Below are 57,671 nucleotides of genomic sequence, written 5' to 3' on the forward strand. Positions count from 1 at the left end.
GCGATGACGATTGAGCTTTTGGAAAAAGGCTGGGAGGCATCCAGTGGAATTGAAACGGCAAATGATGCCGAGGAGTGGCTAAAACAGCACATCGTCCTCGTCAATCATTCGCTTTTTGAATATGCAGAGGCACATACGGAATGTAAAGGGATGGGAACCACCGTTGTTGCTGCTATATGCACTGACAAGTTTGCAACGATTGCCAATATTGGGGACAGTCGATGTTATCTGTATAATGAGAGTGGCTTTAAGCAGGTTACGGAAGATCATTCACTTGTTAATGAATTGGTCCGCTCCGGGCAGATCTCGAAAGAAGATGCCGAGAACCATCCACGAAAAAATGTTTTATTGCGAGCCTTGGGTACAGAAATGCAAGTTGAAATGGACATCACTACGGTCATTTTTGAAGAAAGTGATTTATTGTTGCTTTGTTCGGATGGCTTGACGAATAAAGTGAGTGAACAGGAGCTTGAAGTAACGATTACAAATGGGCAGTCTCTTGAGGAAAAGGCAAATTCATTAATTGATAAGGCCAATCACTACGGTGGGGAAGATAATATCACCCTTGTGCTTGTTCAATTTACTGATGAAAGCGAAAGCAGGTGAATTGAATGCTGATTGGCAGAAGAATCAACGGCCGTTATAAACTGATTGAAATGGTCGGTGGCGGCGGTATGGCGAATGTTTACCTTGCTAGGGATATGATTTTGGATAGGGATGTTGCCTTGAAGATCCTTCGCATGGACTTCAACAATGACGAAGAGTTCATCAAGCGCTTCAACCGGGAAGCTCAATCGGCAACCAGTTTGGCCCACCCCAATATCGTGAGTATTTATGATGTTGGCGAAGAAGATGCCATCTATTATATCGTCATGGAGTATGTGGACGGTTTCACACTTAAGCAATACATACAAAAATATTACCCGATCCCAGTCGAAAAAGCCTTGGACATCATGAGGCAAATCACGGCAGCAATTTCCCATGCCCACCATAATGGGATCATCCATCGTGACATCAAGCCACAGAACATATTGATCGATAAAGATGGAACCGTCAAAATAACGGATTTTGGGATCGCCTTGGCCTTGAGTGCAACTAACATCACTCAGACGAACGCCGTCTTGGGATCCGTCCATTACCTATCTCCGGAACAGGCAAGGGGCGGAATGGCCAATAAGAAATCGGATATTTATTCCCTTGGCATCGTCATGTTTGAATTGCTGACGGGCAGATTGCCTTTCTCGGGAGAATCAGCCGTGTCGATAGCGCTTAAGCATCTACAATCGGAAACCCCTTCGCCAAAACGGTGGAACCCGGAAATACCTCAGAGTGTAGAAAACATAATTTTGAGAGCGACAGCGAAAGATTCATATTACCGGTATGAAAGCGTAGATTCGATGGAAGAGGACATTCGTACGTCGTTGAATCCCGAACGATCAAATGAGCAGCCCTTCACAATACCGGAAGATCATGATGCAACGAAGGCGATCCCCATCATTACGGATGATCAGCTTCCCAGCATTGATGAGACGATCATAAGAGGCCCGGAAAAAAACACGGTAGTCTATGCGGACGAAGGTGAAGATGATTCCGAAGAAGTAGTGAAAGTGAACAAAAAACAAAAGAAACAGAAAAAACAAAAAAAGAAATCAAAACAAAAGGACAAAAAACGAAGGAGATTGCCAGCCATTTTGGTGACCATCTTTTTGGTCCTTGCGCTTCTTGCTGTCTTATCCGTCACGATAGGACCTTCCCTTTTAGGCTCAAAGGAAGTGACGATTCCTGACCTTAAAGGGAAGGAATTGGATGATGCCATTACGGACTTGCTTAATCTGGATTTGGTCGTCGGCGAAACGATTGAGATCGAGGATGAAGAGGTTGAGCAAGGACTGGTGATCAAAACCAATCCGAAGGAAGGGAAAACCGTCAAGGCAGGTGCGAAAGTCGATATTTATCAAAGTGTGGGTAAAGAAACGATATCGCTTTCCAACTATGAAGGCAGGAATTACTCGGATATAAAATCCTTGCTTGATAATATGGAATTCAAAAACACGCTCGTGACCTACAAATATGATGAAAGTGCACCAGGTACGATCATAGATCAGACACCATCTGGCGCCACTGAAATCGTCCCCTCGGAAACGGAACTTGCGTTAACGGTCAGCAAAGGAGAAGATTTATTGAGTCTGAAAAACCTTAAGGGGTTCAATGAAGCTGGCCTAAATGATTATTCCAATGAAAGTGGGATAAAGATCGATGTGGAAGAAGAGGTATATGATGATTCCGTCGACAAGGGGCTGGTCATTTCCCAATCGCCTGAACCGGGTACAAAGGTGGAAAAAGGGAGTACCGTGAAAGTCGTCGTCTCAAAAGGGAAAGAAGAGATCCCTCCCAAGACCGTAACGGAGGAGATCAAGATCGAATATGATCCAATCGAGCCTGACAAAGCGCAAAAAATTCAAATTTTCATTGAGGATATCAACAATAGCATGACGGAGCCCAAGGAATCATTTTTTATCGTGGAAGATGCCAAGCGAACGATTGATTTGACGGTTTCGCCAGATAAAAAAGCAGGCTATAAAGTCATGAGGGACAACCAGGTCATCATCGACAAAACCGTCTCTTATCCCGACTAAATATAATAATTAGGAGTGTGGCTATGCCCGAAGGAAAAATTATTAAAGCACTAAGCGGATTTTATTATGTGCTTGATGGGGAAGAAGTTTTTCAATGCCGCGGACGGGGCGTATTCAGGAAAAATAAAGTGACGCCGCTCGTTGGTGATGATGTGGTGTTCCAAGCTGAAAACAAAACGGATGGGACCGTCACTGAAATAAAACCGCGGAAGAACGAATTGATCCGTCCGCAAATTTCAAATGTGGACCAAGCGATCCTCGTCTTTTCAGCAGTTGAACCTGACTTTAGTCCGGCGCTGCTTGATCGTTTTCTCGTATTGATTGAAGATAACGAAATTGAGCCCATTATCGTCGTGACGAAACTAGACTTGGTCACTTCTGAAAGCCGGACGAAATTGACCGATTACATCAGAGATTATCGCAAACTTGGATATACGGTATTGGAAACATCCTCGGTAACCACAGGGGGCATTGAAGAACTTGTTCCTTATCTGGAAGGGAAAACGAGTGTATTTGCCGGTCAGTCAGGAGTTGGGAAATCCTCTTTGCTCAATGCAATCAACCCTGAGCTGGCTCTAAAGACGGATGACATATCTTCACACCTGGGCCGGGGAAAACATACTACGCGTCATGTTGAATTGATTCATATTGGCTCCGGACTTGTCGCGGATACGCCTGGTTTCAGTTCACTTGAGTTCATGGAAATGGAAGCTGAACGATTATCCTACTGTTTCCCCGAAATGCATAAGCATGGAGAGGAATGTAAATTCAGGGCTTGTTTGCATGACAAGGAACCCAAGTGTGCCGTGAAGGAAGCGGTCGCATCGGGGGAAATTCCGCAATATCGGTATGAACATTATATGCAATTCCTGGAAGAAATTAGAGATAGAAAGCCGAGGTATTGAAATGGTTAAAATAGCACCTTCAATTTTATCAGCTAACTTTGCAAAATTGGGAGAAGAAATACTTGATGTGGAAAGAGGAGGGGCCGATTTTATCCATGTGGATGTCATGGATGGGCAGTTTGTACCCAACATTACGATCGGACCATTAATAGTGGAGGCCATTCGGCCTGTGACAAACCTTCCGCTTGACGTTCATCTCATGATCGAGCAACCCGACCGTTTTATCGAGGCGTTCGCAAAAGCGGGAGCCGACTATATAACGGTTCATGTAGAGGCCTGCACGCATCTTCATCGCACCATCCAGTTAATTAAGTCATTCAACGTCAAGGCAGGGGTGGTTCTTAACCCGGCCACGCCAGCTTCCTTGCTTCAACCTATAATCGGAGATATTGATATGGTGCTGTTGATGACGGTCAATCCAGGCTTTGGCGGGCAAAAATTCATTACATCCGTTTTGCCGAAAATCGCTGAAGTGAAAGCGATGGCGGACATCCATAATCAGGATCTGGAAATAGAGATCGATGGCGGGGTCAATGAAGAAACGGCGAAGCTTTGTATTGAACAAGGGGCGACGGTCCTAGTGGCCGGGTCAGCCATATATAATCAGGAAGATCGCCGTGCAGCGATTCAAAAGATTAGGGGAAATTAAGATAAAGCCGACATTATCAATACCAATGATAATGATCGGCTTTTTTTTAAACAGTTACACAAATAAATCTCGTATAAGCATATACGTGAACAAGGGATGATGATCATGATCATAAGTATAATGGCTGGCGGACCGCAATCGCTTTGGCCCGAATTGGCAAGTTACAAGGAAATGACCGATGTTTGGGTGGGGGTTGATAGGGGAGTATTGGCTTTGCTTGAAAGTGGGATCGAACCTCAATATGGCTTCGGGGATTTTGATTCGGTTTCGCAAGGAGAATACAAGGAAATTGTACAAAGGCTTCAGCATATAAACTTATATTCTTCCGAAAAGGATGAAACTGATTTGGAACTCGCCTTTAATTGGGCAATCAATCAAAAACCGAGTGAAATTCACATCCTTGGCGCCACTGGAGGAAGAATAGATCATTTTCTTGGCAATATCCAGCTCCTCCAAAAGGAAAGCATCCTTCCCCTTCATGCCGATATGGATATATACATAGTTGATCGACAAAACCTTTTCACGGTCAAGACGGCAGGCTCTTATGAGGTCCCTGCACTGGAGGATAAGAAGTATGTCTCATTCCTTCCAGTAACATCGGAAGTCACTGGCATCACGCTGAGAGGATTCAAATACCCGCTGAGGGATCGCAGCTTGGAGATAGGTTCGACGCTCTGCATCAGCAATGAACTAATTTCCGATTCTGGGAATGTTTCATTTAAGGAGGGCATATTAATGATGGTAAGAAGCAGAGATTAAAATTCATGCTTAAAGCAGATACGGATATAACGCAGATCATCCTATATCCGCTTAAAAGCTTACGTTGTAATAGAAAAATTCCACTTCATCTTAATTTGTGGGATGCAAAGAGGAGGGGCATGATGAAATTTTATACAATTAAATTGCCAAAAGTTCTGGGCAGTTTGGTAAGGGCTATGCTCGGAGCGTTTAAAAAGGGCTGATACTTATTCTACATCACACCTCTCGGATTTTAGGGAGGTGTTATTTTTCGGATTCCGGGGATAATGAATGTGCGGCCGTCGATTAATGGGTGATGAATCTCTGGTGCGGATAAACCATCCCCATTAAATAGTCAGCCAATTCAAGTAAAAAGGCATCCTTAGAGGATGCCGTAACATTATACGCGTTCTACTTTGCCCGATTTAAGAGCTCTTGCAGAAACGTATACACGTTTAGGTTTACCGTCAACTAAAATACGTACTTTTTGAAGGTTAGCGCCCCATGTACGCTTGCTAGCGTTCATTGCGTGAGAGCGGCTGTTACCAGAACGAGTTCTTCTTCCAGTGATTACACATTTACGTGCCATGTTAAATTCCCTCCTAACTACACCAAGCTTAAGTTTTTAGAGTCATCTTAAGTCTTTGTAAAATACTTTAATAATTTATCATACCTACCGCGAGAATGCAATACTTCAGTTAATTACTTTCAAGAAAATTACCTTGACATACATACTGTAAAATTGAATTATATTAAGTACCATAAGACATTTACTTTTAAAACCTTATACATTATAGTAAAATGTCTTTAGTTGACTTGATTTTTGGGAGGGAAAAGAGAAATGTCTATTGAATTACAAACGAAATATGGACAAATTGATATCTCTAATGATGTTATCGCAACTGTAGCAGGCGGAGCAGCAGTGGATTGCTACGGAATTATAGGAATGGCTTCCAAAAAACAATTTAAAGATGGCATTGCTGAAATTTTAAGAAAAGAAAACTTTACTAAGGGTGTTATAGTCCGTCAAGAAGAGGAAGAAGTCCATATCGATATGTATATCATCGTAAGCTATGGAACAAAAATCTCGGAAGTTGCTCATAACGTGCAATCGAAGGTAAAGTACACTCTGAACAAAACTGTAGGATTAGCGGTTGATTCCGTAAACATTTTTGTCCAGGGAGTTCGTGTGACGAACCCTTAAGTATAGGAGGAAAGTTTAGTGTCAATTACAAGTTTAAATGGAAAGCGCTTTGCAGAAATGATCATTCAAGGTGCCAATCATTTGGCGGCAAATGCCCAGATGGTTGATGCGTTGAATGTTTTCCCTGTCCCAGATGGAGATACCGGGACCAATATGAATTTATCGATGACTTCCGGAGCGAAGGAAGTGCAAAATAACGTCCAGGAACATATCGGAAAAGTGGGCACATCACTTTCAAGAGGATTGCTGATGGGCGCTCGCGGCAATTCTGGTGTTATCCTTTCTCAGTTGTTTCGCGGCTTTGCAAAAGCGATTGAACATAAATCGGAAATCAATAGTGAAGAATTCGCCCAAGCATTCGAAGCAGGTGTGCAAACAGCTTATAAGGCTGTAATGAAGCCTGTCGAAGGAACCATATTAACGGTTGCAAAAGATGCGGCAAAGCAAGCGGTTACATCTGCAGCCAAGCATCAAGACCTCATTCAGGTAATGGAAGAAATCGTTACGGAGGCCAATGCTTCTTTGAAACGCACACCTGACCTTCTGCCGGTTCTGAAAGAAGTGGGTGTCGTTGACAGCGGCGGTCAAGGCTTGGTGTTCGTATATGAAGGCTTCCTTGCTGAACTGAAGGGTGAGGGTCTTCCAGCCCGTTCTGAACATGGGCCAAGCATGGATGACATGGTCAGTGCCGAGCATCACATGAACGTCCAAGGGCATATGAACACGGAGGATATCGTGTTTGGCTATTGCACGGAATTCATGGTCCGGTTAGAAAGTGAAAAGCTGGGCAATAAATCTTTCGATGAAGAAAAATTCCGTAATGATTTAAGTGAATACGGTGATTCATTATTGGTCATATCAGATGATGAGGTCGTCAAAGTACATATTCATTCAGAGCAGCCTGGAGAATGTCTTAATTACGGACAGCGGTACGGTAGCTTAATCAAAATGAAAATCGATAATATGCGCGAACAGCATACTGCGATTGTGGGTGAAACGAATACCCCGCTTCAAACCAAGCCGGCAACCAAGGATAAATACGGTGTGGTGTCAGTGGCGATGGGAACAGGCATCAGTGAATTGTTCAAAAGCATCGGCGCCAAGTCCGTCATCGAGGGCGGTCAAACGATGAATCCTAGCACGGAAGATATCGTTAAAGCGGTAGAAGAGGCATATGCCGAGCATGTCATCATCTTGCCTAACAATAAAAATATCATTATGGCTGCCAACCAAGCAGCTGATGTCCTTGGTGACCATGTGACGGTCGTTCCAACCAAAACGGTACCACAGGGAATGGCCGCCTTGTTGGCATTCAATCCATCACTTGATGCTGCCGAGAATGAAAAAGCGATGAGCGAAGCCATTTCACATGTGAAAACAGGCCAAATCACTTTTGCTGTACGTGATACCAACATTGATGGTCTTTCCATTGAGACTGGGGATTTCATGGGCATAGCAGAAGGAACCATCAAAGTGAAGGATAAAGACAAGACGCAAGCGGCAAAAGCTCTTCTCACAGATATGATTGACGAAGATGCTGAAATCCTGACGATATTATATGGGGAAGATGCCAATGCGGAAGAAGTCGAAAATCTCGTCACATTCTGTAAGGAGAATTTCGAAGACGTTGAAGTGGAAGTCCATAATGGGAAACAGCCTTTGTATTCTTTCATTTTTTCAATTGAATAAATAATCTTCATGATAATAAAGACAGAGTTTTTCTTTCTCTTATGAACATGAACGAATAAAAAGGCAAGAAACTGCATATGTCATTAGGCTATGCAGTTTTATTTTTTTGTTTTCGCAATCTTTGTTGCTGTTCACCAAGCGATTCGGTGCGGTAGACTTCCCCTCCAGTGCTTGCTTATCCAGAGGGCGGCCGGTGAGCCTCCCTTGCGTGAACACTCGTACTTCCACTAGTTTCTTTTATAGCCACAATCTTTACGAAAACAAATGATCGAGATGAACGGCCTGATTGGAATTAGGGTCAATATGACGTTATTATTAAACTAACAAAAGCCTTTCCCTTGATTTCAAATAGCTGAAGGAGGAGCAATGGATGAAATTCAGAAGTGTATTCGATATAATAGGTCCTGTTATGATTGGCCCCTCTAGTTCCCATACTGCCGGAGCTGCAAGAATTGGGAGGGTGGCCAGGAATTTATTCGACCGTGAACCTAAATGGGCCCATATTTCTTTTTATGGATCGTTCGCTAAAACCTACAAAGGACATGGGACGGATGTAGCCATCGTAGGAGGGTTACTTGATTTTGATACATTTGACGAGAGAATTAAAGAATCGTTGGATATAGCCCGCAAGAAGAAAATGAAGATTACTTTCCGGGAAGAAGAAGCTGTTCCTGAACATCCCAATACAGCAAAAATAACAGTGGGGGATGAGGATGGTGAACTTGAACTCGTAGGGATATCGATTGGCGGGGGGAAGATTGAAATTGTCGAATTGAATGGGTTTAAGTTAAGGCTTTCGGGCCATAACCCTGCCATACTCGTCGTGCATGATGATAGATTCGGGGCCATTGCCAGTGTTTCAAACATTTTGGCTAAGCATCAAATCAATATTGGTCAGATGGAAGTTTCCCGCAAAGAGAAAGGGAAGATGGCTCTGATGACGATTGAAGTGGATCAAAACCTTGAAGATCAAGTCATTGATGAAATTACTGCACTCCCCAATATCACCCAAGTAGCGAGGATTGTTGATTGATAAAGCAATCGAGTCGTTTCCACTTAGGAAGGAGAAGATACCATGTTTCGAAATGTTGCGGAATTGATAGAATTAGCTGATTCAAAACAGAAAAAAATATCAACATTGATGATAGAACAGGAAATGGAAGTGACCGGCAAAAGCCGTGAACAAATCATCCACCAAATGGGAGTCAATCTGGATGTGATGGAACAGGCTGTTGAAAAGGGCCTCCAGGGTGTAAGGTCCGTTTCTGGACTTACGGGAGGCGATGCAGTCCTGCTTCAGAATTATATTGAATCCGGTAATGCCCTATCGGGTGGTTTGCTTTTGGATGCTGTAAGCAAGGCAGTGGCCACAAACGAAGTGAACGCAGCAATGGGAACCATTTGTGCGACACCCACTGCTGGATCTGCAGGGGTCGTGCCCGGAACCCTTTTTGCCTTGCAAAACAAATTAAAACCAAATCGGGATCAGAAAATAGAGTTCTTGTTCACTGCAGGTGCTTTCGGTTTTGTTGTTGCGAACAACGCTTCTATTTCTGGAGCAGCCGGAGGCTGTCAAGCGGAGGTCGGGTCGGCTTCGGGAATGGCAGCGGCTGCAATCGTTGAAATGGCGGGGGGAACACCTGCACAAAGCGCCGAAGCGATGGCAATCACATTAAAGAACATGCTTGGTCTTGTGTGTGATCCGGTGGCTGGGCTGGTTGAAGTGCCATGTGTGAAACGGAATGCAATGGGAGCGGCCAATGCAATGGTTGCCGCTGATATGGCGTTGGCAGGGATTACGAGCCGTATACCCTGTGATGAGGTGATTGATGCGATGTATAAAATCGGGCAGACGATGCCATCGGCTCTTAGGGAAACTGCACAAGGAGGGTTAGCGGCTACACCGACTGGACGGGAGTTGGAGGCAAAGATTTTTGGCTTGCCGCTTAATAAAAAGTGACCTCCGCCATTTTTGAGCCGATAACGGCAGTGAAAGGAATTGGGAGCGAAACGGCGGCAGCCCTGGGGGAAATGGAGATTCATACCGTCAAGAATCTCCTTGAACACCTTCCATATCGTTATGAAGATTACCGTTTGAGGGACTTGGAAACGGTGGAACATGACGAGCGCGTTACTGTAGAAGGAAAAGTCCATACCATACCCACTTTAGGGTACTTTGGAAAGAAAAAATCAAGGCTCACGATTAAATTATTGACTGGGAGATATTTAATAAATGTCATTTTTTTTAACCAGCCATATTTGAAGCCGAAACTTGCGATAGGGGAATCCATAACGGTAACCGGAAAATGGGATCGTCATCGCCAAACCATTACAGGCTCAGAGTGCCTTATTGGCACCCAAAGCCGTGAAAAAGAATTTGAACCGGTTTATTCCGTGAAGGGCAGCATCACGGTCAAAGGTTTGCGCCGCTTCATCTCCAATGCATTCACCCAGTATGGATCCATGATTGAAGAGAATTTGCCGCCGCAATTGTTGGCGACATACAAATTGATGCCGCGTAATGATGCTCTTCGTATGATGCATTTTCCTTTATCGGCTGATGATATCAAGAAAGCGCGGCGCCGTTTTGTGTATGAGGAATTTTTATTGTTTCAATTGAAAATGCAGGCATTGCGTAAAGTGCAGCGGGAGCAATCAAAAGGAATCGGTCAGGAATTCGACATCAAGTCGGTGGAAGCCTTCATAGAAACGCTTCCTTTTCCATTAACACATGCTCAAATTCGAGTTGTCGATGAAATCTTGAATGACATGAAATCCCCTTATCGAATGAATCGCCTTCTTCAAGGCGATGTTGGGTCAGGAAAAACGGTTGTGGCTGCGATCTGCCTGAAGGCGGCGATTACAGCGGGTTTCCAAGGGGCCCTCATGGTCCCGACGGAAATTTTGGCTGAGCAGCATACGCAATCATTGAAGGCGATGCTTGAGCCGACTGGAGTGAAGGTAGCATTATTGACCAGTTCGGTGAAGGGGAAAAAGCGCCGGGAGTTATTACACATGCTTGAATCGGGTGAGATCGATCTTTTGATTGGAACGCATGCTTTGATACAGGATGAAGTGAATTTTCGAAACCTTGGTCTTGTCATAACGGATGAACAACACCGTTTTGGGGTGGAGCAACGCCGGATTCTTCGTGAAAAAGGTGCGAATCCAGATGTTTTATTCATGACGGCAACACCGATTCCGCGCACGCTGGCGATTACCGTTTTTGGTGAAATGGATGTTTCGACGATAGACGAAATGCCGGCTGGACGCAAGGCGATCGAAACATATTGGGCGAAACATCAAATGCTCGACCGGATCTTGTCTTTTGTTGAAAAGGAACTTAAAAATGGAAGACAGGCTTACGTCATCTGTCCATTGATCGAGGAATCGGAAAAGCTCGATTCCTTGCAAAATGTTTTGGATGTCCATGCCATGCTGACACAGTACTTTACCAATCGGTATCAAGTGGGGCTCATGCATGGGCGCCTTCCTGCGGACGAAAAAGAAGAAGTCATGCAGCAGTTCAGTGAGAATGTTGCGCAAATACTCGTCTCTACGACTGTTGTAGAGGTTGGAGTGAATGTTCCAAATGCAACGGTAATGGTCATTTATGATGCAGAACGCTTTGGGCTTTCGCAGCTGCATCAGCTGCGGGGTAGGGTAGGACGGGGAAGTGATCAATCCTTTTGCATTCTCCTGGCTGATCCAAAAACGGAGGTCGGTAAAGAACGGATGAAAATCATGACAGAAACAAATGATGGCTTTGTCCTTTCAGAGAAGGATTTGGAACTTCGCGGCCCTGGGGATTTCTTTGGTAAAAAGCAAAGCGGCCTGCCTGAGTTCAAAGTGGCTGACATGGTCCATGATTACAGGACCTTGGAAGTGGCCCGCGAGGATGCCGCGAAACTGATCGCTTCCCGAAGCTTTTGGCATTCACAGGAGTATGCGCCATTACGTAGTTATTTAGAGGGTACAGGGGTGTTTACGGGAGAAAAGCTGGACTGAATAAATGATATCGAATAGCAGATTGCGAGAATTTCGACAATATCTTGCAATCTGTTTTTAAAATATATATACTACTATTAGTACCTAGTCATAATACTACGGATGGTGACCTTCAAATGCGAAGAAACAAGAAGGAACGCCAGCAATTATTAATCGAAACGATTAAACAGAATCCTTTTGTAACGGATGAGGAGCTGGCTGAAAAATATTCGGTGAGCGTCCAGACAATTAGGCTTGATCGGCTTGAATTATCGATACCGGAACTGCGTGAACGCATTAAGAACGTGGCCGAGAAAAAATTCAGTGACGAAATCAGGGCTTTGCCTTTGGATGAAATCATCGGGGAAGTAATAGATCTTAATTTAGATGACAATGCCATTTCAATCTTGGATATAAAAAAAGAGCATGTCTTCAAGCGGAACGGAATTGCCAGGGGGCATCACCTTTTTGCCCAAGCTAATTCATTGGCAGTTGCGGTCATGAATGATGAATTGGCACTGACTGCAAAGGCATCCATTTTATTTACTCGTTCCGTGAAGGAAAATGAAAGAGTGGTAGCCAAAGCGAAGGTTAAAAGCGTAGATCACACCAATGATCGTTCAGTGGTGGAGGTCAGGAGCTACGTAGGTAATGAGCTGGTTTTTAAAGGCGAGTTCGAAATGTATCGCTCTTAACTTTCTAGTAAAGGATGAAAGCATATGAAAATCACGATAGATGCAATGGGCGGCGATCACGCTCCTGAAGCACAGGTTTTAGGAGCGATGAAGGCTGTCGAGGCTTTTTCCGATGTGGAAATCACCCTGGTCGGGGATGAAGCCGAGATCAACCAACACTTGACCAAACATGGCCGGATCAAGGTCGTACATACTGAAGACAAAATATTGAGTACCGATGAGCCGGTTCGCGCGGTCCGCCGCAAGAAAAGTGCCTCGATGGTATTGGCCGCACAACAAGTGGCGGGTGGGAAAGCTGACGCCTGCATTTCGTCAGGCAATACTGGTGCGCTCATGGCTGCAGGCTTGTTTGTTGTCGGAAGAATCGAGGGCATCGAGCGTCCCGCATTGGCGCCGACCCTGCCGACAATCGACGGAAAAGGATTTGTCCTGCTTGATGTGGGCGCTAACTCCGATGCGAAACCGGAGCATTTGCTTCAATTCGCGATAATGGGATCCGTTTATGCCCAAAAAGTGCGGGGAATAGAAAAGCCCCGGGTCGGACTTCTGAATATCGGAACAGAAGAAAAAAAAGGAAATGAATTGACCAAGCATGCTTTTTCATTGCTGCAGCAGTCATCGGAAATCTCCTTTATCGGGAATGTTGAAGCACGAGACCTTCTAAATGGACCGGCCGATGTGGTCGTGACGGACGGTTTCACGGGAAATATGGTGTTGAAGACGCTGGAGGGCACGGCTATGAGCGTATTCACCATGTTGAAATCGGCTTTGACGAGCAACTTTAAGAGCAAGTTGGCTGCAGCGATGGTGAAGCCGGAATTGAAGATTATCAAAAATCAAATGGACTATTCGGAGTATGGCGGTGCAGGTCTATTCGGCCTGAAGGCTCCTGTCATCAAGGCACACGGATCTTCAGATGCGAATGCCATCTATAATGCCATTCGCCAGACTCGCGATATGGTTGGTCATGATGTCATCCCGACCATTGCGAAGACGATAGAAAAACTACAATAAATCATAGAGGCAGGGGAGTAACAGATGGGTAAAATTGCTTTTGTCTTTCCAGGACAAGGTTCACAGTCAATAGGAATGGGTCTTAGCTTATATCAGGAAAACGAGCGTGCTCAGCAAATTTTCCGAACAGCGGATGAAAAACTTGATTTCCCGCTTTCTGAACTTATTTTCAATGGTACACAGCAGGAATTAACGGTAACCTACAACGCTCAACCGGCTTTATTGACCACAAGCTTTGCGCTTGTCAGCGCTTTGGAAGAAGCGGGAATCAAAGCTGATTATACAGCAGGCCATAGTTTAGGTGAATATACGGCTTTGGTGGCTTCGGGTGCCATCTCTTTTGAAGATGCCGTATACACCGTTCGCAAGCGCGGGGAATTCATGGAAGCAGCAGTGCCGAATGGCCAAGGATCGATGGCCGCAATACTTGGCATGGATCGTGAAGCCCTGGCTGAAGTAACTTCTGAAATAACATCCGGAGGAGAATCCGTCCAATTGGCCAATATAAATTGCCCAGGGCAAATCGTCATTTCCGGCACGGCTGAAGGGGTTAAACTGGCAAGTGCAAAAGCGAAGGAAAATGGCGCGAAAAGGGCACTTCCCCTTGAAGTGAGCGGACCCTTCCATTCTGAATTGATGAAACCAGCGGCAGAAAAACTACAAGGTGTCCTGGAGGAAGTGACCATCCAGCAAGCAGATATTCCCGTCATTTCAAATGTAACGGCCAAGCCGATTACTGAACCTGTTGAAATTAAACGGAAATTGATTGAACAGCTGTATTCCCCAGTACTTTGGGAGGATAGCGTCAGAACCCTTCTCGAGCTTGGCGTCGATACATTCATCGAGGTGGGTCCAGGGAAAGTGTTGGGCGGATTGATCAAGAAAATTGATCGTTCCGTTCAAATCCATTCGGTATCCGATTTAGAAACTCTAACTAAAACAGTCGAAACGTTAAAGGAGGTACAGGCATGATCCTTAAAGGCAAAAAGGCGCTCGTAACGGGAGCGTCAAGGGGCATCGGCAGGGAAGTGGCGTTAGAGCTTGCCCTCCAGGGAGCGGATGTTGCCATCAATTATTCCGGAAGTGAAGCGAAAGCGAATGAAGTGGTCGATGAAATCAAGGCATTGGGGCGTGAAGCATTTGCCATTCAATGCGATGTAGCCAATGGTGAATCAGTCACGAACATGGTCAAAGAAGTCGTCGAACGCTTCGGCCGCGTGGATATTCTGGTGAACAATGCCGGCATCACACGTGATAACTTATTGATGCGCATGAAAGAAGATGAATGGGATGCCGTGATCAATACGAATCTAAAAGGCGTTTTCCTTTGCACAAAAGCGGTCACAAGGCAAATGATGAAGCAGCGCAGCGGCCGGATCATCAACATGGCATCAATCGTCGGCGTAAGCGGAAATGCCGGGCAGGCCAATTATGTGGCGGCTAAGGCCGGCGTGATCGGTTTGACCAAAACCACAGCGAAGGAACTTGCTTCAAGGGGAATAACGGTCAATGCAATTGCTCCGGGCTTCATTTCTACTGATATGACTGGGGAATTGCCTGAAGATGTCCAAAAGGCGATGCTCGATCAAATTCCGCTGTCGCGTTTTGGCGACCCTAAAGAAGTCGCTTCGGTCGTATCCTTCCTGGCTTCAGACGCAAGCAAATACATGACTGGCCAAACACTTCATGTAGATGGCGGCATGGTTATGTAAGTTTTCTTTGATTTTTTTCGAATTTAATTTATAATGTCTTGAGGGGAGGTGAACAAATTGGCAGATGTATTAGAAAGAGTAACGAAAATCGTTGTGGATCGTTTGAACGTAGAAGAATCAGAAGTAAAACTTGAAGCTTCTTTCAAAGAAGATCTTGGTGCCGATTCCCTAGATGTAGTTGAGCTAGTTATGGAATTCGAAGACGAGTTCGATATGGAAATTTCGGACGACGACGCTGAAAAAATCGCCACAGTGGGTGATGCTGTGAATTACATACAAAGCACTATGTAATGAATGGTCATTTGACTAAAAGCTCCGTTTTTTAACGGGGCTTTCTCTTGTAATTAAGAAGGTTAAGCAAAGCTGCTTCATATAAGGAAATGATGATTGGCTAAAGCAAGCTCCTTTCAGCCTGACAGTAGCTGGCGGTTAGTTTTCTTTAAGCGGATTATCATGTATGATGGTACATAGGAAAGCTTGACAGGAATCCTGCCAGGTTTCTTTTTATATATTGGAAAATATGCTTTTTGAACCGTTGTGGAGGGTTTTGAGTGATACGTAGGAACGGAAATAATCGTAAACCATCAATCAAGGATAATAAATTTAAACAGTTGCAAGAAAGTCTGGGTTTTCATTTTAAGGATGAAAATTTGTTGAAACAAGCTTTCACACATTCATCTTATGTGAATGAGCATCGCCGCAAGCCCTATGAAGATAACGAAAGGCTTGAATTCTTGGGGGACGCTGTACTGGAACTGACCATCTCAAAATACTTGTATCAAAAATACCCGATGATGAGCGAGGGGGAATTGACCAAACTAAGGGCAGCCATAGTGTGTGAACCATCACTTGTTGCTTTTGCCAATGGTCTTTCCTATGGCGAATATGTGCTGCTCGGAAAAGGGGAAGAAATGACAGGCGGAAGGGAACGGCCTGCGATGCTGGCGGATGTATTCGAAGCATATATCGGGGCGTTGTACCTTGACCAAGGGTTGGAGTCGGTTGTGCAGTTTTTGAATAATGTTGTGTTCCCGAAGATAGACGAGGGTGCTTTTTCTCATGTGATGGATTATAAAAGCCAGCTTCAAGAGCTGATTCAGCGTGATGCTATCGGCGTCCTGCAATACAAAATCCTGCAGGAGAAAGGGCCGGCCCATAACCGGGAGTTTGTTTCCACCGTATCTCTGAATGGGGAAGAATTGGGCTCTGGCATAGGAAAATCCAAGAAAGAAGCGGAACAGCATGCAGCCGAGCATGCATTGATTGTTTTAAAAGAAAAAAAATCAACAAGATAGTTGAACAGTAGAGGAGGAAAGGTCATGTTCCTCAAACGCTTGGACGTTGTAGGATTTAAATCTTTCGCAGAGAAGATATCGATTGATTTCGTACCTGGTGTCACGGCAGTGGTTGGACCGAACGGAAGCGGCAAAAGCAATGTGACGGATGCAGTCAGATGGGTATTGGGCGAGCAGTCTGCCAAATCGCTTCGCGGCGCAAAAATGGAAGATATCATTTTTTCGGGAAGTGACACGAGGAAAGCGTTGAATTTTGCAGAAGTGTCGTTGACTCTTGATAACGAGACGAATTCCCTGCCGATAGACTTTCATGAAGTCAATGTGACAAGAAGGGTGTATCGATCGGGAGAAAGTGAGTTTTTCATTAATAATCAAGGGTGCCGCCTGAAAGACATCATAGATTTGTTCATGGATTCAGGTCTTGGCCGTGAAGCGTTTTCGATCATCAGCCAAGGGAAAGTCGAAGAAATCCTGAGCAGCAAGGCTGACGAAAGACGGGTGATCTTTGAAGAAGCTGCCGGTGTCCTCAAATATAAAACAAGAAAACGAAAAGCGGAATCGAAACTGACCGAAACACAGGATAACTTGAACCGTGTCCATGATATCCTCCATGAATTGGAGGGGCAGGTTGAGCCATTAAAAATCCAATCCTCCCTTGCCAAGGAATTCTTGGAGAAGAAAGATGAGCTTGAACAAATCGAGGTTGCTTTGACCGTATATGAAATCGAAGAATTTTATAAAAAATGGGAAAAGCTGTCCCATGATTTAGAAGAGCATAACGAAATGGAGCAGCAAATGGCAGGGCAGCTTCATGAACGGGAAGCGCATCTAAAAAACCTCCGGGATAATCTGGCCAAGCTCGAGACATCGATCAATGAGCTTCAGGAAATCCTTCTGAACGCCAGTGAGGAACTTGAAAAGCTTGAAGGCCGGAAAGAAGTATTGAAGGAACGGAAGAAAAATGCTGCCCAAAATAAGACACAGCTTGAACGGGCAATCGTGGAAGGCGAGTCGGCCGTCAAGCGCCTGTCTGACCAAAAGGAAAGTGAAAGTGAAATCCTCCATGCTCTCAATATGGAAGTGAAGGCCATCCAGGAAGCCTTACATGAAAAACAAAAAAATCTGGGACTATTCAATAGCGATATTGAAGCCGTGATCGAAGCAAAAAAAAGTGATTATATTGAGTGGCTGAACAAGCAGGCAACAGCAAAAAATGAAAAACAGTATCTGCTTCAACAGCTCACCCAGCAGGAGCATAAAAACGCTAAATTGGATATGGAGAATGAAAAGTTCCTGATCGAAAGAAATGATATCACCGCAAAAAAAATGGATTATTCTGCTCGGATGGACAAGGTGACCAAGCAGCTTGAAGAGCATGTCGCGGTTTTCAGAAATCAGCAGAATAAACTGGATGCGGCAAAAGATATGTATCAAAAGCAGGAAACCACCCTTTATAAAGCGTATCAATTCCTTCAACAGGCCAAGTCCCGTAAAGAGCTTCTTGAAGAAATGGAAGAAGATTATGCAGGCTTTTTTCAAGGTGTTAAAGAAGTTTTAAAAGCGAAAGAAAAGCTTGCAGGCATTGAAGGCGCAGTCGCAGAATTGATAAAGGTGCCAAAGGAATACGAAACGGCCATTGAAACGGCCTTGGGCGGAGCGATGCAGCATGTGGTCGTCGAACGCGAAGAGCATGCACGTGAAGCCATTTCCTTCTTGAAGAAGAATAGGTATGGACGTGCGACGTTCTTGCCCTTATCAGTCATAAGGGCCAGGGAGATTTCATCAAGTCAATTATCGATGCTGAAAAGCCATGCAGCATTTGTCGGGACTGGCTCGTCCTTGATCCAATATGATGTCAGGCATGCAGCCATTGCAGAGAACCTGTTAGGGACGGTCATCATCACCACCGATTTGAAGGGTGCGAACGAACTGGCAAAAATGATGCAGCATCGTTTTCGCTTCGTAACGCTAGAAGGTGATATCGTGAATCCAGGCGGTTCAATGACGGGTGGAGCGTTAAAGCAAAAAACGACCTCCCTCCTTTCAAGGAAGACCGAATTGGAGGAACTTCATCAAAAACTTTCTGCAATGGAAGCAAAAACGAACCAGCTGGAAAAGCAGGTCAAACAGCTTAAGGTGGATGTGGGAGTTCAGGAGCAAACGCTTGAGCAAACGAGAAAAACGGGGGAGAGTCTTCGGTTACAGGAGCAAACCCTGAAGGGCGAACTGCGTGAAATCGAACTGCAGGAAAGAAACGTGAATGATCGTCTTCATCTTTATGATTTGGATAAAAACTCCTATTTGGAAGAACAGCAACAAAAAATGGCAAGATTGGAAGAGCTTGAAGGAGTATTGAAGTCATGCAAAACGGAAATAGAAACGCTTGACGTGCTGATTTCTGACATGACCGCCCAAAAACTATCTCAACAGTCCTCAAAAGAAAATCTTGCTGAAGAAACGAATGAGCTAAAGGTAACACTGGCATCCAAGCGCGGACTGCTGCAAAACCAAAAAGAAAAGATGGAACGCATTGAATTTGATCTAGCTAAGGAAACAAGCAGGCTTGCCGAGAATAAGGATGACCTGGGGCTCCTGACAAATGAAATGACGGACAGCTCAAGCGGGGAAGAAACGCTCGAAGATTTGGCGCAGCAAAAATTGCTCGACAAAAACGGAGCCATTGAAGGAATTGCCGGTAATAAACAAGAAAAAAATGAGCTTCTTTCACAAGTTGAAACGCTGGAATTGGCCTTGAAGGAAGAAAATAGGGTTTATAAAGGCATCATTGAAGTGATAAAGGATGAAGAGGTCAAATTGACACGGCTGGATATGGAACTTGAAAATCGCCTTGATCACTTAAGGGAAGAGTATACGCTATCCTATGAAGGTGCCAAGGAAAGGTACCCATTGTTGCTGCCTGTAGAAGAAGCACGCAAAAAAGTGAAGCTCATCAAGCTGGCGATCGACGAATTGGGGACGGTCAATCTAGGTGCGATCGAGGAATACGCCCGGGTAGCCGAACGCTATGAATTCCTGATGAGTCAAAAGGAAGATCTTCAACAGGCAAAAGACACCTTATTCCAAGTCATAGATGAGATGGATGATGAGATGAAGCGCCGCTTTTCTGATACCTTCTATTCGATCCGCGAGCAATTCGAACAGGTGTTCAAAGCTTTATTTGGCGGGGGGAGAGCGGAGCTGAAGCTGACGAATCCCGACGATCTGCTTCATACAGGGGTAGATATCATTGCACAGCCTCCAGGTAAAAAACTGCAGAACTTAAGTCTTTTATCCGGAGGAGAACGGGCACTTACGGCAATAGCCCTATTATTCTCCATCCTGAAAGTGAGGCCGGTGCCTTTTTGTATCCTTGATGAGGTAGAGGCGGCACTTGATGAGGCGAATGTCGTCCGATTCAGCCAATTCTTAAGGAAGTTCAGCAGGGAAACGCAGTTTATCGTCATCACCCACCGGAAAGGTACGATGGAAGAGGCTGATGTCCTCTACGGGATTACGATGCAGGAGTCAGGCGTGTCCAAGCTTGTTTCTGTCCGGATGGAAGAATCGGAAAACTTTATCGAAGTGTAAATTCATGATTGAGAGGAAGTGGGACAATGAGTTTTTTCAAAAAGCTAAAAGAGAAGTTTACGACCCAAGAAGAGAAGGAAAAAGAAGTTGAGGTACAAGAAATCTCCATAGGGGAGAAATTCAAGCAAGGTTTGACAAAGACGAGGAATTCCTTTACTGGAAGAGTTAATGAGCTTGTTGCCCGTTACCGGAAAGTGGATGAGGACTTTTTTGAAGAACTTGAAGAAATCCTGATTCAAGCTGACGTTGGCTTCGATACCGTGATGGAATTGATTGATCAATTAAAAACGGAGGTCAAGCTTCGCAATATCTCGGACACAAGGGAAGTGCAGTCCGTCATTTCAGAAAAGCTTGTTGACATCTACCAAGGGGATGACGGTGATACCTCAAAGCTGAATATCCAAGAAGAAGGTTTGACGGTTATTTTGTTTGTAGGCGTGAATGGGGTTGGTAAAACGACGACTATCGGTAAACTTGCTCATAAGTTCAAGAGTGAAGGTAAATCGGTTGTACTGGCAGCAGGGGATACATTCCGTGCTGGTGCTATCGAACAGCTTGAAGTATGGGGAGAGCGCGTCGGTGTCAGTGTAATCAAACAAGGAGAAGGATCCGATCCCGCCGCGGTCATGTTCGATGCCGTTCAGGCTGCAAAGGCTAGAAAAGCGGATATCCTGATATGTGATACGGCCGGTCGCCTGCAAAATAAAGTGAATTTAATGAAGGAACTGGAAAAAGTGAAACGCGTAATTGAACGTGAAGTACCGGGTGCGCCACATGAGGTGCTTCTTGCCCTTGATGCAACGACCGGACAAAATGCCCTGATTCAGGCTAAGACGTTCAAAGAAGCGACGAATGTCTCGGGAATTGTTTTAACAAAGCTTGATGGCACGGCAAAAGGCGGAATCGTCTTGGCAATTCGCAATGAACTGGCCATTCCCGTTAAATTCGTCGGTCTTGGTGAAAAAATGGATGACCTTCAGGAATTCGATGCCGAGAAATATGTTTACGGCCTTTTTGCTGATATTATCGAAAAAGATGAGCTTTAATTATAGCTTGCTTAGTGAACCGGAAAAGATTATTCTCTTCCGGTTTTTTTGTTGATATTATAGTATTTAAAGAAAAGCTGATTCAGCGTTTCATCCATCAAGGATAATATGTCCTAAAGGTTAGGAGGATACCTTTTGAGTAAATATGAGATTGAAAATAATGCTCCGACACTGGAAGAATACACATATTTGTGTGAGTCAGTCGGTTGGACCGACTACATAAATTTCGATGTGGCGGAAGCATCACTTGGGAATTCGATTCACTGTCTAACAGTCAAAGATCAAAAACAAATTGTGGGTATGGGTAGAATTGTAGGGGATGGAGCCATTTATTTCTATATTCAAGATATCGTCGTTCATCCAGATCATCAAAATAACGGTATTGGTAAGGAAATAATGAATCATTTGGTTGAGTACTTAAAGATCTATGCGTCAGATAAGGCGTTTGTAGGATTGTTTGCGTCACAAGGTAAAGAACCTTTCTATGAAAAATATCATTTTAAAGATTACTCTCCGAATATGACGGGGATGTTTACTGTCATTTCAAAATAGATACAGAACAAATAACATAAAATGAAGAGTTGCGTTTTAAACGTCCTACAGGGTGCCTGAGAGGAAGCGCGGGTTATTATGAACTTTTCTCCTCTATAACTAGATCATCTCGCGATAACGGAGATTTGGGGGCTTTTTTGCGATAATGAAATGCTCACTAAAGTAGAGGACATCTCTAGGCTCTAGGCAGCAATTGGCGGCAACAGACGAATGAAGAATCGTATCAGCACTCGTTGTTATAAAGAGTAAACAAGACATGAAACGCCTCCTTGAAGCAAGAAAAAGAAAAAAATGATTAGCTCTAAACAAGTGGTAAGGAGTTTAGCTTGACATCATATAAGCAAGGAGATACAATATAAACTTGTAAAGGGTTTTCACTTAACAGCAGGGAGGCTTGCTAAGATGCTTGAAAAGACAACGCGGATTAACTATTTGTATGACTTTTATCAATCGTTGTTAACAGATAAGCAGAAGAGCTATATGTCCCTCTACTATCTGGATGATTACTCTCTTGGGGAGATTGCCGATGAATACGAAGTGAGTAGGCAGGCAGTCTATGATAATATAAAAAGAACAGAAGCGATGCTTGAGGAGTATGAAGCTAAGCTATTGTTATTTCAAAAATTTCAAGAGCGTAACCAGTGGATTGCCAATATGAAGGCACTCATTGAAAAGGATTCCTTTTCAAAGGAGAAGCTGCTTGATGCAATCACGACGCTTGAGAAGTTGGATTAGGAGGCGGCAATATGGCATTTGAAGGATTGGCCGACCGACTGCAGAGCACGATGCAAAAGATTCGCGGAAAAGGTAAGGTCAATGAAGCAGACGTTAAAGAAATGATGCGTGAAGTTAGATTGGCCCTGCTTGAAGCGGACGTTAACTTTAAAGTCGTGAAGGAATTTGTAAAGCGTGTCAGTGAACGTTCGGTAGGTCAGGAAGTGCTGAAAAGCTTAACCCCCGGTCAACAGGTAATTAAAGTAGTTAAGGAAGAATTGACGGAGCTGATGGGCGGCGAACAGAGCAAGATTGCCGTAGCCACGAAGCCTCCGACCGTCATCATGATGGTCGGTCTTCAAGGAGCTGGTAAAACGACGACCACCGGAAAGCTTGCCAATCTTCTTAGAAAGAAATACAACCGCAAGCCATTGCTCGTTGCGGCTGATATTTACCGTCCGGCGGCGATTAAGCAGCTTGAAACACTTGGCAAACAATTAAGCATGCCTGTTTTTTCCCTTGGTGACCAAATCAGTCCTGTCGAAATAGCGAAACAGGCGATTGAAAAAGCGAAGGAAGAGCATCATGATTATGTTTTGATCGATACCGCAGGCCGACTTCATGTAGATGAAAACCTGATGGGCGAACTGAAGGATATTAAGGAACTGACAAAACCGGATGAAATCTTCCTTGTGGTCGACGCGATGACGGGGCAGGATGCGGTCAATGTAGCCGAAAGCTTCAATGATCAGCTCGGCCTGACTGGCGTCGTATTGACGAAACTCGATGGAGATACACGCGGTGGTGCGGCACTTTCAATTCGTTCAGTCACGAACACGCCGATCAAATTCGTCGGTATGGGAGAGAAGTTGGACGCGCTTGAGGCATTTCATCCAGAACGGATGGCGTCAAGAATCCTCGGCATGGGTGATGTATTGACCCTTATCGAAAAGGCACAGGCCAATGTTGATGAAGAAAAAGCGAAAGAATTAGAGAAAAAGATGCGTACAGCGACTTTCACTTTTGATGATTTCCTTGAACAGCTTGGCCAGGTCAGGAATATGGGACCGCTTGATGATATTCTGAAAATGATTCCTGGTGCGAACAAAATGAAAGGGATGGACAATCTTCAAATCGATGACAAGCAAATCGGTCATGTTGAGGCCATCATCCGTTCCATGACGACCCATGAAAAGGAACATCCAGAAACCATGAATGCATCCCGCAAGAAACGGATTGCAAAAGGCAGCGGCAGATCGATTCAAGAAGTGAACCGTTTATTGAAGCAATTCGAAGAAATGAAAAAAATGATGAAACAAGTCACGAACATGCAAAAAGGAAAGAAAAAGGGATTCAAATTCCCGTTCATGTAAGGTTTATTTCAAGGTCGAAAATAAGCGTAAACGCATGCTGAAGCCATGTAGTTCAACACTTTTTTTACCTGTTAAGAAAAAAACCTTTACAAACATACAAGACATTTGATATCATACTATCTTGTGTGAAACTATTCGGAGGTGCTTATTTAAAATGGCAGTAAAAATTCGCTTAAAACGTATGGGAGCTAAAAAATCTCCTTTCTATCGTATTGTAGTTGCAGATTCCCGTTCACCACGTGACGGACGTTACATTGAAGTTGTAGGAACTTATAACCCGGTTGCTCAACCAGCTAAAGTTGAAATCAACGAAGAGCTTGCTCTTAAATGGTTACAAGATGGAGCTAAACCATCTGATACAGTTCGTAACTTATTCTCAACACAAGGCATCATGGAAAAATTCCATGTTGCAAAAAACAGCAAGTAATCGACGGTAGTTGATGAAGGCATTAATTGAAACGATTGTTTCGGCACTTGTGGATTTTCCTGAAGAGGTCAGTGTGGCCTCCAAGGAAGAGTCCGACCGGATTGTCTATACCCTATCCGTTCATAAAGAGGACATGGGCAAGATCATCGGTAAGCAAGGGCGTGTTGCTAAGGCGATTCGGACTGTAGTATATGCAGCAGGATCTTCACAGCAGAAGAAAATCTATTTGGAGATTTCCGAATAAGGAGGGCTAATACCCCTCCTTTTTTGCACTTCAAGAAAGTGAAAATCCGGGCTAACCGCGCTTCTGAATATGGCCCTGAGTGAAACTTTACGCCTTTTTAAGACGCATCTTTTATTGATTTACGTTATACTTAAGAGAATGCCCCCCATTTTTCAAAAAGATTACCCCATCATACATATTTTTTGAAGGAAATAAGAAACCATAGATAATAGGAGGTGCTGGAATGAAAATTCTCCAAAATGTAATCGTTAACCAAGTATTAACGGAATCCAGCAAGAGTCAGCTCCTCGAGAATTACAAATCAAAACGCCTTCAGCTTCAAAAAGAGGGTGAACAACTCAGGTTTGAGCTGAAAAAACTTGAAAAAACAAGAAATCATCAGCCTGCCAGCCTGCGTGCCCATTTTGAAAAGGAAATAAATCAGAGGCAGGAAAAAATTAAACTGCTTGAATTTCAGATGGAGCAGCTGGAAATCCTTCCCGCCGGAAGCGAATTGAAGGAACGGGAAGTTCAAAGTATCATTGATGTGGAAATCGGGGCAGATTGGGACGAAATTATGGCAACGAAGACGATTGTCATAAAAGATGGAATCGTCTCGGAAATTCGTTAGAGGTGAAAGAATGGAAAACTGGTTTAATGTAGGTAAAATCGTCAACACCCATGGTTTATTAGGAGAGGTACGAGTCATTTCTTCAACGGACTTTCCGGAAAAACGTTATAAAGTGGGGAATACGCTGTATTTGTTCAGGGATACGGAAAAGAAGCCTTTGCCGCTTGTCATCAGGTCGCACCGCACGCATAAAAACTTTAATCTTTTGACGTTCGAGAACTATTATAACCTGGGTCAGGTCGAGGCTTTTAAAAACGGCGTCTTGAAAGTCAAGGAAGCACAGCTTGGTCCTTTGGACGAAGGGGAGTTCTACTTCCATGAAATCATCGGCTGTACCGTATTTACGGATGAGGGCAGTGAAATTGGGGAAATCATTGAGGTACTGACGCCGGGTGCCAATGACGTTTGGGTCGTTAAGAAAGCCGGGAGCAAGGATATTTTGATACCGTACATTGATCAAATTGTCAAAGAAGTGGACATAGCCGCCAAAAAGGTCACCATTACACCAATGGAAGGGCTCTTGGATTGATGAAAATCGATGTACTTTCGCTTTTTCCAGACATGTTTGAAGGGGTATTGGGCTCATCGATTTTAAAAAAAGCGGCCGAAAAGCAGGCTGTCAGCTATAAGGTAACCAATTTCCGGGATCATGCCGATAATAAGCATTCGACGGTTGATGATTATCCGTACGGCGGCGGTGCCGGGATGGTGTTAAAGGCACAGCCGATCTTTGATGCCGTGGAAGCTCTAAAAGGACAAGCTGAACAAAACCCCCGGGTAGTCCTGCTTTGCCCCCAAGGAGAGCGTTATTCGCAGAAAAAAGCCGAAGAGCTCGCAAAAGAAGAACATCTCATTTTCATTTGTGGACATTATGAAGGATACGATGAGCGTATCCGCCAACATGTCGTAACGGATGAGATATCAATTGGTGACTTTGTGCTTACAGGCGGGGAATTGGGAGCCATGGTCATTATTGACAGCGTGGTCCGTTTGCTGCCTGGCGTTTTGGGAAATGTCGACTCTCCGATCCTTGATTCCTACTCTTCTGGTTTGTTAGAGCATCCCCATTATACTAGACCTGCAGATTTCCGGGGAATGAAAGTGCCTGATCCGCTCATTTCCGGAAATCACAAAAAAATCGATGAATGGCGGATGAAGGAATCATTGCGCAGAACGTGGATGAGGCGTCCCGATTTGCTCGAGAGCTATGAGCTTTCGGATGTTGAGAAAAAATTATTGTCCGAGATTCAGAAAGAAGACTGATCCCTATTGCATCGAAGTTAAGAATATGATAGGATATACCTTGTGACTTGGGCAAAATGCTCAGTCTTATAACGATGTTCCGCTGCAAACATTCAGTATTTGCAAGAGCGTCCAGGAGGAGTTGGAAACGATGCAAAATATTATTAACGAAATTACAAAAGAACAACTTCGCTCAGATCTTCCATCATTCAGACCTGGTGACACAGTACGTGTACACGTAAAGGTTATTGAAGGAACTCGCGAACGTATCCAGTTGTTTGAAGGCGTTGTAATCAAACGTCGTGGCGGCGGAGTCAGCGAAACTTTCACAGTGCGTAAGATTTCTTACGGCGTTGGAGTTGAACGTGCTTTCCCTGTTCACACACCAAAAATTGCAAAATTAGAAGTTATCCGTCACGGTAAAGTACGTCGTGCGAAACTTTATTACCTACGCGAACTTCGTGGTAAAAAAGCACGTATTAAAGAAATTCGTCGTTAATCCCTCGAATATCTCAATGCGGGTTTACCATGATCCACATAAGGTGAATAACCAAACAGTGTCATGCAAAAAGGGAGCTTGTTCATCAGGCTCCCTTTTTGCACTTGATGAAACTGATGAATGCTCGCTATAGCGTCCTGGACATGTTAAAATGATTGTTGATATGCATTCTAAAAGGGTGGGTAAGGATGGCGAAAAAGAAAAATGAATTGTGGGAATGGACAAAGGCGGTCATAATCGCGGTCATAGCTGCGACACTGATTCGGTATTTCCTCCTGGCTCCTATTGTCGTGGACGGCAATTCCATGATGCCGACATTGAAGGATACCGACCGCATGATCATTAATAAAATCTCCTATTCGATTGGTGAACCGAAAAGATTCGATATCATCGTGTTCCATGCTCCAGAAGGCAAGGATTACATTAAGCGGGTCATCGGATTGCCAGGCGAAAAGGTCGAATATAAAGATGACACACTTTACGTGAATGGAAAAGCTTATGCTGAGCCGTACTTGGATGAATACAAAAAGCAATTGATAGATGGCGGAGCTTTGACGGAGCCGTTTACGTTAAGCGATGTCATAGGCCAAGAAACGGTTCCTGAAGACCACCTTTTTGTCTTGGGGGATAACCGCCGGCTGAGCAAGGACAGCCGCTACGATAGTGTGGGCGTCGTCCCTTACGATAAAGTGTTAGGAGAAACTAAATTAGTTTATTGGCCAATCGAAGACTTTCGATTGGCGGAATAGTAGGAAGGTTGATTCCATTGACAATACAGTGGTTCCCTGGCCATATGGCCAAAGCGAGACGGGAAGTAACGGAGAAATTAAAACTTATCGATATCATATTTGAACTGGTGGATGCCCGGATCCCGGCATCTTCAAGAAATCCAATGATCGATGAAATCATACAGCATAAACCGAGGGTCATCCTTTTGAATAAAGCGGATATGGCTGATCCGGCAAAAACGAATATGTGGCTGGATCATTATAAAGCACAAGGGAAGACGGCCATTGCAATTAACTCTCAGGCAGGAAATGGGTTAAATCAGATCACGGCTGCCGCGAAAAAACTTTTAAAAGAGAAGTATGACCGGATGGAGTCAAGAGGAATTAAGCCGCGGGCGATCCGTGCGATGATAGTGGGAATTCCGAACGTGGGAAAATCAACGTTAATCAATAGACTTGCCAAAAAGAACATTGCAAAAACGGGGAATACGCCCGGTGTCACCAAAGCACAGCAATGGATAAAAGTCGGCAAGGAAATGGAGCTGCTGGATACGCCAGGAATCCTCTGGCCTAAATTTGAGGATCAAGAAGTGGGCTTGAAGCTAGCTTTGACAGGAGCGATCAAGGATACGATCTTGAACCTGCACGAAGTATCCCTATATGGGCTCCGTTTCTTGGAAAGGGAATATCCGGATAGGATGAAATCCCGTTATAACCTTGATGTAATTCCTCAAGAAACACTCGAGCTTTTCGATGCTGTCGGAAAGTTCAGGGGCTGTTTGGCATCTGGGGGCTTCATTGATTATGATAAAACCGCCGAATTGGTCGTACGTGAAATCCGCTCGGAAAAGATGGGGCCGCTTACGTTAGAGGTGCCTATGGATTATGAAGAGGAGATCATCACGGAATAACTTGACGCGGAGATAGCTAATGCGGGCTTTAGTTTTGATGGCAAAGCTGCTGGATACGGAGTTGGAGGTGGATATCAAAGTTTTTTTGATGTCCCTTTTCCGCTCCGTATTTTTATTTGGGCTGTAAGTAAGAAGCAAGTCTGCCGATAATGAAGATGATGGGTGATTAATGATGAAAACGATAATGAGTATAAAAGAAATATCTGCAAAGTTACATGAAGTTAACGATCCAGAAGATGTATTTTTGCAAGAATGCTTGGAGGATGGCCGAAAAGGAGTGGCCGATTTAGTCGGCAAATGGCAAAGGAAGTATGAAAAGGGGCAACGGGAAAAGACTGCATTCATGGAAATGACGGAGTTTGAACGGCACCTTCGCAAACAGGGATTTTCCATTCTTGCTGGTATCGATGAAGTGGGGAGGGGGCCTCTGGCAGGGCCGGTTGTGACCAGTGCTGTCATCCTGCCCCAATCCTTTTATTTGCCAGGGCTGAATGATTCCAAAAAGATTCCGGAATCCAAACGGGAACTTTTTTATGAAATGATTTATAAGGAAGCCCTGTCCATTGGGGTCGGTGTAGTGCATAGCGAAATAATCGATGAAATCAATATCTACCAAGCTACGAAGAAGGCGATGATTGCAGCTGTGAACGATCTGTCAGACCTTCCGGACCATTTGTTGATCGATGCGATGGAACTGGATCTTCCGATACCGCAGCTTTCACTCATAAAAGGGGATGCAAGAAGCATCAGTATCTCTGCCGCCTCCATCATAGCGAAAGTGACCCGTGATCGGATGATGAAGGATTATGGCGAGAGGTATCCGGAATATGGTTTCGAAAAGCACATGGGCTATGGGACAAGCCAACATTTGGACGCACTGGACAAGCACGGGCTGACCCCATGGCATAGAAGGAGTTTTGCCCCAGTCAAGGAAATCGCTGCACGAATGAATGATTAAGGGAGGATGAGCGATGCAATCCATTACAAATGATCAACCAGCATCTCCATCAATCGAGATGCTGGGAACTGCGCGGTTGAAAAATGGGCAAATCCTTTTCGGGAAAGTGAATAAGGTTTTCCCTAACCAAATGGCCGAGGTGCAAATTGGCGAACAAAAGATGATTGCAACCCTCGATACCCCCCTTTATACCGGGGCGAGGTATTGGTTTCAAGTGCACCAGCAAAATGAAGGAAAACTTGTGTTAAGGGTATTGGAATTGCCGAATGCGAATGACTCCTATGTAAATGGAGGGGCGGCAGCACAATTGATCGCCCACCTTGGTATGCCTTCCGAGCCTGCAGCAGCCAAGCTTGCCGAATATCTCCTTAAAAATCGTCTTCCAATAACCAAGGAAACCTTCGAGTCCGCTTTGCAATGGATAAAAGCTGCTGATTCACCCGAAGCTGGCCTGCCCATCCTAAAAACGATGTTCGTTCAGCAACTCCCCGTTGTAAAAGAGGTATTCGATGCATTGTTGGCACAGGCGAAGGGAGAACCCTTCCATAAATTGCTGGCTACCCTCCAACAGCAGATACAGGTGATGGGGCAGAAAACGATAACCTCCGTCAAGTTACTGGCCGTATTGGAAGCTTTGCAAGTTGCTGGAATGAACCACATTCAACAAACTGGTTTGCAGCAACTTGTGACGACCTGGCTTGATTCCGGTTCCGCAGCTGAATTGAAATCCGGTGCTTTTTCCCTGCTTCAAAAGACAGGTTTCATCCCTAAGGAAATGTCGGAATATACATATCTGAACAAGGTGATCGATGGAGCCCAGGCGAGGTCAGGATTTACTGGCAATCCAGCAATGGATAAATTGATCAAAGACTTGCAAATACTGTCAAATGCAAAGAGCGGGTTAACGGGGGAACTTGAAAAAGGCGAAAGTAAATTACATCGTTTAATGGATGATGCAGGTATGAAAACGCAAACGCCGGCTGATATCCAGCAGGTTCAGAAGAAAAACCTTTCGACCGAAAAAATATCTTCGCTTTCCTTTCATTTGCTTGCCGATGCTTTTGCTGAAGCGACAGCAGTAAAAAAAGCGGAGAGTTCCAATATGTCAGTGAATGCACTCCTGGCTTATTTGAATGGGAATGAAGGGGAGGTAGCTGGAGCGAAGGTCAAGGCAGCCGAGATGATCCAGCAGTCGCTTATACAGCATCCTCCTGAGACCATGCCGTTAAAAAATCATGAAAAAAGGATCCTCGCCAATATTTTGGAAAGCGAATACCAGACCGTCCATTTTACGAATGGGGCATCAGTTGCACATCAGCTTAAAGAGTTGAGCAAATTACTCGGCCTTCATCTGGAGCATGCACTCATCAATCAATCTGGAACGACTCTGGCGGAAAGCCCCCAGGACTTAGAGACACTTAAGCCGCTGCTGTTAAAGCTTTTGAATGAACAACCTCCAGCGAATATCAAGGAGGTAGCCGAACACCTCCTGAATCGGATCACGGCCCAGCAGATCCTTTCACAGGAAAATGGACCGTTGCAGAATCTGCTCCTTACACTTCCGATGAATCTGGGACAAACTCAAACAGATTTAACAATGCAATGGAGCGGAAGGAAAACGGAAGATGGCAAAATCGATCCCGATTACTGCAGGGTCCTGTTTTATTTAGAGCTAGAAGGCATAAAAGAAACGGTCATCGACATGCAGGTTCAAAACCGGGTCATAAGCGTGACGATCATCAATGAGCAAGTGTCACACATGGAAGAGGCGTCCAAACAATATTTGTCCCCCTTGAGAGGGAATTTGGAAAAGATGGATTACAGATTATCCGGTGTATCCTTTGTTAACCCGAAGAACGGCGGCAAAGTGCCGAAGTCCGAACCTTTGCAGGAAGCTGGTTCTTATAGCGGGGTGGATATTCGCATATGAAAAATGAGAAACGAAAACAAGCGATTGCCTTAAAATATGATCAAAAGAAATCGAGCGCCCCTGTCATCTTGGCGAAAGGAAAAGGGAAAACAGCGGAAAATATATTGGAAAAGGCGAAGAAGCTGAATATTCCTGTCCAAAGCGATGAGTCGTTAACGGCGCTTTTGGGGCAGCTGGATATAAATCAGACGATACCGGAAGAATTATATGGTGCTGTTGCGGAGGTATTTGCCTTCATTTATAAAGCGGACAGGGATACACAGCTGAAGGATAAATGATGGATACATGATTTTTTAAAGGTGATTCATGTAGGTTTATGTAGAAATATAGGGAAAATGTCAAAAGAATTTCATTATATTAAAAACATAATAACAGATTAACGAAAAGGAATTTTCCTTTTCGTTTTTTAGTTGGGATAATACTGGAAAAGACTGTTTTTTTTGAAAAAACTATAATTTCTAAAAGTTATTTCCTTAACTAACAACCAGGAAAAGGCTTTCATAACAGGTTTTATTGTTAAATCGCTTCTAAAATTTCCTTTTACTAGAATAAGAACGGGGATAGCGAATAATTGAAATGAATGAAAATGAAAGCGAATAAATTACCGATTTATTCCTTTTGAAATAAGTATTTTATTATAATTCTTTCCAAAAAAAACGAAAGAATATTATGCACAAAGCAGAATTTTGTTGTACTATGTAAGAGAAAACACGCATTAAATCCCAAAGTTGTTTTTTAGTAGATAAGGAGGATGGGAAATGAATATCCATGAGTATCAGGGGAAAGAGATTTTGCGACAATACGGGGTATCCGTTCCAAATGGCCGGGTTGCCTTTACTGTAGATGAAGCAGTGGAAGCGGCGAAGGAGTTAGGTACGGAAGTTGTTGTCGTAAAAGCTCAAATTCATGCGGGCGGCCGCGGTAAAGCCGGGGGAGTTAAGGTAGCGAAAAACCTTGATGAAGCGCGTACATATGCACAAGAGATTCTTGGTAAAACACTGGTGACCCATCAAACTGGTCCTGCAGGCAAGGAAGTTAAGCGTTTACTTATTGAAGAGGGCTGCGACATTTCGAAAGAATACTATATCGGCCTGGTCTTGGACCGTGCTACCAATAGTGTCGTTTTAATGGCTTCTGAAGAAGGCGGAACGGAAATTGAAGAAGTGGCTGAAAAGACTCCGGAGAAGATCTTCAAAGAAGTGATTGATCCGGTTGTCGGCCTGACGGGCTTCCAGGCGCGCAGGATCGCCTTCAATATCAATATCCCGGCGAAACTTATAAATAAAGCTTCCAAGCTTATGGTGAACTTATATACAGCTTTCGTTGAAAAAGATTGTTCAATCGCTGAAATCAATCCGTTAGTCGTAACGGGTGATGGCAACGTCATGGCACTTGATGCTAAATTGAACTTCGATGATAATGCGATTTACCGCCACAAGGATATTGCGGAATTCCGTGATTTGGATGAAGAGGATGCGAAAGAGATTGAAGCATCGAAACATGGCCTTAGTTACATATCGCTTGACGGTAATATCGGATGCATGGTTAATGGTGCCGGGCTTGCTATGGCAACGATGGACATCATTAAGCATTATATGGGAGATCCGGCCAATTTCCTTGATGTTGGCGGCGGCGCTACGGAGGAAAAAGTTAAAGAGGCTTTCAAAATCATCTTGTCCGATCAAAATGTTAAGGGCATTTTCGTTAACATCTTCGGCGGAATCATGAAATGTGACATCATTGCGGCGGGCGTCGTAGCTGCTGCCAAAGAGCTTGGCCTAGATGTTCCTTTAGTGGTTCGTCTTGAAGGGACGAATGTGGATCTTGGTAAAAAGATCCTTAAAGAGTCAGGTTTGAATATCACGGCTGCTGAATCAATGGCAGATGGAGCACAAAAAATAGTATCACTTGTAGGATAATAGGCAGGGGGGAACATAATGAGCGTTTTTATTAATAAAGATACGAAAGTGATCGTTCAGGGAATCACTGGTTCAACAGCATTATTTCATACAAAACAAATGTTGGAATATGGTACGAAGATCGTTGGCGGAGTCACTCCGGGTAAAGGTGGAACGGAAGCGGAAGGGGTACCTGTATTTAATACAGTTTCCGAAGCAGTCACTGAAACCGGAGCGAATGCATCGGTAATCTACGTTCCTGCTCCATTTGCTGCAGATGCGATTTTGGAAGCCGTTGATGCGGAGCTTGATCTTGTGATTTGCATTACGGAGCATATTCCTGTTCTTGATATGGTCAAGGTTAAACGATATATGGAAGGCAAAAAGACCCGCTTGATCGGGCCGAACTGTCCGGGTGTCATCACGCCTGAAGAATGCAAGATCGGTATCATGCCAGGCTACATCCATAAAAAAGGCCATGTAGGCGTAGTTTCCCGTTCCGGGACTTTAACGTATGAAGCTGTTCATCAATTATCTCAAGAGGGCATCGGACAATCGACAGCTGTAGGCATCGGTGGTGATCCCGTCAATGGAACGGACTTCATTGATGTATTGAAAGCTTTCAATGAAGATCCGGAGACTCATGCAGTGATCATGATCGGCGAGATCGGGGGCACAGCAGAGGAAGAAGCAGCGATCTGGGTGAAAGAAAATATGACAAAACCGGTTGTAGGCTTCATTGGCGGCCGTACGGCTCCAGCCGGTAAACGCATGGGACACGCAGGTGCCATCATCTCTGGAGGAAAAGGTACTGCTGACGAGAAAATCCGCGTTATGAACGAATGTGGAATCAAAGTTGCAGAGACTCCATCGGTAATGGGTGAAACATTGATTTCCGTCCTGAAGGAAAAAGGCATTTACGAACCTTGTAAAACACATTGATGCATGCTGGCCGACCTATCATGGGGTCGGCCTTTATTTCATTCCACTTCTCTTGGAATCATGCAATACGGCTTACGCTGCCACAATCAACCTCTTAAAAAATAAATGACTAGGGGCGCTTCCATTGAATAGAATCGAAAAGTTAATCCACCTCCATCACTGCCGGGGAGCAGGATGGAAAACGATCCAAACAATCATGTCGAATGATCCATCCCTTTCTTCCCTCTTCACAACCAAACGCAATGAATGGGTAAAATTGCTCCCTATCCCTTCTAATAAGCTTAACCTCTTTCTCAAAGATTTACATTCTCTCAATACCATTGAAAAACTCAAAAAATATCAAGAAAACCAAATTCATTGGATAACGATGCTAGATGAGGATTATCCTTTTTTGTTGAAACAAATATTCGATCCGCCTTGGGTTCTTTATTACAGAGGCGATAAGAAGCTCTTAGGGAGGAAGGATACGCTAGGTGTTGTTGGAACGCGCAAGCCGACCTCGTATGGACTGAAGGCCTTAAAAACGATTTTATTGCCCCTCGCACAAAAAAAATACGTCATCATCAGCGGCGTTGCAACGGGAATCGATTCAAGGGCTCATGAAATCACTTTAGAAGCGGACGGGGATACGATAGGAATCCTGGGAGGAGGGCTTATGCAAATATACCCAAAGTCCAATATCCCCCTAGCTGAGAAAATCATCGATAAAGGGCTGCTCATTTCCGAGACTCCGCCGGAAATGAGGGCGGAGCCATGGATGTTCCCGCTTAGGAACCGAATCATCAGCGGATTATCCCAAGGAGTGTTCATTGTGGAGGCAAAAGAAAAAAGCGGTTCCCTTATTACGGCACAAACCGCTTTGGAACAAGGGCGGGAGGTATTTGCGCTTCCAGGCAATGTAACGAGTCCTGAATCAGTCGGGACAAATCGATTGATCGCCGATGGAGCCAAGCTTGTGTTAAGTTCCCATCAAATCGAGGAGGAATTTTTTCGCAATATAATATAGAAGATAGACGGAAAATCAGTCCATAAATTAGTGAAAAAAGGTAATTTTTCAACTGAATGGGTTGAAATATTAGACAAAAGGGTTGAAAATATTGTAAAACTGTTATAAGTTTTGCAAATGGAATCGCTTAACAAAATGATTAAGAATATGTATGTCAGCATGCTTGGAAAAGTAACGGGGTGTTGACAAATGATTTTTGAATGATTAATAATAGTGAAGATTTATATTACCTCTTTGAGGAGGATTTATTGGATGTCAGATTACTTAGTGATTGTGGAATCGCCAGCGAAGGCGAAAACGATAGAACGCTACTTGGGAAAAAAATATAAAGTAAAGGCTTCCATGGGGCATGTACGCGATTTGCCTAAAAGTCAAATGGGTGTCGATACTGAACATGAATATGAACCTAAATATATAACGATCCGCGGCAAAGGCCCGGTTTTAAAAGAATTGAAAACCGCTGCAAAAAAAGCGAAAAAAATATATCTCGCAGCTGACCCCGACAGGGAAGGTGAAGCCATAGCCTGGCATTTGGCTCACAGTCTCGATGTCGACATCAATTCCGATTGCCGTGTGGTATTCAATGAAATCACGAAAGAGGCGATCAAGGAATCATTTAAATCACCAAGGCCGATCAACATGAAGTTGGTTGATGCCCAGCAGGCAAGAAGGATTCTGGATCGCTTGGTCGGGTACAATATTAGCCCGCTGCTGTGGAAAAAAGTAAAAAAAGGCTTAAGTGCCGGACGGGTCCAATCGGTTGCTGTAAGGATGATCATCGACCGGGAGAAAGAAATCAAAGATTTTAACCCGGAAGAGTATTGGACAATCAAGGCCGATTTCGTGAAAGGAAAAGAACAATTCGAAGGTTCCTTTTTCAGCATCGGCGGAGAGCGGAAAGAATTAAAGAACGAAGAGGACGTCAACAAAGTGCTCGCTTCTTTAAAAGGCAGTGAATTTACGATTGGAACCGTAGCTAAAAAAGAAAGAAAGCGTAATCCGGCAGCACCATTCACGACTTCTTCACTGCAACAAGAAGCGGCGCGTAAACTGAACTTCCGGGCAAAGAAAACGATGATGCTGGCCCAGCAGCTATATGAAGGAATCGAGCTTGGAAAGGAAGGGACAGTCGGGTTAATCACATACATGAGAACGGACTCGACCCGAATATCGGATATCGCTAAGCAGGAAGCGCATACCTTCATCCAAGATAGCTATGGGAAGGAGTATGTTCAGGTTGAACAGCGTAAAGAGAAAAAACAAACCAATGCTCAGGACGCGCATGAAGCCGTTCGGCCCACCAGTACACTGCGGGAACCTAATAACGTCAAGGAGTTTTTATCCAGAGATCAATTCCGTCTATATAAATTGATCTGGGAACGGTTCGTTTCCAGCCAAATGTCATCTGCCGTCATGGATACGATGAGCATTGACCTTCATAATGGCGAGGTGATCTTCAGGGCCAACGGATCCAAGGTCAAGTTCCCAGGTTTCATGAAGGTTTATGTGGAAGGTTCCGACGATTCTGTGGAAGAAAAGGAAAATTCCCTTCCAGATGTAAAAAAGGGCGATCAGCTCTTTTCGAAAGATGTCGAGCCGAAGCAGCACTTCACTCAGCCTCCGCCCCGCTATACAGAAGCCCGACTTGTCAAAACCTTGGAAGAGCTTGGCATAGGCAGGCCTTCTACATATGCACCGACCTTGGATACGATTCAAAAACGGGGCTATGTTACCTTGGATAACAAACGCTTCATCCCAACGGAGCTTGGTGAGATCGTGCTTGAATTGATACGTGAATTCTTTCCGGACATTCTTGATACCGAGTTCACGGCCAAGATGGAGCAGGAATTCGATAGTGTCGAAGAAGGCAGTATCGAATGGATAAAGGTCATAGACGAATTTTATAAGGAATTTGCGGTTCATTTGGCCAAAGCGGAAGTAGAGATGGAAAAGATCGAGATTAAAGATGAGCCAGCTGGGGAAGATTGCACGGAATGCGGCCATGAAATGGTCTTTAAAATGGGACGCTACGGGAAGTTCATGGCTTGCAGTAATTTCCCGGATTGCCGTAACACCAAACCAATCGTTAAAGAAATTGGTGTGAAATGCCCGAAATGTAAAGAAGGGAACATCATCGAAAGGAAGAGTAAAAAGCGCCGTATATTTTACGGTTGTGATACTTATCCGGAGTGCGACTTCATATCCTGGGATAAGCCCCTTCCGCGTAGTTGTCCGAAATGTGAGGGCACACTTGTTGAGAAAAAACTCAAAAAAGGTGTGCAGGTCCAGTGTATGGACTGCGATTTCAAAGAAACGCCTCAAGCATAGGATTGAAAGGATTACACCTTTTTCCCTGCTTTCGGAAGAAAATTCAATATATACACTGACTCGGCATTTGCCGAGTTTCTTTATGTTCATGGAAGTATGGTATCATGGTAACGTGAAGGATTACTTCTCAAGAAGAAAATGGATGGAACATGAAACTTTTTTATTTGGTGCATGTGATGTAAAATTCAGTGGACAAGTGTATTCCTTTAAAGATATAATTCCTCTTTGCGCCAGGTTATCCGTTTAGGAAAAAAGGTTTGCAAGAGGTATGCCTTATCCGAGGTGTATGCTTTATACTTATCGTTAGCAGGAATGGGTATTTCTAATTATAAATACATAGATATCGTTAAAAATGAAACGTTTTATGAAAGCAATTTTAATGATAAATGATCCTGTCTTATCATATCTATACATGGAGGTTCGGAAAATGAAAGAAACAAAAGTAAGTGTTATCGGTGCGGGGCTTGCTGGAAGTGAAGCGGCTTGGCAGTTAGCTAAAAGAGGAATTAAAGTGGATCTATACGAAATGCGTCCGGTGAAACAAACGCCAGCCCATCATACCGATAAATTCGCTGAACTTGTTTGTTCCAACTCACTTCGGGCAAATACGTTAACAAATGCAGTCGGAGTATTGAAAGAAGAAATGCGCATACTTGATTCGGTCATTATGTCCGCAGCAGATGCCTGTGCTGTACCAGCCGGCGGTGCACTGGCTGTCGATCGCCATGAATTTGCCGGACTTGTAACGGAACGGGTGAAGAATCATCCGAATGTAACCGTCATTAATGAAGAGGTGACCGAGATCCCTGATGGTCCCACCATCATTGCAACAGGTCCGCTTACAAGTCAGTCCCTCTCCGATAGCTTGAAGCGAATCATGGATGAAGAATACTTATATTTCTATGATGCAGCCGCTCCTATTCTTGAAAAGGACAGCATCGACATGGATAAGGTATACCTAAAATCCCGTTACGATAAAGGGGAAGCTGCATATTTGAACTGCCCGATGACAGAGGAAGAATTTGATCGCTTTTATGAAGCATTGATTTCCGCTGAAACGGTTCCACTTAAAGAATTCGAAAAAGAAATCTTTTTTGAGGGATGCATGCCAATTGAAGTGATGGCATCGCGCGGGAAGAAAACGATGCTATTCGGTCCGCTGAAGCCTGTTGGCTTAGAAGATCCAAAAACAGGAAAACGTCCTTACGCTGTCGTTCAATTGCGTCAAGATGATGCAGCAGGTACCCTATACAATATTGTTGGATTTCAGACACATTTAAAATGGGGCCCGCAAAAAGAAGTGCTAAGGCTGATACCTGGATTGGAAAATGCGGAAATTGTCCGTTATGGAGTTATGCACCGTAACACATTCATAAATTCACCTAACGTCCTTAAGCCTACGTACCAATTCAAGAATAGGGATGATTTATTCTTTGCAGGCCAGATGACTGGTGTCGAAGGGTATGTTGAATCCGCAGCTTCGGGGCTGGTAGCTGGTATCAATGCAGCAAGAATCGTCCAAGGACAAGATCCTGCTGTGTTCCCTGCCGAGACGACAATGGGCAGCATGGCAAGGTATATAACATCGACTAACGGAAAGAGCTTCCAACCGATGAATGCCAACTTTGGTTTACTTCCAGACCTTGAAGTAAGGATCAAATCAAAAAAAGAACGGAACGAGACGCATGCTAAACGCGCTTTGGACACAATTCAGAACTTTGTGAAAAATTTGTAAAATATTTGCCTGCCGTTTTAAAGTATGATACTATTTATTAGCCTTTGCGAGGTGTTTCCATGATGAATCAAAACAAGGCATTATCATCCTTCATTGAATATTTACAAATTGAAAAAAACAGTTCACATTACACCATTGAAAACTACAAACGTGATATTCTCGAATTTTTCCTGTTTATCGATGAACAGGGCATGATGGATATCACGTCTGTTGAATATTTTGATGTCCGGTTGTTTTTAACGAGTTTATATGAGAAAAAACTTTCTAAGCGCACTGTAGCAAGGAAAACATCCTGCTTGAGGAGTTTTTATAAATTCTTATTACGTGAAGGCGATGTGAAGGATAATCCTTTTGCTCTTGTTTCTTTGCCTAAAAAGGATCAAAAACTGCCACGATTTTTTTATGAGAAGGAAATGGAGCAATTGTTTTCTTCCTTAAAGAAAGATTCGCCGATAGGAATAAGGAACAATGCATTGCTGGAATTACTGTATGCCACTGGCATTCGCGTAAGTGAATGCTGTGAGATTAAGCTGCAGGATATCGATTTGTCCCTGGGCACAGTACTGGTGCATGGGAAAGGAAAAAAAGATCGCTACGTTCCGGTGGGTAAATATGCTCAAGAGGCGATAGAGTTATACATACGTACAGCCAGGATGGAAATGACTTCGTCTGACGCCAAGGCGCATGTTTATTTATTCGTTAATTTTCGTGGAGACCCTCTGACACCTAGGGGAGTTCGCTATATATTAAATGAATTGATTAAAAAGTCAGCCGCGGAGGGAAGTCTACATCCCCATATGCTAAGGCATTCCTTTGCAACCCATCTATTGAATAATGGGGCGGATATCCGCACCGTTCAGGAATTGCTTGGTCATTCCAAAATTTCATCAACGCAAGTGTATACGCATGTTACAAAAGACCAATTAAAAAAAGTCTATAATGCAACACATCCACGGGCTTAAATGTTGAAAGGGGACACTTTATGACAACGATATTTGCAGTGCATCATAAAGGTGAATGCGCGATGTCCGGTGATGGGCAGGTTACTTTAGGAAATTCAGTAGTGATGAAGCATACGGCAAGGAAAGTCAGGAAAATCTTCAATGGTAATGTCCTTGCAGGTTTTGCAGGCTCTGTGGCCGATGCATTCACCTTATTTGAAATGTTCGAAGCAAAGCTTGAAGAGTATAATGGCAATCTTCAGCGTGCAGCCGTCGAAATGGCCAAACAATGGAGAAGTGACAATGTATTGAGAAAGTTGGAAGCTATGCTTGTCGTGATGGATAAGGAACATTTGCTGCTCGTTTCTGGCACGGGGGAAGTCATAGAGCCTGATGATGGGATACTCGCCATCGGATCAGGCGGGAACTATGCCCTTGCAGCCGGCAGGGCATTGATGCGATTTTCAAGTGAGCATTTGTCAGCAAAGGAAATTGCCCAGTCATCTTTACAAATTGCAGCGGAAATTTGTGTATTTACGAATACGAACATAATCGTGGAAGAGTTGTAAGGAGGAGCGCAAATGTCAAATAAAGCTAATTTAACACCGAGGCAAATCGTCGAAAAACTGGATCAGTATATCGTGGGGCAGCGTGATGCAAAACGTGCAGTGGCAGTTGCTCTTCGCAATCGCTACCGTCGATCGCTTCTCTCGGATCAACTCCGTGATGAAGTAGTTCCGAAAAACATATTGATGATTGGACCGACCGGCGTCGGGAAAACGGAAATAGCTCGGAGAATGGCTAAATTGGTAGGTGCTCCTTTTGTAAAAGTTGAAGCAACGAAATTTACGGAAGTCGGATACGTCGGCCGGGATGTAGAGTCCATGGTCCGTGATTTAGTGGAGACTTCCGTCCGCCTCGTGAAGGAAGAAAAGGTGGCCAGCGTGAAAGAACGTGCCGAAGAAAATGCCAATCGCCGTTTAATCGAGCTATTGGTGCCATCTGCAAAAAAACAGAGTAACTTCAAAAACCCGCTTGAAGTCTTTTTTGGTGGCAATAACAATCAAGATGAACAGGGATCGGAAGAAAATTCCGAAGATTTAAGTTTGCAGGAAAAAAGAAAAATCGTCGCGGCAAAGCTTGCAAACGGTGAACTGGAAAATGAAATGATTACAGTTGAAGTGGAAGAACAGGCAGCTTCAATGTTTGATATGCTCCAAGGTTCGGGAATGGAACAAATGGGGATGAATATGCAAGATGCCCTAGGGAGCTTGATGCCGAAGAAAAGCAAAAAACGGAAATTGAAAGTTAGTGAAGCAAGGATCGTATTAACAAATGAAGAAGCTGGTAAATTGATTGATATGGATGATGTCACCTCAGAAGCCGTATATGGTGCTGAACAAAATGGAATCATCTTTATCGATGAAATCGATAAAATAGCCAGCAAGCAGTCTGGAAGCTCTTCAGCGGATGTATCCAGAGAAGGTGTGCAAAGGGATATTTTGCCGATTGTAGAGGGTTCAACGGTCGTGACCAAATATGGTTCCGTCAAGACGGATCATGTTCTGTTCATTGCAGCAGGTGCCTTCCACATAGCAAAGCCATCCGACCTTATCCCGGAACTACAGGGAAGATTTCCGATCCGTGTGGAATTGAACAAACTGACCGTAGATGACTTTGTAAGGATTCTTCATGAACCTGATAATGCTTTGTTAAAACAATATGTTGCTTTGTTGGAAACTGAAGGTATAGAAATTGAATTTTCTGACGATGCTGTTCGTAAGATAGCTGAAGTGGCCTTCGAGGTAAATCAAAATACAGACAATATTGGTGCAAGACGGCTTCATACCATTTTGGAACGGCTGCTCGAAGACTTGTCGTTTGAAGCTCCGGAAATCACGATGGAGAAGATCACGATTACACCACAATATGTCGAAGGAAAGCTAGGTTCTATCTCCCGTAATAAAGATTTAAGCCAGTTTATCCTTTAAGAACGAAACAATGGCAAAAATTTGCCGATGTAATGAACATACAATTACGGAAATACAACTTCATAGTTATGTGAACCATGGTATTTTTTTAGGAGGAACAAATCAAATGAATTTATTAGAAAAAACAAGAAAAATCAATGCAATGCTCCAAAAGGCAGCAGGTAAATCCGTTAACTTTAAAGAAATGGCAGAAAGCTTGAGTGAGGTTATTGAAGCAAACGTATTCGTTGTCAGCCGCCGCGGAAAATTATTAGGGATAGCTGTAAGCCAGCAAATCGAAAATGAACGTATGTACAAGATGTTGGAAGATAAACAATTCCCTGAAGTGTATACGAACAACTTGTTCAATATTCCTGAAACGTCTTCCAATCTTGATATCGATAGCGAATACACTGCTTTCCCGGTGGAAAACAAAGAGCTTTTCAAAACTGGTTTAACGACGATCGTACCGATCATGGGCGGGGGAGAACGCTTAGGAACATTGGTGCTTGCCCGTCTACAGGAAAAATTCCACGATGACGATTTGATTTTGGCTGAGTATGGTGCAACAGTAGTCGGCATGGAAATCCTTCGTGAGAAATCAGAAGAGATAGAAGAGGAAGCTCGCAGTAAAGCTGTTGTTCAAATGGCCATTTCATCGTTATCGTATAGTGAATTGGAAGCGATCGAGCACATTTTCGAAGAGCTAAAAGGAAATGAAGGTCTGCTTGTTGCATCCAAAATTGCAGACCGTGTAGGAATCACTCGTTCTGTAATCGTAAATGCACTAAGGAAATTGGAAAGCGCAGGAGTCATTGAGTCACGTTCACTTGGGATGAAAGGTACTTATATCAAAGTGTTGAACGATAAGTTCCTTCTGGAACTAGAAAAACTTAAAAATAACTAATCACCAAAAGTGCAGTCCTTTTAAAAGGGCTGCCACAAACTGCAGGCAAATTTGATTTGATCAAAATCAAATTTGCCTGCAGTTTTTTTATTTACCCATGCGTGGCATTGAACTTGCTTGGCCCTAAGTTTATCCAGAGCAGAGTCCAAAAGCCTCCATGCTCAACGCCTCCATTTCAATTGGACGGAATTCCTTTTGCCTATGTTCTTTAGTGAAAAAAGAGGTATTTCGAATTAAAGGGCATGGTGGGTGATGTGAAATAAGGTGTGTTTTTCTGGTGAGCAGTTAAATTTTTCTTAAAAAGGGTAATTATATTATTATAATTCCAAAACTTTAAGGTGATCGAATGCAATGATTTAAGGCCGGGTCAAATGAATGTACCTGGAAACACGGCTCCCCTTTTGTTTTCGCTGAATTTGTCGAATGGCTGCCGGTCATAGAAAACTGCGTTTTTTTTCAAAAAAACGGAATATATCAATTTCCCCTGCTGTTTTAAAAAATCCTTACTAAATAAAGGATGACCAGAGGTGAATGGAAAAAATTACTTTAAAGTAAATTAAAAAATTAGTTCTAAAGTATCAGGTATATGGATACGTTTTTCGATATGATAAATAAGCTAATAGAAGTAAAATATGGTTAAATTGTAGAATACCCTAACAAAATGTAATAAACCGTTAGATTGCTCGATGAATAAGCCTATGGAAAACGTCAAATTTGAGCAATTTGTGACATTTTTCGACTATAATAGGTCTAAAGTCTATGTAATGTTTATAGACATAATAAATTTGTTTCTTTAAAATTAAACCAGAAATGCATTGGATTAATTTAATGGAAAAGTAATTAATTGTTATCGATGGAAAGAGGTGAATGATATGGAACTATTTTCAAATACCTTTCGATCACTTGAAAATGCTCTTAATTATTCTAATACTAAACAAAAAGTCATTTCACAGAACATAGCAAATTCGGATACGCCTAACTATAAAGCCAAAGATGTCGATAAAACGCAATCCTTTAAGGCAGAGCTCGAATCTTCACTAGAGTCATATCGAACAGATGCAAGGCATTTTGCTTTCACCCCTGAAGGCAGTCAGGCAACAAAGATCGTGACAAAGAAAAATGTCCAATATAACAATAATGGCAATAGCGTGGACGTAGATAAGGAAATGACGGATCTTGCCGCCAATCAAATTTATTACAATGCCGTATCCGACAGGCTATCTGGCAAGTTCAAATCATTGGAGAATGTACTAAAGGGAGGTAAATGATGGGGATTTTCCAAAGTATAAACATGACCGGATCCAGCTTGACCAGTCAACGGTTGAGAATGGATGTGATTTCTGCAAATATGGCTAACGCCGAAACGACAAGAGGCGAATATGATGCGGAAGCGAAATCCTGGAAACCATATACAAGAAAAGCAGTCGTGCTGCAAAGCAAGGAAGAGGGTTTTTCCAGTTTCCTTAGCGCCGCATCCCAAAAAACGGACGGGGTTGGAAATGGTGTCAAGGTGACGGGGATCGTAAAAGATAAAACGCCCTTTAAATTGGATTATAATCCGGATCATCCAGATGCGAATGAAGATGGGTACGTTGAAATGCCGAATGTCGACCCGCTTAGGGAAATGGTGGACTTAATGAGCGTCACCCGCTCATATGAGGCAAATGTGACGGTATTGAATGCTTCAAAGGGAATGATGATGAAAGCATTGGAAATAGGTAAATAAAAAAAGAATGGAGAGTGTTGATGTGGTGGGGATTTCGCTTTCGCCTGTCGGCAATGCCGGGAGTGTATTGAAAAAAGAACAGAGCAAGAATAATACACCTTACGAAGCTCAGCAGAATTTTGCGTCCGTCTTAAAAGATTCATTGAATAAAGTGAATGAAACACAGATGGCATCAGATGACCTGACGACCAAATTGGTGAATGGAGAAGACGTTGAGCTTCATTCGGTGATGATCGCTTCACAAAAAGCAAGCATTACGATGCAGGCTACATTAGAGGTTAGGAATAAGGTGGTTGAAGCCTACCAGGAAATGATGAGAATGAGTATCTAGCATTCATTTTAAAACCTCATTTAAATAGAGAAAAAATGACCAGGGGGATATGTATCCCCCATCATAAATTCATAGACTGACCGGGGGATTTAGATGAATGATGCACTAATGAACATGAAAAATAAAATAACTGCATACTGGACGAGCCGGAGTAAAAAACAAAAAATGTTGATGATCGGTTCCGCCGCTTTAATTATCATCATCATTTCGGTCGCTTCCATCCTGACCACGCGCACGACGCTGGTGCCCTTATATTCCAATCTAACTCCTTCGGAAACCGGGAGCATCAAAGAGAATTTAGACAGCCAAGGAATTAAAAATGAAATTACGGAAAATGGTACGACGATAAAAGTACCTGAAGAAAGCGTGGACACGCTTAAAGTGGAACTGGCTGCTGAAGGGATCCCGGATTCGGGCAATATCGACTATTCATTTTTTAGTCAAAGTGCTGGAATTGGGATGACCGAAAATGAATTCAATGTCATTAAATTGGACTCGATGCAGACGGAGCTGGCCGGTTTAATAAAGAAAATAGACGGTGTTCAGGATGCCAGCGTTATGATCACTCTTCCTGAGAAAGGCGTCTTTGTAAGTGATACAGCAGGAGAAGCATCGGCATCCATAGTGCTGAATACTAAACCGGGATATAAATTTGAAGAAAGCCAAATCAATTCGCTTTATCATCTTGTTTCGAAAAGCGTCCCGAACCTGCCTACCGATAATATCGTCATCATGAACCAAGACTTTGAGTATTATGACCTAGAAAATAAAAATTCTACTTTCGCGTCTGCATTCGCTTCTCAAAATGAAATAAAAAAACAAATAGAACGCGATATTCAAAGGCAAGTTCAAAATATGCTTGGCACGATAATGGGTCGGGATAAGGTGGTTGTTTCCGTTACTACGGACATCGATTTCACTCAAGAAAACCGGGAAGAGAATTTAGTGGAACCGGTCGATAAAGAAAATATGGCCGGGATCGAGATTTCCGCGCAAAGAATCAATGAATCATATAGCGGGGATGCATCGGCTGCTGGCGGAGTTCCGCAAAGTGAAGATTCCTCCGATTCTTTGGGTTCTTACACAACAGGAGACAATGGATCCGGTGATTATGAAAAAGTGGATGAAAAGATAAATAGTGAAGTGAACCGGATCAAGAAGGAAATAGTCGGAAGTCCTTATAAAGTGAAAGACTTAGGCATACAGGTCATGGTCGAGCCTCCGAAGGCAAATGATCCTAATTCTTTGTCCCAGCAGAGTGTGGATGATATCACCCAGATCCTTGGGACGATAATCCGCACGACAATCGAGAAAAAGGCTGAAGGAGAAGAGCTGACGGACGAAGAGCTTGCGAATAAAATAGCGATTTCTGTTCAACCGTTCAATGGGAAAATGAAACTGCCGAATGAGAAAGCAGATTCGTTCCTGCCAATTTGGGTGTACATCGTCGGAGGAGTGCTGATACTTGTCATTATCATTCTCTTAATCTTATTCTTCCGTTCCCGCAGGCAAGCCGAATTGGAAGAGGAATACGTGGTCGAAGAGGAAGAAGCCATTTTCGATGTTCCCGACTTGAACAAGGAAAAAGAAACGGAAGCTTCTTTAAAAAGAAAACAACTTGAAAAACTGGCAAAAGAAAAACCAGATGAATTTGCAAAATTATTAAGAAGCTGGATAGCGGAAGATTAGGAGGCTGGGCAAGTGACAGACAGAAAGAAAAAGGCCGGATTGACTGGCAAACAGAAAGCCGCCATCCTCCTTATTTCATTAGGCCCGGATGTTTCTGCATCGGTATATAAGCATTTATCTGAAGAGGAAATTGAGAGATTGACTCTTGAAATTTCGGGAGTGAGGAAGGTGGACTCCCATGATAAAGAGGAGATCCTTGAGGAATTCCATAACATTGCCTTGGCGCAGGATTATATTTCACAGGGCGGGATAGGCTATGCAAAGCAAGTGCTTGAGAAGGCTTTGGGATCCGATCAGGCAGCGGCCATCATTAATCGGTTGACATCTTCCTTACAGGTTCGGCCGTTCGATTTTGCAAGAAAGGCAGATCCAGGTCAAATCTTGAATTTCATTCAGAATGAACACCCGCAGACCATAGCATTGATCCTGTCTTACCTAGACCCGGCACAAGCTGGACAAATATTGTCAGAGCTTCCGCAGGAGGTACAGGCCGATATTGCCAGAAGGATTGCTCTCATGGATAGCACCTCTCCGGAAATCATCAATGAAGTGGAGCAAATACTTGAAAGGAAACTGTCTGCAACCGTGACTCAGGATTATACGCAAACCGGTGGAGTGGAAGCTGTTGTAGATGTATTGAATGGGGTGGACCGTTCAACGGAACGAACGATTTTGGATGCTCTTGAAATCCAGGATCCTGAGCTAGCTGAAGAAATCAAGAAACGGATGTTTGTTTTCGAAGATATCGTGACCCTTGATGGCAGAGCGATTCAACGGGTAGTCAGGGAATCCGAAAACGAGGATCTTAAACTTTCACTCAAAGTGGCAAGTGATGAAGTGAAGGAAATCGTTTTCCGAAACATGTCAAAACGGATGGTCGAAACGTTCCAGGAAGAAATGGAGTATATGGGACCTGTACGTTTGCGTGATGTTGAAGAAGCACAATCCAGAATCGTAGCCGTGATTCGGAGGCTGGAAGAGACTGGAGAGATCGTGATTGCCCGAGGTGGAGGGGATGATATCATTGTCTAGGGTCATAAAATCCAGGCAGGCACACCAAGATGAAAGCAAAAAGGTCACGATAAAGGTGCGTTCTTTTGACTTCCTTCAAGCGGAGAATGCAGATGAGGGACAAGGCCCTCACCGTTATCAATCTGATGAATTTCTGAATCATGCCAAACAGGAAGCTGAATTGCTGATACTGGATGCCAAACATAAAGCGCAAGCGATTGCTGCCGAAATTAAGAAGGAACGAGAGAACTGGGAAAACGAAGAAAAGCGCATCTATATCGAACAAGCCCAAAAAGAAGGCTATCAGCAAGGAGTCGAAGATGGCATTCAAAAGGGCTATAACGAAATTGCAGGTGAAATCGCCAATGCGAAACACGTGGTGGAATCCTCAAAAAAAGATTATCATCAGCATATCGAATCATCTGAAAGCGTAATTTTGGAACTGGCCATGAACGTGGCGGCGAAAATTATTGAAAGCGAGATCGAAAAAGATGATGCGTCTTATTTATCGATCGTCAAGAAGGCGATCAAAGAGGTGCGGGATTACCGTGAAGTGCAATTGCATATCCACCCTGTCCACTATCAATCAATTCTTTCGCATAAGGAAGAATTGGTAGCGATCTTTCCAAAGGATACGGAGCTGTATATATATCCCGACGACGAACTGGAAGCAAACAGCTGTATTATCGAATCGGAAAAAGGAAGGATCGATGCGAGCGTCGATAGTCAGTTGGAGGTAATCAAAATGAAACTAACTGAACTGCTGGAAGGGGAACAAAGATGAAAGCTTTGGATCTATTGCCCTTGATCGAAGAAGTCAATCCATTCAAGCATTATGGACGAGTCAAACGGGTCGTAGGGTTGATGATAGAATCTCAAGGTCCTGAAAGCTCTGTAGGTGATGTTTGTTATATTTATACGGGCATGCAAAAAAAGAAAAATAGAATTTTGGCAGAAGTTGTCGGGTTTCGTGATGAGATGGTCATATTGATGCCCTTTACGGCCGTTAGCGATATAGCGCCGGGGTGCATCGTGGAAGGAAGCGGGCGAACCCTAGAGGTTAAGGTTGGCAGCGGCTTGATTGGCAAGGTGGTCGATCCATTGGGACAGCCAATCGATGACTCACTGCTCCCAAAAGGTCTCGCTACTGTTGCGGTTGACCAAGATCCGCCCAATCCGATGAAACGGCCTCCGATATATGAGCAGATTGATGTAGGAGTCCGAGTGATTGATAGTTTATTGACCGTTGGAAAAGGGCAGCGTGTGGGCATCTTTGCGGGGAGCGGTGTCGGGAAGAGTACATTGCTTGGCATGGTGGCAAGGAACACGACCGCCGATTTAAACGTCATTGGCCTTGTGGGAGAACGTGGCCGTGAAGTCCGTGAATTCATTGAAAAGGATCTCGGACCAGAGGGGTTGGCCCGGTCGATCGTAGTTGTGGCGACGTCCGATCAGCCGGCTTTGATGAGGATTAAAGGGGCATTGACGGCAACGGCAATAGCTGAATATTTCCGTGATAAAGGCTTGAACGTGATGCTGATGATGGATTCTGTTACAAGGGTTGCGATGGCCCAGCGCGAAATCGGGCTTGCCATTGGCGAACCGCCGACGACAAAGGGATATACACCATCGGTTTTTGCCATCCTGCCTAGGTTATTGGAAAGGACCGGGACGAATCAATTAGGAACGATTACAGCTTTTTATACGGTTCTTGTCGATGGTGATGACATGAATGAACCGATAGCCGATGCAGTGAGGGGGATCTTGGATGGTCACTTCATACTTGATCGCGATTTGGCCAATAAAGGACAGTTCCCTGCGATTAACATCCTGAAAAGCATCAGTCGGGTCATGAATAATATTGCTGATGATAGGCATAAGAAATCCGCAGAAAAATTACGGGCGAACCTATCAACTTATATAGAGTCGGAAGATTTGATCAATATAGGTGCTTATAAAAAGGGATCATCCAAGCAAATTGATGACTCGGTGACGCGCTATCCGGAAATCATATCTTTCTTAAAGCAGGGGACTCATGAAAAGGCGTCCAAGGATGATAGTATAATGGCGCTTGTCGAATTGATGGAGAAAGGTGATCAATCATGATTTATCAATATAAATTCGAAAAGATCCTGACCATTAAAGAAAAAGAAAAAAACGATGCACTGGCAAAATATAATGCTGCCTTAAAACGATTTGAAGAAGTCGCTGAAAAATTATATCGGCTCTTGAAGAAAAAAGAAGAGTTACTTGAGTTCCAGCAGGAAAAGCTCCGAAGTGGTTTATCGATTCAGGAGATCCGTCATCATCAACTGTTCATGGATAATCTGGAGGTGCTGGTGAGCCATTGCCAGCAGGAAGTCATTGAATCGCGTTATAAGATGAATGTTCAACGAGATGCTTTAATGGAAAGAAATATTGAGGTGAAAAAGTACGAAAAAATGAAAGAAAATGATTTTCTTAAATTCCTGGATGTTATAAAGGAAGCTGAGAATAAACAAATGGATGAAATATCGATCCGCCAATTCTTAAGCAAGGGGCGTTAGGTGATAGAATGCGTAAAAAAACCGAATCTAATGGAATGGAAGAATTGGAAGAAAGCAAGATAAGCAAGTTTCAATGGTTTCTCGTCATTTTCATTCCTTTAATCTTTGCTTTAACCGTAGCATTGATCGTTTTAACAGTTGCAGGAGTCAATGTGGCAGAGAAGGCCAAGGAAATGTCTGCAAAAATTCCCTTCATTGAGTCGGGTGTTAAGAATGAGCAACAAAAGGATGCAGCTCGGAGTGATGAGAAAGATTCGATTAAACTGGAAAAGTTGGAAATGGAAATCGAAAACAAGCAAAAAGAGATAGATAAGCTTGAAGGCATCATCGATACACGTGATAAGTCCATTGAAAAGGCGGAAGCTGAAAAGCAACAGCTTCAAATCGAAATGAATCAACTCAAGGTTAGCCAGAGCGGAAATGCCAAAGCTTTTAAAGATATCATTCGCACATACGAAACGATGGCTCCAAAGAAATCAGCACCGATCATTATAGAAATGAATGATCAAGACGCTTTGAAAATTCTCTCAAGCATGAAGGCTTCCACATTGGCGAAGGTATTGGAGAACATGTCAACCGCAGATGCAGCGAGGTTAACGAAGAAGCTGTCGGAACAAAGCACGCAAGAGGAAGGATAAGGGAGGTGATGATAGATGAATTCGGCCATTAATTCTTTTCTCCCGCCTATATCGGCAGGTCAACGGGTATTGCCTAAGCAAAACCAACCCATCAATTCCGGTTTTGGTTCGGTCCTTCAATCGGCTGCTGCAGTAGAAGCAACACCGGCATCTGAAAACCTTGACGTTCCAGAGGAAGAGTTGACTGCCTTAGGGGAATTGCTTGATTTTTTGAAACGAGGCACATTGATGGGTGAAGGGGAAGTTGCTGTAGTTGAAGGTGTTACAGCCAACACCGAGGAAGATAAAAACAGCCAACTTTTGCAGGTCCTAAAAAAAATAATTGGAAATGATGAAGATGGTCTTCCAGAATTCCTTTCCAGCATAGAAGAACTGGACTTAGAACAAGAACAAGATGATCAGGACTTGAAATCGCTAAGCGTTATTTCGGGCAATCTCATGGAACTGTATACTCTTCTGAAAAAAGTTTCAATGTTGAGTAGCGATGAATGGCAGAAGCTGCCGATGCCTGGCGGAGCGAATTTGTTGAAACTGGTAAAAATTCAGGAACTGCTATCAGAGAATAAAGAAATGTCACAAGATGAAGCGATCATCCACAAACAAATGAAGAACCTGCTTGAAGGAATGACGGGAAAGCTGGAAAAATGGCTGTTCAATCAACAAAAAGCAAATCCGGAACCTAATCACACCAACATGCTGGGGACAGTACGAAATAACCAAAGCGAAATCCTGAAAAGCGCTTTTGTGCCATTATCGACAGCTGAGAAGGTAAGCAAGGAAGCCAAAAGTGGCGGCGGGCTGGCTCTGAAAACCGTGGATGGCGGCATCTTCCAAGGTACAGGTCTACCTTTGGCCATGACGAAGCTGGAACAATTCGTCCTGACTGCTTCCAAAGGGGAGCAAACTGTCAGCCAGGAAGAATTCGTTAAGCAATTCGAAAACATTTTGGGCAAGGCCCATTTCAATTCACAAAATGGTGTAAATAAACTGTTGATCAGGCTCAATCCAGAACATCTTGGAAACTTGAGAATCGAATTGATCCAAAAGGACGGGCTGTTGTCCGCTAGAATATTGGCAACCACCTCACAAGCAAGGGAGATGCTGGAGAAGCAAATTCATGGATTGAAGCAAGCCTTTATCGGGCAAAACATCCAAATTGACAAGATTGATATATCGCAAGCCTTCACCGCTTTCACCTCCGAGAAATTCTTACAGAAGGATGCGGATGAAAGGCACGAGCAACAACAGCGTAAGGAAGAAAGCAGTGACGAGGGAGAAAGCGAATTTACAGGCACCCTTGCTGAGGCTCTGCTAAACATGGAAGTGTAGGTGAAAATATGACGACCATTGATACATCGCTTTTATTATCGAATAATCAACAGGACAAAAGAAACACGGGCGATGCATTAGGAAAAGATGATTTTCTTAAATTGCTGCTCACCCAGCTGCAAAACCAAGATCCTTCAAGTCCGATGGACAATACTGAATTCATTGCTCAAATGGCGACCTTTTCCTCACTCGAGCAGATGATGAACCTGGGAACCAAAATGGATGAAATTATCGGGATCAACCAGCAAAACAGTTTAATGAATTATAACGCTTTTGTCGGAAAAGAAGTCACATGGCACAAATTGGACGAAGGCGATGATAACCTTGCGATAGAGGAAGGAAAAGGCATCGTGAAATCGATTCAATATAAGGGGGAGAATGTGTATTTCCTTTTAGAAGATGGCACGAAGCTTACACCGGCCAATATTTCCGCAATGGAACAAACAAGCACCACTACCAATAGCCTGACTGCGGCAAGTGAGTTAATCGGCAAACGTGTAGGCTGGAAGGATGAAAAAAATGGGGATTCGTCAGCAATCGTTGTCTCCGTGTCCATGAATGATGGCAAATTGCAAATTGAAGTGGATGACGAAAGCAAAACCAAGCTGACCTATAATCAGCTGACTGAAATCGCAAAACCATAAGGAGCGGGAAAATGAATAAACTTGGTCTTCAATCAAATCCCGCCCAAATATTGGCCCAGTCAAAGGTATCTTTGCGCCAAAAGCAGATCATCCAACAAGGGTTTCAACACCATTTTCAAGCCGCCGTTTCCCCTATTGAAAGATTGACGATCAGTAAGCATGCGCAAATGAGGATGGACGAAAGGAATATTCAAATAGCACCGCAAACGTGGGGGGAAATAGAAGCTAAAGCATATGAGGCCAAAAAGATGGGCGTGACCGAATCTCTCGTCATTACGGATAATGCTGCGCTCATAATAAGTACAAAAAATAATAAAGTAATTACGGTGATGGGCAGGAATGAGGCATCATCGCAAATTTTCACGAACATCAATGGAACCATCATTTTAGATTGATAGATAGGCTGGACCCAATAAGGAAGCCTGGACTGTGGAATGACGGAAGCGGTCGCAAAAAGAAAGGGGAGCTTTTATATGCTTCGTTCAATGTATTCGGGAATAAGCGGATTAAAAAACTTACAAACAAAATTGGATGTTATCGGCAATAATGTCGCCAATGTCAATACTTACGGTTTCAAGAAAAGCCGTGTGACATTCAGCGATGCGATGAACCAAACGATATCCGGTGCAAGCGCAGCTACAGCCAATAAAGGGGGGACTAACTCGAAACAGATCGGATTGGGTTCCACCATCGCTACGATTGATACCATTCATACTCAATCAAGCTTACAAACGACCGGCAGGGACCTGGATTTGGGGATTTCTGGCGATGGCTATTTTGTCGTCAAGCAAGGCGACGCCCTTTCCTATACACGGGCAGGGAACTTCTATTTGGATGATAACGGCACCCTAGTTAATGCGAATGGTTTGAAAGTACAAGCTTACAAGGTTGATGAAAATGGAAAACGGTCAAAAACCATCGGCGACGTCGCTGTTAACGTCAATGCAATATTGCCTGCAGTAACCACTACGAAAATATCCGTAAGTGAAAATCTTGCTGCAGATGCCATAGACGGCTCGGTATTTAGCCAGCAAATTAAAGTGGTGGATGCAAAGGGAAAGGAACAGACGGCCACAATTTATTTCCAAAAGGCGAGCAATAATAAATGGAACGTCTTTGATGAAGAGCCTGCCGCACTTGGAAATACTTCAGCCACTAATCCAAAACCGTTCACTTCGTTGAGTTTCGATGCGAATGGCCAGCTTGTGGCCGCTGACAAAAACCAGCCAAACAAAACGATTAACATAACAAGCGGCAAAGAGGATGATACCAATACAACAGCTGATGAAAGCGTACAAAAGGCTCAATTGGATTTTGATTTCTCAAAGCTTACTCAAGTGAAAGGTTCTACAACGGCCCTAGTCAATCCGAATGGTAATAAAGAAGGAAAACTTGAAAGCTTCAATATTGGTTCTGCAGGGGAAGTGAATGGCGTTTATTCCAATGGTCTGATCACTACTCTAGGTCAGCTGGCGGTTGCCAAATTTTCCAACTCTTCTGGCTTGACGAAAACCGGGGGAAATACATTCCAGGAATCGATCAACTCAGGTACAGCAAACATAAATATCCCCGGTGAGGGGCGCGGCGTGATCGCATCGGGTTCTTTGGAAATGTCCAATGTGGATCTATCGGAAGAGTTCACTGAAATGATCGTTGCGCAACGCGGATTTCAATCGAATTCCAGGATTATCACGACTTCGGATGAGATTTTACAAGAATTGGTCAATTTAAAAAGATAGGTTAAGGGAGGGAGGAGCCAGGTGCTTATTGCTCTGGCTCCTAAATATCATTATCAAAGTCACAAGACTCAATGGAAAATGCTTTCACGTCAATGCATTGTACATAGATACAGTCGAATCTTTGCCTGATACGACCATTACTTTCACAAATGGAAAAAAGATCGTGGTCCTTGAAAAGGAAGAGGAATTGGTCCAAGCTATCATACAATTTTATCGTACCGTAAATATTCTCGGTTTCAGGAAGGATGTGGAGGAAGGAACATGAAAAAAAATCTATTGACCATTATATTAATCATACTTGTGGCCATAACGCTTGTTGGTGTCATAGCGGTAGTGGTTGTGACGAAGTTATCTGAGCCCACATCTGCCGAAGCTAAACCTAGCATCGACGAAATCGTCAAATCATCTGTTGAAATTCCTGAGATTACAACGAATCTCGACGGCAATGATTATATCAAAATCTCATTTATGGTCCAAACGGAAAATAAAAAAGCAAAAGAAGAATTGGAAAAAAGAAGTTTTCAGATGAAAAATATCATCATTACCGAGCTGTCTGAAATGAAAGCTGAAGAATTAACCGGTAAAAAAGGTAAAGAGAAATTACAAAATTTATTAAAGGCCAGAATGAATGAATTAATGGAAGAAGGAAAAGTTGAAAAGGTTTATATAACCTCCTCGATTCTTCAATAAGAACATCCTTGCTTCATTAAATAAGAAGGGGAAGCTTTGGAGGTGAATGTTAATGTCCGGGGAAATATTATCACAAAATGAAATCGACGCTTTGCTATCGGCCATTTCCACAGGTGAAATGGATGCGGACGATTTAAAGAAGGAAGAACTGGAAAAAAGAGTGAAAGTGTATGACTTCAAAAGGGCACTCCGGTTCTCTAAGGATCAAATCAGGAGTTTGACCAGGATACATGAGAACTTTGCAAGGTTGCTGACCACATACTTTTCAGCCCAGCTAAGAACGTATGTTCAAATATCCGTTGCATCTGCAGACCAAATCCCGTATGAAGAATTTATACGCTCCATCCCCAAAATGACCATCCTGAATGTGTTTGAGGTGCCTCCTTTGGATGGCCGGATCATTCTCGAGGTCAACCCGAATATAGCCTATTCCATGATGGATCGAGTGATGGGCGGACGGGGCATAAGTGTCAATAAAGTGGATAGTTTAACGGAAATAGAAACGAAAATCATGTCTAATTTATTCGAGAAGGCTTTTGAAAATTTGCAGGAGGCTTGGGGGACGATTGTCGAAATCGAACCGGTGATGACCGAGTTCGAGGTGAACCCGCAATTCCTACAATTGGTTTCCCCCAATGATACGGTAGTGGTCATTTCCTTGAATACCCAAATTGGCGAAACGAGCGGAATGATCAACGTGTGCATTCCACATGTCGTTTTGGAGCCGATCATACCAAAGTTATCAGCTCATTATTGGATGGAAAATTCCCAAAAGGAAAAAATTCCTGAGGAAATCATGATTTTGGAAAAAAGGATCAGGGATGCCGAACTTCCGATCGTAGCTGAGCTTGGTTCAACCGATATCACCATCCATGATTTTTTGCTGCTCGATATCGATGATGTGATTGACTTAAACAAGATGATCGAGGAACCTTTGATGATAAAGGTTGGGGGGATTCCTAAATATAGGGGCCAGCCTGGTAAAGTAGGTAAAAAGCATGCCATCCAGATTCTTGATATTTTGAAAGGGGGAGACGAAGATGGTAAGTGATGAAATGCTTTCGCAAGACGAAATAGATGCCCTTTTAAAAGGTACAAGTGACATAGAAGATGAGGTGAGCCACCTTTCGATTGACGAGTATTTGTCGATGATGGAACTGGACGCTCTCGGTGAAATAGGTAACATTTCCTTCGGAAGTTCGGCCACGGCTTTATCCACATTGTTGAATCAGAAAGTGGACATCACGACACCGACGGTAACCTTGATTGAGAGGGGCCAGATCGCCAGCGAATTCCCGCATCCATATGTAGCGATACAGGTGCAATATACGGAAGGTTTTTCAGGAATTAATATGCTGGTCATCAAACAAAGTGATGCGGCCATCATTGCCGATTTAATGCTTGGCGGTGATGGGCTGAATCCTTCAGAGATGCTTGGGGAAATCCAATTGAGCGCCGTTCAGGAAGCGATGAACCAAATGATGGGCTCTGCAGCGACATCCATGTCGACCATTTTCAGTAAAAAGGTCGATATTTCCCCGCCAAGCATTGATCTGCTTAATTTTTTGAATGGTGAAGGAGAAAGTGCGATTCCAAATGAGGATTTATTTGCTAAAATCTCCTTCCGCCTTCGTGTCGGTACTTTGATTGATTCCAGCATCATGCAGCTCCTTCCTTTGGAGTTTGCTAAAGGGTTAGTGTTTGAGCTATTGAATGGAACAAATGATGAGCCCGAAATGAAGATGGAACAAGCAATGAGCGAACCGATGACACACAGCCCAGCACCTGAGCCCGAACGCGTCCAAAGCATCGGAATGAATCAATTACCGGCAAATGAAGCATATGGACAAGGCGGCTATCAAACGCATCCAGCCAGTCAAAGCCCTAGTATGCCACAGCACTTTGGAAGCTCATCAGCCCCATCTGGTCCGCCGGTAAATGTGCAGCCTGCAAGCTTCACTAGTTTTCAGCCATATCAGCTTCAAGAGGCTGAATCGAAGAACCTGAGCATGTTGATGGATATTCCGCTGCAAGTAACCGTAGAGCTGGGTAGAACGAAACGCTCGGTAAAAGATATTTTGGAGCTTTCCTCCGGTTCAATCATCGAATTGGATAAGTTGGCAGGGGAGCCAGTCGATATCCTGGTAAACAGCCGTTTGATAGCAAAAGGTGAAGTTGTAGTGATTGATGAAAACTTTGGGGTTCGGGTCACCGATATCATGAGCCAAAGTGAACGATTAAATAAAATTAGATAA

The 57,671-nt window shown here is 43.6% G+C and carries 60 protein-coding genes (1 of these 60 cut by a window edge); 59 read left to right on the forward strand and 1 reads right to left on the reverse strand.

The genetic code is table 11. The features are described 5' to 3' along the window. The 6 genes from QNI08_RS06185 to spoVM all read left to right on the forward strand — a co-directional run. On the forward strand, window positions 1–606 hold the 3' portion of the coding sequence (locus QNI08_RS06185; RefSeq protein WP_285766555.1) for a Stp1/IreP family PP2C-type Ser/Thr phosphatase. The gene continues 144 nt to the left of window position 1, outside the view; 606 of the gene's 750 nt are visible here — the last part of the coding sequence; its start codon lies beyond the left edge, outside the window; it ends in the stop codon at window positions 604–606. Window positions 607–611: 5 nt separating this feature from the next. Then, complete coding sequence (pknB, locus tag QNI08_RS06190; protein WP_285766556.1) at window positions 612–2,636, forward strand: Stk1 family PASTA domain-containing Ser/Thr kinase; 2,025 nt, start codon at window positions 612–614, stop codon at window positions 2,634–2,636. Between the two features lie 23 nt (window positions 2,637–2,659). Next, window positions 2,660–3,541: a ribosome small subunit-dependent GTPase A gene (gene rsgA / locus QNI08_RS06195; protein ID WP_285766557.1), complete on the forward strand. Its 882-nt coding sequence runs from the start codon at window positions 2,660–2,662 to the stop codon at window positions 3,539–3,541. Window position 3,542: 1 nt separating this feature from the next. Continuing rightward, complete coding sequence (gene rpe / locus QNI08_RS06200; protein WP_285766558.1) at window positions 3,543–4,190, forward strand: ribulose-phosphate 3-epimerase; 648 nt, start codon at window positions 3,543–3,545, stop codon at window positions 4,188–4,190. 105 nt (window positions 4,191–4,295) lie between these two features. After that, the gene (locus QNI08_RS06205; protein WP_285766559.1) at window positions 4,296–4,949 is read left to right on the forward strand and encodes a thiamine diphosphokinase; all 654 of its coding nucleotides are present in this window, start codon (window positions 4,296–4,298) and stop codon (window positions 4,947–4,949) included. Window positions 4,950–5,071: 122 nt separating this feature from the next. Continuing rightward, the gene (gene spoVM, locus QNI08_RS06210) at window positions 5,072–5,152 is read left to right on the forward strand and encodes a stage V sporulation protein SpoVM (protein WP_034313769.1); all 81 of its coding nucleotides are present in this window, start codon (window positions 5,072–5,074) and stop codon (window positions 5,150–5,152) included. Window positions 5,153–5,328: 176 nt separating this feature from the next. Here the strand turns inward: spoVM and rpmB are convergent, their stop codons facing one another. Further along, window positions 5,329–5,517, reverse strand: a complete 189-nt coding sequence (gene rpmB / locus QNI08_RS06215; protein ID WP_034313767.1) for a 50S ribosomal protein L28 — start codon at window positions 5,515–5,517, stop codon at window positions 5,329–5,331. Window positions 5,518–5,769: 252 nt separating this feature from the next. Between rpmB and QNI08_RS06220 the strand changes: the two genes are divergently transcribed. The 53 genes from QNI08_RS06220 to fliY all read left to right on the forward strand — a co-directional run bounded on the left by QNI08_RS06220 (window position 5,770) and on the right by fliY (window position 57,671). Beyond that, window positions 5,770–6,132, forward strand: coding sequence for an Asp23/Gls24 family envelope stress response protein (locus QNI08_RS06220; protein WP_061144584.1), 363 nt, complete (start codon window positions 5,770–5,772; stop codon window positions 6,130–6,132). Between the two features lie 18 nt (window positions 6,133–6,150). Then, entirely contained in the window at window positions 6,151–7,821 is a 1,671-nt protein-coding gene (locus QNI08_RS06225; RefSeq protein WP_285766560.1) for a DAK2 domain-containing protein, read from the forward strand. 370 nt (window positions 7,822–8,191) lie between these two features. Next, window positions 8,192–8,854: an L-serine ammonia-lyase, iron-sulfur-dependent subunit beta gene (sdaAB, locus tag QNI08_RS06230; RefSeq protein ID WP_285766561.1), complete on the forward strand. Its 663-nt coding sequence runs from the start codon at window positions 8,192–8,194 to the stop codon at window positions 8,852–8,854. Window positions 8,855–8,896: 42 nt separating this feature from the next. Continuing rightward, a complete protein-coding gene (gene sdaAA, locus QNI08_RS06235) occupies window positions 8,897–9,781 on the forward strand; it encodes an L-serine ammonia-lyase, iron-sulfur-dependent, subunit alpha (RefSeq protein WP_285766562.1) in 885 nt (294 codons plus the stop codon). Continuing rightward, the gene (gene recG, locus QNI08_RS06240; protein ID WP_285766563.1) at window positions 9,778–11,829 is read left to right on the forward strand and encodes an ATP-dependent DNA helicase RecG; all 2,052 of its coding nucleotides are present in this window, start codon (window positions 9,778–9,780) and stop codon (window positions 11,827–11,829) included. The genes sdaAA and recG overlap by 4 nt, the downstream gene beginning before the upstream one ends. 116 nt (window positions 11,830–11,945) lie before the next feature. After that, the gene (fapR, locus tag QNI08_RS06245; protein ID WP_057913446.1) at window positions 11,946–12,503 is read left to right on the forward strand and encodes a transcription factor FapR; all 558 of its coding nucleotides are present in this window, start codon (window positions 11,946–11,948) and stop codon (window positions 12,501–12,503) included. 24 nt (window positions 12,504–12,527) lie between these two features. Beyond that, window positions 12,528–13,517, forward strand: coding sequence for a phosphate acyltransferase PlsX (plsX, locus tag QNI08_RS06250; RefSeq protein ID WP_285766564.1), 990 nt, complete (start codon window positions 12,528–12,530; stop codon window positions 13,515–13,517). A 24-nt stretch (window positions 13,518–13,541) separates the two neighbouring features. Beyond that, a complete protein-coding gene (gene fabD / locus QNI08_RS06255) occupies window positions 13,542–14,489 on the forward strand; it encodes an ACP S-malonyltransferase (RefSeq protein ID WP_285766565.1) in 948 nt (315 codons plus the stop codon). Next, window positions 14,486–15,229 carry a 3-oxoacyl-[acyl-carrier-protein] reductase gene (fabG, locus tag QNI08_RS06260; RefSeq protein WP_285766566.1) on the forward strand — a complete coding sequence of 248 codons (744 nt, stop codon included), beginning with the start codon at window positions 14,486–14,488 and terminating at the stop codon, window positions 15,227–15,229. The genes fabD and fabG overlap by 4 nt, the downstream gene beginning before the upstream one ends. A gap of 57 nt (window positions 15,230–15,286) precedes the next feature. Then, window positions 15,287–15,520: an acyl carrier protein gene (locus QNI08_RS06265; protein ID WP_034313729.1), complete on the forward strand. Its 234-nt coding sequence runs from the start codon at window positions 15,287–15,289 to the stop codon at window positions 15,518–15,520. Window positions 15,521–15,783: 263 nt separating this feature from the next. Next, window positions 15,784–16,524, forward strand: coding sequence for a ribonuclease III (gene rnc / locus QNI08_RS06270; protein ID WP_285766744.1), 741 nt, complete (start codon window positions 15,784–15,786; stop codon window positions 16,522–16,524). A 24-nt stretch (window positions 16,525–16,548) separates the two neighbouring features. Next, entirely contained in the window at window positions 16,549–20,112 is a 3,564-nt protein-coding gene (gene smc, locus QNI08_RS06275) for a chromosome segregation protein SMC (RefSeq protein WP_285766567.1), read from the forward strand. Window positions 20,113–20,138: 26 nt separating this feature from the next. Further along, on the forward strand, window positions 20,139–21,158 hold the full coding sequence (ftsY, locus tag QNI08_RS06280) for a signal recognition particle-docking protein FtsY (RefSeq protein WP_285766568.1): 1,020 nt from the start codon (window positions 20,139–20,141) through the stop codon (window positions 21,156–21,158). 135 nt (window positions 21,159–21,293) lie between these two features. Then, window positions 21,294–21,710 carry a GNAT family N-acetyltransferase gene (locus QNI08_RS06285; RefSeq protein WP_285766569.1) on the forward strand — a complete coding sequence of 139 codons (417 nt, stop codon included), beginning with the start codon at window positions 21,294–21,296 and terminating at the stop codon, window positions 21,708–21,710. 402 nt (window positions 21,711–22,112) lie between these two features. Next, window positions 22,113–22,445, forward strand: a complete 333-nt coding sequence (locus QNI08_RS06290; RefSeq protein WP_285766570.1) for a putative DNA-binding protein — start codon at window positions 22,113–22,115, stop codon at window positions 22,443–22,445. A gap of 11 nt (window positions 22,446–22,456) precedes the next feature. Beyond that, window positions 22,457–23,797 carry a signal recognition particle protein gene (gene ffh, locus QNI08_RS06295; RefSeq protein WP_285766571.1) on the forward strand — a complete coding sequence of 447 codons (1,341 nt, stop codon included), beginning with the start codon at window positions 22,457–22,459 and terminating at the stop codon, window positions 23,795–23,797. Window positions 23,798–23,951: 154 nt separating this feature from the next. Continuing rightward, window positions 23,952–24,224, forward strand: a complete 273-nt coding sequence (gene rpsP, locus QNI08_RS06300; RefSeq protein ID WP_048684918.1) for a 30S ribosomal protein S16 — start codon at window positions 23,952–23,954, stop codon at window positions 24,222–24,224. Window positions 24,225–24,237: 13 nt separating this feature from the next. Beyond that, complete coding sequence (locus QNI08_RS06305; protein WP_285766572.1) at window positions 24,238–24,468, forward strand: KH domain-containing protein; 231 nt, start codon at window positions 24,238–24,240, stop codon at window positions 24,466–24,468. Between the two features lie 223 nt (window positions 24,469–24,691). Further along, a complete protein-coding gene (locus tag QNI08_RS06310) occupies window positions 24,692–25,078 on the forward strand; it encodes a YlqD family protein (RefSeq protein ID WP_285766573.1) in 387 nt (128 codons plus the stop codon). A gap of 10 nt (window positions 25,079–25,088) precedes the next feature. Further along, window positions 25,089–25,607 (forward strand): ribosome maturation factor RimM, encoded by a 519-nt coding sequence (gene rimM, locus QNI08_RS06315; RefSeq protein ID WP_285766574.1) that lies wholly within the window; start codon window positions 25,089–25,091, stop codon window positions 25,605–25,607. Further along, window positions 25,607–26,341 carry a tRNA (guanosine(37)-N1)-methyltransferase TrmD gene (gene trmD, locus QNI08_RS06320; protein WP_285766745.1) on the forward strand — a complete coding sequence of 245 codons (735 nt, stop codon included), beginning with the start codon at window positions 25,607–25,609 and terminating at the stop codon, window positions 26,339–26,341. Before rimM ends, trmD begins: the two co-directional genes overlap by 1 nt. 130 nt (window positions 26,342–26,471) lie before the next feature. Beyond that, window positions 26,472–26,819 carry a 50S ribosomal protein L19 gene (gene rplS, locus QNI08_RS06325; protein WP_057913433.1) on the forward strand — a complete coding sequence of 116 codons (348 nt, stop codon included), beginning with the start codon at window positions 26,472–26,474 and terminating at the stop codon, window positions 26,817–26,819. Window positions 26,820–27,007: 188 nt separating this feature from the next. Next, window positions 27,008–27,568, forward strand: a complete 561-nt coding sequence (gene lepB / locus QNI08_RS06330) for a signal peptidase I (protein ID WP_285766575.1) — start codon at window positions 27,008–27,010, stop codon at window positions 27,566–27,568. Between the two features lie 17 nt (window positions 27,569–27,585). Next, complete coding sequence (gene ylqF, locus QNI08_RS06335) at window positions 27,586–28,458, forward strand: ribosome biogenesis GTPase YlqF (RefSeq protein WP_285766576.1); 873 nt, start codon at window positions 27,586–27,588, stop codon at window positions 28,456–28,458. A gap of 184 nt (window positions 28,459–28,642) precedes the next feature. Then, entirely contained in the window at window positions 28,643–29,416 is a 774-nt protein-coding gene (locus tag QNI08_RS06340; protein ID WP_483313750.1) for a ribonuclease HII, read from the forward strand. 13 nt (window positions 29,417–29,429) lie between these two features. Further along, on the forward strand, window positions 29,430–31,346 hold the full coding sequence (locus QNI08_RS06345; RefSeq protein WP_285766578.1) for a hypothetical protein: 1,917 nt from the start codon (window positions 29,430–29,432) through the stop codon (window positions 31,344–31,346). Continuing rightward, window positions 31,343–31,624 (forward strand): EscU/YscU/HrcU family type III secretion system export apparatus switch protein, encoded by a 282-nt coding sequence (locus QNI08_RS06350; protein WP_285766579.1) that lies wholly within the window; start codon window positions 31,343–31,345, stop codon window positions 31,622–31,624. Before QNI08_RS06345 ends, QNI08_RS06350 begins: the two co-directional genes overlap by 4 nt. Before the next feature lie 480 nt (window positions 31,625–32,104). Next, the gene (gene sucC / locus QNI08_RS06355; RefSeq protein WP_285766580.1) at window positions 32,105–33,265 is read left to right on the forward strand and encodes an ADP-forming succinate--CoA ligase subunit beta; all 1,161 of its coding nucleotides are present in this window, start codon (window positions 32,105–32,107) and stop codon (window positions 33,263–33,265) included. 18 nt (window positions 33,266–33,283) lie between these two features. Beyond that, window positions 33,284–34,186 (forward strand): succinate--CoA ligase subunit alpha, encoded by a 903-nt coding sequence (gene sucD / locus QNI08_RS06360; RefSeq protein ID WP_285766581.1) that lies wholly within the window; start codon window positions 33,284–33,286, stop codon window positions 34,184–34,186. 124 nt (window positions 34,187–34,310) lie between these two features. Beyond that, on the forward strand, window positions 34,311–35,192 hold the full coding sequence (gene dprA, locus QNI08_RS06365) for a DNA-processing protein DprA (protein ID WP_285766582.1): 882 nt from the start codon (window positions 34,311–34,313) through the stop codon (window positions 35,190–35,192). Window positions 35,193–35,444: 252 nt separating this feature from the next. Further along, on the forward strand, window positions 35,445–37,520 hold the full coding sequence (topA, locus tag QNI08_RS06370) for a type I DNA topoisomerase (RefSeq protein ID WP_285766583.1): 2,076 nt from the start codon (window positions 35,445–35,447) through the stop codon (window positions 37,518–37,520). Window positions 37,521–37,947: 427 nt separating this feature from the next. Further along, window positions 37,948–39,255, forward strand: a complete 1,308-nt coding sequence (trmFO, locus tag QNI08_RS06375) for an FADH(2)-oxidizing methylenetetrahydrofolate--tRNA-(uracil(54)-C(5))-methyltransferase TrmFO (protein ID WP_285766584.1) — start codon at window positions 37,948–37,950, stop codon at window positions 39,253–39,255. A gap of 59 nt (window positions 39,256–39,314) precedes the next feature. After that, complete coding sequence (gene xerC / locus QNI08_RS06380; RefSeq protein WP_285766585.1) at window positions 39,315–40,217, forward strand: tyrosine recombinase XerC; 903 nt, start codon at window positions 39,315–39,317, stop codon at window positions 40,215–40,217. Between the two features lie 20 nt (window positions 40,218–40,237). Continuing rightward, window positions 40,238–40,765 carry an HslVU peptidase proteolytic subunit gene (gene hslV, locus QNI08_RS06385; RefSeq protein ID WP_285766586.1) on the forward strand — a complete coding sequence of 176 codons (528 nt, stop codon included), beginning with the start codon at window positions 40,238–40,240 and terminating at the stop codon, window positions 40,763–40,765. Between the two features lie 12 nt (window positions 40,766–40,777). After that, a complete protein-coding gene (gene hslU / locus QNI08_RS06390; RefSeq protein WP_285766587.1) occupies window positions 40,778–42,187 on the forward strand; it encodes an ATP-dependent protease ATPase subunit HslU in 1,410 nt (469 codons plus the stop codon). Between the two features lie 106 nt (window positions 42,188–42,293). Beyond that, window positions 42,294–43,073 (forward strand): GTP-sensing pleiotropic transcriptional regulator CodY, encoded by a 780-nt coding sequence (gene codY, locus QNI08_RS06395; protein ID WP_285766588.1) that lies wholly within the window; start codon window positions 42,294–42,296, stop codon window positions 43,071–43,073. Window positions 43,074–43,945: 872 nt separating this feature from the next. After that, the gene (gene flgB, locus QNI08_RS06400; protein WP_285766589.1) at window positions 43,946–44,341 is read left to right on the forward strand and encodes a flagellar basal body rod protein FlgB; all 396 of its coding nucleotides are present in this window, start codon (window positions 43,946–43,948) and stop codon (window positions 44,339–44,341) included. Beyond that, a complete protein-coding gene (gene flgC / locus QNI08_RS06405) occupies window positions 44,341–44,799 on the forward strand; it encodes a flagellar basal body rod protein FlgC (protein WP_285766590.1) in 459 nt (152 codons plus the stop codon). Before flgB ends, flgC begins: the two co-directional genes overlap by 1 nt. 7 nt (window positions 44,800–44,806) lie before the next feature. After that, window positions 44,807–45,130 (forward strand): flagellar hook-basal body complex protein FliE, encoded by a 324-nt coding sequence (gene fliE / locus QNI08_RS06410; RefSeq protein ID WP_285766591.1) that lies wholly within the window; start codon window positions 44,807–44,809, stop codon window positions 45,128–45,130. A gap of 93 nt (window positions 45,131–45,223) precedes the next feature. Next, window positions 45,224–46,819: a flagellar basal-body MS-ring/collar protein FliF gene (gene fliF / locus QNI08_RS06415; RefSeq protein ID WP_285766592.1), complete on the forward strand. Its 1,596-nt coding sequence runs from the start codon at window positions 45,224–45,226 to the stop codon at window positions 46,817–46,819. A 12-nt stretch (window positions 46,820–46,831) separates the two neighbouring features. Continuing rightward, window positions 46,832–47,851, forward strand: a complete 1,020-nt coding sequence (gene fliG / locus QNI08_RS06420) for a flagellar motor switch protein FliG (protein ID WP_285766593.1) — start codon at window positions 46,832–46,834, stop codon at window positions 47,849–47,851. Further along, window positions 47,844–48,614 (forward strand): flagellar assembly protein FliH, encoded by a 771-nt coding sequence (gene fliH / locus QNI08_RS06425; protein WP_285766594.1) that lies wholly within the window; start codon window positions 47,844–47,846, stop codon window positions 48,612–48,614. Before fliG ends, fliH begins: the two co-directional genes overlap by 8 nt. Beyond that, window positions 48,611–49,936, forward strand: coding sequence for a flagellar protein export ATPase FliI (fliI, locus tag QNI08_RS06430; RefSeq protein WP_285766595.1), 1,326 nt, complete (start codon window positions 48,611–48,613; stop codon window positions 49,934–49,936). Before fliH ends, fliI begins: the two co-directional genes overlap by 4 nt. Beyond that, window positions 49,933–50,376, forward strand: a complete 444-nt coding sequence (fliJ, locus tag QNI08_RS06435) for a flagellar export protein FliJ (protein WP_285766596.1) — start codon at window positions 49,933–49,935, stop codon at window positions 50,374–50,376. The genes fliI and fliJ overlap by 4 nt, the downstream gene beginning before the upstream one ends. Before the next feature lie 8 nt (window positions 50,377–50,384). After that, the gene (locus QNI08_RS06440; protein WP_285766597.1) at window positions 50,385–51,014 is read left to right on the forward strand and encodes a MotE family protein; all 630 of its coding nucleotides are present in this window, start codon (window positions 50,385–50,387) and stop codon (window positions 51,012–51,014) included. Between the two features lie 15 nt (window positions 51,015–51,029). Then, window positions 51,030–52,343, forward strand: a complete 1,314-nt coding sequence (locus QNI08_RS06445) for a flagellar hook-length control protein FliK (RefSeq protein ID WP_285766598.1) — start codon at window positions 51,030–51,032, stop codon at window positions 52,341–52,343. An 8-nt stretch (window positions 52,344–52,351) separates the two neighbouring features. Continuing rightward, a complete protein-coding gene (gene flgD, locus QNI08_RS06450) occupies window positions 52,352–52,987 on the forward strand; it encodes a flagellar hook assembly protein FlgD (protein ID WP_285766599.1) in 636 nt (211 codons plus the stop codon). 11 nt (window positions 52,988–52,998) lie between these two features. Continuing rightward, window positions 52,999–53,382, forward strand: a complete 384-nt coding sequence (locus QNI08_RS06455) for a TIGR02530 family flagellar biosynthesis protein (protein ID WP_285766600.1) — start codon at window positions 52,999–53,001, stop codon at window positions 53,380–53,382. Window positions 53,383–53,460: 78 nt separating this feature from the next. After that, entirely contained in the window at window positions 53,461–54,726 is a 1,266-nt protein-coding gene (locus tag QNI08_RS06460; protein ID WP_285766601.1) for a flagellar hook protein FlgE, read from the forward strand. Between the two features lie 49 nt (window positions 54,727–54,775). Next, the gene (locus QNI08_RS06465) at window positions 54,776–54,991 is read left to right on the forward strand and encodes a flagellar FlbD family protein (RefSeq protein WP_285766746.1); all 216 of its coding nucleotides are present in this window, start codon (window positions 54,776–54,778) and stop codon (window positions 54,989–54,991) included. Then, on the forward strand, window positions 54,988–55,416 hold the full coding sequence (gene fliL / locus QNI08_RS06470; protein WP_285766602.1) for a flagellar basal body-associated protein FliL: 429 nt from the start codon (window positions 54,988–54,990) through the stop codon (window positions 55,414–55,416). Before QNI08_RS06465 ends, fliL begins: the two co-directional genes overlap by 4 nt. 52 nt (window positions 55,417–55,468) lie before the next feature. Next, entirely contained in the window at window positions 55,469–56,467 is a 999-nt protein-coding gene (gene fliM / locus QNI08_RS06475) for a flagellar motor switch protein FliM (protein WP_285766603.1), read from the forward strand. Continuing rightward, window positions 56,457–57,671, forward strand: coding sequence for a flagellar motor switch phosphatase FliY (gene fliY, locus QNI08_RS06480; protein WP_285766604.1), 1,215 nt, complete (start codon window positions 56,457–56,459; stop codon window positions 57,669–57,671). The genes fliM and fliY overlap by 11 nt, the downstream gene beginning before the upstream one ends.

The sequence above is a fragment of the Peribacillus folii genome (assembly GCF_030271255.1).
In the GTDB taxonomy this organism is placed as follows: Bacteria; Bacillota; Bacilli; order Bacillales; family DSM-1321; genus Peribacillus.

Excerpts from the sequence above, each read along its gene's own strand:
- fliJ (WP_285766596.1), top strand. The coding sequence starts at position 49,933 with ATGATTTATCAATATAAATTCGAAAAGATCCTGACCATTAAAGAAAAA.
- sdaAB (WP_285766561.1), top strand. The coding sequence starts at position 8,192 with ATGAAATTCAGAAGTGTATTCGATATAATAGGTCCTGTTATGATTGGC.
- flgB (WP_285766589.1), top strand. The coding sequence starts at position 43,946 with ATGGAACTATTTTCAAATACCTTTCGATCACTTGAAAATGCTCTTAAT.
- fliF (WP_285766592.1), top strand. The coding sequence starts at position 45,224 with ATGAATGATGCACTAATGAACATGAAAAATAAAATAACTGCATACTGG.
- lepB (WP_285766575.1), top strand. The coding sequence starts at position 27,008 with ATGGCGAAAAAGAAAAATGAATTGTGGGAATGGACAAAGGCGGTCATA.
- sdaAA (WP_285766562.1), top strand. The coding sequence starts at position 8,897 with ATGTTTCGAAATGTTGCGGAATTGATAGAATTAGCTGATTCAAAACAG.
- rplS (WP_057913433.1), top strand. The coding sequence starts at position 26,472 with ATGCAAAATATTATTAACGAAATTACAAAAGAACAACTTCGCTCAGAT.
- fliE (WP_285766591.1), top strand. The coding sequence starts at position 44,807 with ATGGAGAGTGTTGATGTGGTGGGGATTTCGCTTTCGCCTGTCGGCAAT.
- rpsP (WP_048684918.1), top strand. The coding sequence starts at position 23,952 with ATGGCAGTAAAAATTCGCTTAAAACGTATGGGAGCTAAAAAATCTCCT.
- fliL (WP_285766602.1), top strand. The coding sequence starts at position 54,988 with ATGAAAAAAAATCTATTGACCATTATATTAATCATACTTGTGGCCATA.
- rsgA (WP_285766557.1), top strand. The coding sequence starts at position 2,660 with ATGCCCGAAGGAAAAATTATTAAAGCACTAAGCGGATTTTATTATGTG.
- QNI08_RS06445 (WP_285766598.1), top strand. The coding sequence starts at position 51,030 with ATGAATTCGGCCATTAATTCTTTTCTCCCGCCTATATCGGCAGGTCAA.
- QNI08_RS06455 (WP_285766600.1), top strand. The coding sequence starts at position 52,999 with ATGAATAAACTTGGTCTTCAATCAAATCCCGCCCAAATATTGGCCCAG.
- rpe (WP_285766558.1), top strand. The coding sequence starts at position 3,543 with ATGGTTAAAATAGCACCTTCAATTTTATCAGCTAACTTTGCAAAATTG.
- fabG (WP_285766566.1), top strand. The coding sequence starts at position 14,486 with ATGATCCTTAAAGGCAAAAAGGCGCTCGTAACGGGAGCGTCAAGGGGC.
- fabD (WP_285766565.1), top strand. The coding sequence starts at position 13,542 with ATGGGTAAAATTGCTTTTGTCTTTCCAGGACAAGGTTCACAGTCAATA.
- fliM (WP_285766603.1), top strand. The coding sequence starts at position 55,469 with ATGTCCGGGGAAATATTATCACAAAATGAAATCGACGCTTTGCTATCG.
- rimM (WP_285766574.1), top strand. The coding sequence starts at position 25,089 with ATGGAAAACTGGTTTAATGTAGGTAAAATCGTCAACACCCATGGTTTA.
- smc (WP_285766567.1), top strand. The coding sequence starts at position 16,549 with ATGTTCCTCAAACGCTTGGACGTTGTAGGATTTAAATCTTTCGCAGAG.
- fliY (WP_285766604.1), top strand. The coding sequence starts at position 56,457 with ATGGTAAGTGATGAAATGCTTTCGCAAGACGAAATAGATGCCCTTTTA.
- QNI08_RS06345 (WP_285766578.1), top strand. The coding sequence starts at position 29,430 with ATGCAATCCATTACAAATGATCAACCAGCATCTCCATCAATCGAGATG.
- rpmB (WP_034313767.1), bottom strand. The coding sequence starts at position 5,517 with ATGGCACGTAAATGTGTAATCACTGGAAGAAGAACTCGTTCTGGTAAC.
- QNI08_RS06350 (WP_285766579.1), top strand. The coding sequence starts at position 31,343 with ATGAAAAATGAGAAACGAAAACAAGCGATTGCCTTAAAATATGATCAA.
- QNI08_RS06340 (WP_483313750.1), top strand. The coding sequence starts at position 28,643 with ATGAGTATAAAAGAAATATCTGCAAAGTTACATGAAGTTAACGATCCA.
- codY (WP_285766588.1), top strand. The coding sequence starts at position 42,294 with ATGAATTTATTAGAAAAAACAAGAAAAATCAATGCAATGCTCCAAAAG.
- sucC (WP_285766580.1), top strand. The coding sequence starts at position 32,105 with ATGAATATCCATGAGTATCAGGGGAAAGAGATTTTGCGACAATACGGG.
- fliI (WP_285766595.1), top strand. The coding sequence starts at position 48,611 with ATGAAAGCTTTGGATCTATTGCCCTTGATCGAAGAAGTCAATCCATTC.
- flgC (WP_285766590.1), top strand. The coding sequence starts at position 44,341 with ATGGGGATTTTCCAAAGTATAAACATGACCGGATCCAGCTTGACCAGT.
- QNI08_RS06205 (WP_285766559.1), top strand. The coding sequence starts at position 4,296 with ATGATCATAAGTATAATGGCTGGCGGACCGCAATCGCTTTGGCCCGAA.
- plsX (WP_285766564.1), top strand. The coding sequence starts at position 12,528 with ATGAAAATCACGATAGATGCAATGGGCGGCGATCACGCTCCTGAAGCA.
- hslV (WP_285766586.1), top strand. The coding sequence starts at position 40,238 with ATGACAACGATATTTGCAGTGCATCATAAAGGTGAATGCGCGATGTCC.
- sucD (WP_285766581.1), top strand. The coding sequence starts at position 33,284 with ATGAGCGTTTTTATTAATAAAGATACGAAAGTGATCGTTCAGGGAATC.
- QNI08_RS06460 (WP_285766601.1), top strand. The coding sequence starts at position 53,461 with ATGCTTCGTTCAATGTATTCGGGAATAAGCGGATTAAAAAACTTACAA.
- pknB (WP_285766556.1), top strand. The coding sequence starts at position 612 with ATGCTGATTGGCAGAAGAATCAACGGCCGTTATAAACTGATTGAAATG.
- xerC (WP_285766585.1), top strand. The coding sequence starts at position 39,315 with ATGATGAATCAAAACAAGGCATTATCATCCTTCATTGAATATTTACAA.
- fapR (WP_057913446.1), top strand. The coding sequence starts at position 11,946 with ATGCGAAGAAACAAGAAGGAACGCCAGCAATTATTAATCGAAACGATT.
- QNI08_RS06220 (WP_061144584.1), top strand. The coding sequence starts at position 5,770 with ATGTCTATTGAATTACAAACGAAATATGGACAAATTGATATCTCTAAT.
- QNI08_RS06290 (WP_285766570.1), top strand. The coding sequence starts at position 22,113 with ATGCTTGAAAAGACAACGCGGATTAACTATTTGTATGACTTTTATCAA.
- trmFO (WP_285766584.1), top strand. The coding sequence starts at position 37,948 with ATGAAAGAAACAAAAGTAAGTGTTATCGGTGCGGGGCTTGCTGGAAGT.
- ffh (WP_285766571.1), top strand. The coding sequence starts at position 22,457 with ATGGCATTTGAAGGATTGGCCGACCGACTGCAGAGCACGATGCAAAAG.
- topA (WP_285766583.1), top strand. The coding sequence starts at position 35,445 with ATGTCAGATTACTTAGTGATTGTGGAATCGCCAGCGAAGGCGAAAACG.
- trmD (WP_285766745.1), top strand. The coding sequence starts at position 25,607 with ATGAAAATCGATGTACTTTCGCTTTTTCCAGACATGTTTGAAGGGGTA.
- spoVM (WP_034313769.1), top strand. The coding sequence starts at position 5,072 with ATGAAATTTTATACAATTAAATTGCCAAAAGTTCTGGGCAGTTTGGTA.
- QNI08_RS06310 (WP_285766573.1), top strand. The coding sequence starts at position 24,692 with ATGAAAATTCTCCAAAATGTAATCGTTAACCAAGTATTAACGGAATCC.
- hslU (WP_285766587.1), top strand. The coding sequence starts at position 40,778 with ATGTCAAATAAAGCTAATTTAACACCGAGGCAAATCGTCGAAAAACTG.
- ftsY (WP_285766568.1), top strand. The coding sequence starts at position 20,139 with ATGAGTTTTTTCAAAAAGCTAAAAGAGAAGTTTACGACCCAAGAAGAG.
- QNI08_RS06305 (WP_285766572.1), top strand. The coding sequence starts at position 24,238 with ATGAAGGCATTAATTGAAACGATTGTTTCGGCACTTGTGGATTTTCCT.
- flgD (WP_285766599.1), top strand. The coding sequence starts at position 52,352 with ATGACGACCATTGATACATCGCTTTTATTATCGAATAATCAACAGGAC.
- QNI08_RS06440 (WP_285766597.1), top strand. The coding sequence starts at position 50,385 with ATGCGTAAAAAAACCGAATCTAATGGAATGGAAGAATTGGAAGAAAGC.